At 66.8% G+C, this 57,671-nt stretch carries 40 protein-coding genes (1 of these 40 running past the window's edge); 20 read left to right on the top strand and 20 right to left on the bottom strand.

Features of this window, described 5'->3' with window-relative positions; translation table 11 throughout:
* Positions 1 to 324: the 5' portion of a YceD family protein gene (locus EJI01_RS16665; protein ID WP_126838262.1), read on the bottom strand. The gene continues 225 nt to the left of window position 1, outside the view; 324 of the gene's 549 nt are visible here — the first part of the coding sequence; it begins with the start codon at positions 322 to 324; the stop codon falls past the left edge of the window.
* A 38-nt stretch (positions 325 to 362) separates the two neighbouring features.
* On the opposite strand from EJI01_RS16665, the gene EJI01_RS16660 reads away from it, so the two are divergent.
* From EJI01_RS16660 to EJI01_RS16650, 3 genes are read left to right on the top strand one after another with little or no spacing between them, the layout of a single operon-like run.
* Positions 363 to 944 carry a Maf family nucleotide pyrophosphatase gene (locus tag EJI01_RS16660; protein WP_126838261.1) on the top strand — a complete coding sequence of 194 codons (582 nt, stop codon included), beginning with the start codon at positions 363 to 365 and terminating at the stop codon, positions 942 to 944.
* Positions 941 to 1,699 (top strand): SAM-dependent methyltransferase, encoded by a 759-nt coding sequence (locus EJI01_RS16655; protein ID WP_126838260.1) that lies wholly within the window; start codon positions 941 to 943, stop codon positions 1,697 to 1,699. The genes EJI01_RS16660 and EJI01_RS16655 overlap by 4 nt, the downstream gene beginning before the upstream one ends.
* A 14-nt stretch (positions 1,700 to 1,713) precedes the next feature.
* Positions 1,714 to 2,853 (top strand): MFS transporter, encoded by a 1,140-nt coding sequence (locus EJI01_RS16650; protein ID WP_126838259.1) that lies wholly within the window; start codon positions 1,714 to 1,716, stop codon positions 2,851 to 2,853.
* A gap of 1 nt (position 2,854) precedes the next feature.
* On the opposite strand, the gene EJI01_RS16645 is transcribed toward EJI01_RS16650, so the two are convergent.
* The 4 genes from EJI01_RS16645 to EJI01_RS16630 are packed head-to-tail and all read right to left on the bottom strand — an operon-like array spanning position 2,855 to position 5,975.
* Positions 2,855 to 3,877: a S49 family peptidase gene (locus tag EJI01_RS16645; RefSeq protein WP_126838258.1), complete on the bottom strand. Its 1,023-nt coding sequence runs from the start codon at positions 3,875 to 3,877 to the stop codon at positions 2,855 to 2,857.
* 1 nt (position 3,878) lies between these two features.
* Positions 3,879 to 4,244 (bottom strand): Rieske (2Fe-2S) protein, encoded by a 366-nt coding sequence (locus EJI01_RS16640; RefSeq protein WP_126838257.1) that lies wholly within the window; start codon positions 4,242 to 4,244, stop codon positions 3,879 to 3,881.
* Between the two features lie 10 nt (positions 4,245 to 4,254).
* Positions 4,255 to 4,923, bottom strand: coding sequence for an HAD-IA family hydrolase (locus tag EJI01_RS16635; protein WP_126838256.1), 669 nt, complete (start codon positions 4,921 to 4,923; stop codon positions 4,255 to 4,257).
* A complete protein-coding gene (locus EJI01_RS16630; protein ID WP_126838255.1) occupies positions 4,920 to 5,975 on the bottom strand; it encodes an RluA family pseudouridine synthase in 1,056 nt (351 codons plus the stop codon). The genes EJI01_RS16635 and EJI01_RS16630 overlap by 4 nt, the downstream gene beginning before the upstream one ends.
* A 541-nt stretch (positions 5,976 to 6,516) precedes the next feature.
* Between EJI01_RS16630 and EJI01_RS16625 the strand changes: the two genes are divergently transcribed.
* The 8 genes from EJI01_RS16625 (at position 6,517) to EJI01_RS16590 (ending at position 18,061) form a co-directional block, all read left to right on the top strand.
* Complete coding sequence (locus EJI01_RS16625; RefSeq protein WP_126838254.1) at positions 6,517 to 9,525, top strand: Rne/Rng family ribonuclease; 3,009 nt, start codon at positions 6,517 to 6,519, stop codon at positions 9,523 to 9,525.
* Positions 9,526 to 10,084: 559 nt separating this feature from the next.
* Positions 10,085 to 10,807: a sugar transferase gene (locus EJI01_RS16620; protein WP_126838253.1), complete on the top strand. Its 723-nt coding sequence runs from the start codon at positions 10,085 to 10,087 to the stop codon at positions 10,805 to 10,807.
* On the top strand, positions 10,804 to 12,240 hold the full coding sequence (locus tag EJI01_RS16615; protein WP_126838252.1) for a mannose-1-phosphate guanylyltransferase/mannose-6-phosphate isomerase: 1,437 nt from the start codon (positions 10,804 to 10,806) through the stop codon (positions 12,238 to 12,240). The genes EJI01_RS16620 and EJI01_RS16615 overlap by 4 nt, the downstream gene beginning before the upstream one ends.
* 55 nt (positions 12,241 to 12,295) lie before the next feature.
* The gene (locus EJI01_RS16610) at positions 12,296 to 13,264 is read left to right on the top strand and encodes a GDP-L-fucose synthase family protein (protein ID WP_126838251.1); all 969 of its coding nucleotides are present in this window, start codon (positions 12,296 to 12,298) and stop codon (positions 13,262 to 13,264) included.
* 30 nt (positions 13,265 to 13,294) lie between these two features.
* On the top strand, positions 13,295 to 14,269 hold the full coding sequence (locus EJI01_RS16605; protein ID WP_126838250.1) for a hypothetical protein: 975 nt from the start codon (positions 13,295 to 13,297) through the stop codon (positions 14,267 to 14,269).
* 37 nt (positions 14,270 to 14,306) lie between these two features.
* The gene (locus tag EJI01_RS16600; RefSeq protein ID WP_126838249.1) at positions 14,307 to 15,653 is read left to right on the top strand and encodes a hypothetical protein; all 1,347 of its coding nucleotides are present in this window, start codon (positions 14,307 to 14,309) and stop codon (positions 15,651 to 15,653) included.
* Positions 15,650 to 16,813, top strand: a complete 1,164-nt coding sequence (locus EJI01_RS16595) for a glycosyltransferase (RefSeq protein WP_126838248.1) — start codon at positions 15,650 to 15,652, stop codon at positions 16,811 to 16,813. The genes EJI01_RS16600 and EJI01_RS16595 overlap by 4 nt, the downstream gene beginning before the upstream one ends.
* A gap of 3 nt (positions 16,814 to 16,816) precedes the next feature.
* Complete coding sequence (locus tag EJI01_RS16590; protein WP_126838247.1) at positions 16,817 to 18,061, top strand: glycosyltransferase WbuB; 1,245 nt, start codon at positions 16,817 to 16,819, stop codon at positions 18,059 to 18,061.
* A gap of 39 nt (positions 18,062 to 18,100) precedes the next feature.
* Here the strand turns inward: EJI01_RS16590 and EJI01_RS16585 are convergent, their stop codons facing one another.
* From EJI01_RS16585 to hemC, 7 genes are all read right to left on the bottom strand, one after another.
* Positions 18,101 to 20,359, bottom strand: coding sequence for a polysaccharide biosynthesis tyrosine autokinase (locus EJI01_RS16585; protein ID WP_126838246.1), 2,259 nt, complete (start codon positions 20,357 to 20,359; stop codon positions 18,101 to 18,103).
* Entirely contained in the window at positions 20,359 to 20,802 is a 444-nt protein-coding gene (locus EJI01_RS16580) for a low molecular weight protein-tyrosine-phosphatase (RefSeq protein ID WP_312846059.1), read from the bottom strand. Before EJI01_RS16580 ends, EJI01_RS16585 begins: the two co-directional genes overlap by 1 nt.
* A 7-nt stretch (positions 20,803 to 20,809) precedes the next feature.
* A complete protein-coding gene (locus tag EJI01_RS16575; RefSeq protein ID WP_260602488.1) occupies positions 20,810 to 21,943 on the bottom strand; it encodes a polysaccharide biosynthesis/export family protein in 1,134 nt (377 codons plus the stop codon).
* A gap of 254 nt (positions 21,944 to 22,197) precedes the next feature.
* On the bottom strand, positions 22,198 to 23,481 hold the full coding sequence (locus tag EJI01_RS16570; RefSeq protein ID WP_126838244.1) for a heme biosynthesis protein HemY: 1,284 nt from the start codon (positions 23,479 to 23,481) through the stop codon (positions 22,198 to 22,200).
* A gap of 18 nt (positions 23,482 to 23,499) precedes the next feature.
* Positions 23,500 to 24,579: a uroporphyrinogen-III C-methyltransferase gene (locus tag EJI01_RS16565; protein WP_126838243.1), complete on the bottom strand. Its 1,080-nt coding sequence runs from the start codon at positions 24,577 to 24,579 to the stop codon at positions 23,500 to 23,502.
* Positions 24,576 to 25,343, bottom strand: coding sequence for a uroporphyrinogen-III synthase (locus tag EJI01_RS16560; RefSeq protein WP_126838242.1), 768 nt, complete (start codon positions 25,341 to 25,343; stop codon positions 24,576 to 24,578). Before EJI01_RS16560 ends, EJI01_RS16565 begins: the two co-directional genes overlap by 4 nt.
* Before the next feature lies 1 nt (position 25,344).
* Complete coding sequence (gene hemC, locus EJI01_RS16555; protein ID WP_126838241.1) at positions 25,345 to 26,295, bottom strand: hydroxymethylbilane synthase; 951 nt, start codon at positions 26,293 to 26,295, stop codon at positions 25,345 to 25,347.
* Positions 26,296 to 26,349: 54 nt separating this feature from the next.
* On the opposite strand from hemC, the gene ppc reads away from it, so the two are divergent.
* The 3 genes from ppc to EJI01_RS16540 all read left to right on the top strand — a co-directional run bounded on the left by ppc (position 26,350) and on the right by EJI01_RS16540 (position 37,844).
* The gene (gene ppc / locus EJI01_RS16550) at positions 26,350 to 29,301 is read left to right on the top strand and encodes a phosphoenolpyruvate carboxylase (protein ID WP_126838240.1); all 2,952 of its coding nucleotides are present in this window, start codon (positions 26,350 to 26,352) and stop codon (positions 29,299 to 29,301) included.
* Between the two features lie 153 nt (positions 29,302 to 29,454).
* Positions 29,455 to 29,673 carry a hypothetical protein gene (locus tag EJI01_RS16545; protein WP_126838239.1) on the top strand — a complete coding sequence of 73 codons (219 nt, stop codon included), beginning with the start codon at positions 29,455 to 29,457 and terminating at the stop codon, positions 29,671 to 29,673.
* Entirely contained in the window at positions 29,670 to 37,844 is an 8,175-nt protein-coding gene (locus EJI01_RS16540; protein ID WP_126838238.1) for a GH36-type glycosyl hydrolase domain-containing protein, read from the top strand. Before EJI01_RS16545 ends, EJI01_RS16540 begins: the two co-directional genes overlap by 4 nt.
* 126 nt (positions 37,845 to 37,970) lie before the next feature.
* On the opposite strand, the gene EJI01_RS16535 is transcribed toward EJI01_RS16540, so the two are convergent.
* From EJI01_RS16535 to EJI01_RS16525, 3 genes are read right to left on the bottom strand one after another with little or no spacing between them, the layout of a single operon-like run.
* Positions 37,971 to 39,197 (bottom strand): AI-2E family transporter, encoded by a 1,227-nt coding sequence (locus EJI01_RS16535; protein ID WP_126838237.1) that lies wholly within the window; start codon positions 39,195 to 39,197, stop codon positions 37,971 to 37,973.
* Positions 39,194 to 39,943: a LytR/AlgR family response regulator transcription factor gene (locus EJI01_RS16530; protein ID WP_126838236.1), complete on the bottom strand. Its 750-nt coding sequence runs from the start codon at positions 39,941 to 39,943 to the stop codon at positions 39,194 to 39,196. Before EJI01_RS16530 ends, EJI01_RS16535 begins: the two co-directional genes overlap by 4 nt.
* Before the next feature lie 4 nt (positions 39,944 to 39,947).
* Positions 39,948 to 41,012 carry a sensor histidine kinase gene (locus tag EJI01_RS16525; RefSeq protein WP_409234123.1) on the bottom strand — a complete coding sequence of 355 codons (1,065 nt, stop codon included), beginning with the start codon at positions 41,010 to 41,012 and terminating at the stop codon, positions 39,948 to 39,950.
* 56 nt (positions 41,013 to 41,068) lie between these two features.
* Between EJI01_RS16525 and argH the strand changes: the two genes are divergently transcribed.
* From argH to EJI01_RS16500, 5 genes are all read left to right on the top strand, one after another.
* A complete protein-coding gene (gene argH, locus EJI01_RS16520; protein WP_126838234.1) occupies positions 41,069 to 42,466 on the top strand; it encodes an argininosuccinate lyase in 1,398 nt (465 codons plus the stop codon).
* 148 nt (positions 42,467 to 42,614) lie between these two features.
* Positions 42,615 to 43,466, top strand: a complete 852-nt coding sequence (locus tag EJI01_RS16515; RefSeq protein WP_126838233.1) for a glycosyltransferase family 2 protein — start codon at positions 42,615 to 42,617, stop codon at positions 43,464 to 43,466.
* Positions 43,467 to 43,492: 26 nt separating this feature from the next.
* Complete coding sequence (locus tag EJI01_RS16510) at positions 43,493 to 44,464, top strand: UDP-glucuronic acid decarboxylase family protein (protein ID WP_126838232.1); 972 nt, start codon at positions 43,493 to 43,495, stop codon at positions 44,462 to 44,464.
* A 4-nt stretch (positions 44,465 to 44,468) separates the two neighbouring features.
* A complete protein-coding gene (locus EJI01_RS16505) occupies positions 44,469 to 45,842 on the top strand; it encodes a UDP-glucose dehydrogenase family protein (RefSeq protein ID WP_126838231.1) in 1,374 nt (457 codons plus the stop codon).
* 15 nt (positions 45,843 to 45,857) lie between these two features.
* A complete protein-coding gene (locus tag EJI01_RS16500) occupies positions 45,858 to 47,324 on the top strand; it encodes a rhomboid family protein (RefSeq protein WP_126838230.1) in 1,467 nt (488 codons plus the stop codon).
* Positions 47,325 to 47,428: 104 nt separating this feature from the next.
* On the opposite strand, the gene EJI01_RS16495 is transcribed toward EJI01_RS16500, so the two are convergent.
* A complete protein-coding gene (locus tag EJI01_RS16495; RefSeq protein WP_126838229.1) occupies positions 47,429 to 48,727 on the bottom strand; it encodes a DUF4013 domain-containing protein in 1,299 nt (432 codons plus the stop codon).
* Positions 48,728 to 48,901: 174 nt separating this feature from the next.
* Here EJI01_RS16495 and EJI01_RS16490 point away from each other — a divergent pair, with 174 nt between their 5' ends.
* Positions 48,902 to 49,651: an SGNH/GDSL hydrolase family protein gene (locus EJI01_RS16490; protein WP_126838228.1), complete on the top strand. Its 750-nt coding sequence runs from the start codon at positions 48,902 to 48,904 to the stop codon at positions 49,649 to 49,651.
* 29 nt (positions 49,652 to 49,680) lie between these two features.
* On the opposite strand, the gene EJI01_RS16485 is transcribed toward EJI01_RS16490, so the two are convergent.
* The 4 genes from EJI01_RS16485 to EJI01_RS16470 all read right to left on the bottom strand — a co-directional run.
* Positions 49,681 to 50,154: a hypothetical protein gene (locus tag EJI01_RS16485; protein ID WP_221885684.1), complete on the bottom strand. Its 474-nt coding sequence runs from the start codon at positions 50,152 to 50,154 to the stop codon at positions 49,681 to 49,683.
* Between the two features lie 293 nt (positions 50,155 to 50,447).
* Positions 50,448 to 51,137, bottom strand: a complete 690-nt coding sequence (locus EJI01_RS16480; RefSeq protein ID WP_126838226.1) for a hypothetical protein — start codon at positions 51,135 to 51,137, stop codon at positions 50,448 to 50,450.
* Positions 51,134 to 51,469 (bottom strand): hypothetical protein, encoded by a 336-nt coding sequence (locus EJI01_RS16475; RefSeq protein ID WP_126838225.1) that lies wholly within the window; start codon positions 51,467 to 51,469, stop codon positions 51,134 to 51,136. Before EJI01_RS16475 ends, EJI01_RS16480 begins: the two co-directional genes overlap by 4 nt.
* Before the next feature lie 26 nt (positions 51,470 to 51,495).
* Positions 51,496 to 57,671 (bottom strand): hemagglutinin repeat-containing protein (locus EJI01_RS16470; RefSeq protein WP_185878947.1); only part of this gene is annotated, 6,176 nt, incomplete at its 5' end.

The raw sequence follows: 57,671 nt of genomic DNA, 5'->3' as shown, positions 1-57,671 counted from the left end.
CTCGGCCGCTGCAATGGCTTCGTCTGCCGCGAAGCGGAACCAGCGATCGACTTTCAGTTCGACCTCGACGGGGGTGAGGCAGCGCTGGCAGATTAGGGGCACCGTTGTCTGCGCGTCCAAATGCAGCCAGGGGACTGGCCTTCCGTCGGGACCATCGCGGCGTGCGCCTTCGGCGTGCCAGCGCACGCTCGCGTCGGCGGCCGGGGCGGCCATTTCAGCGCTCAAGCGCTGATAGGTCTGAAGGGGCTCGCTTCCCGAAACGGTGGCGGCCGCCTCGGCAAAGCCGTTCACGTCGAGCCGGCCTGGGGCAAATTCTCTGGTCATCGGCACCAGTCTAAACCGCTCGCGCACAATCGTGGCCCATGCAACGTACCGTGATCCTCGCCTCGACTTCGCGCTATCGCCGCGAACTTCTTGAACGCCTGCGCCTGGCCTTCGATGTTCAAGCTCCCGAGGTCGATGAGACGCCCCAGGCCGGCGAGGCGCCCCGCGCATTGGCCGAGCGGCTGGCACTCGAAAAGGCGATGGCGGTGGCCCGCCGGTTTCCGGAAGCGGTGGTCATCGGTTCCGACCAGGTTGCAGATTTGGCCGGCGAACCCCTGGGCAAGCCGGGAGATCATGCGCACGCCACCGCCCAATTGCGGCGCATGCGAGGCCAGACGCTGATCTTCCAGACAGCTGTCGCCGTGGTGTGCCAGGCGACGGGCTTCGTGCAGCGCGATCTGGCGCCGGTGCGCGTCGTGTTTCGCGAGCTCAGCGATGCGGCGATCGATGCCTATCTGCGCGCGGAACAGCCCTACGACTGCGCGGGAAGCGCTAAGAGCGAAGGCCTCGGCGTCGCATTGCTCGACGCGATCGACAGCGACGATCCGACGGCGCTGGTGGGCCTGCCACTGATCCGAACCGCCAACATGCTGCGCGCCGCAGGGGTGGACCTGCTGTGAGCAAGGGCAAGCTCTATCTGGTGCCCGCACCGTTGGATTTCGGCTGTGAGGCCGAGGTGCCGCTGCAGGACGTGCTTCCGCTCGGCACGCTGCGGATCGCGGCTGGAATCACGCACTGGATCTGCGAGAACGCGAAATCGGCTCGCGCCTATCTCAAGCGCATCGACGCGGTGGCGCCGCTTGCTGCGCCGCTGCAGGCCCAACAGATCCAGGAACTGCCGCGCGAGGTCCACAAGAAGGGAGATCACGCTGGTCAATTCGACGCACGGCCTCTTCTCGCCGTGGCGCTCGAAGGCAAGGACATCGGCCTGCTCAGCGAAGCCGGCATGCCTGCCGTCGCCGACCCGGGATCCTCCGTCGCACGTGCCGCGCACGAACTGGGCATCACGGTGGTGCCGCTCACCGGCCCGGTGTCGCTGCTGCTCGCACTTGCGGCGAGCGGGCTCAATGGCCAGAACTTTGCATTCGTCGGCTACCTGCCGCAGGACACCGAGGCACGTGCACACCGCATCCGCGAGCTCGAGGCGCTCGCATTGCGCACCGGCCAGACGCAGCTTTTCATCGAAACGCCGTACCGCAATACAGCCCTCCTGCAGGCGCTGGTGCAAACGCTGCAGCACAACACGCGGCTCGCCGTGGCGCGCGGCCTGACGCTCTCGGGCGCGAACGTGCGCAGCGAGACGGTGAAGAGCTGGCGCGCCAAGCCATTGCCGGCCGACGAGCGTTCGCCCGCCGTGTTCGCGATCGGGCGCTGATCTTGTCCGGCACGGTGACGAGCGTTTCCGCCCGCATGCGCTGGGCTTCGCGCGCGCAGTTCTTCGGCTCGGGCTTCATCTTCGCGACCTGGGGCGTTCATATCCCGACCGTGAAAATCCACTATGGCGTCGATGAAGCGGCGCTCGGCCTGGCCATGCTCGCAGCCGGTGTCGGCGCCTTGCTCGGCCTCACACAGGCAAGCCGCTGGATCGGCCGCCATGGCGCGCGCGGCACAGCCGGCCTGTGCGGCGCGATCTACGCGCTGCTGCTGGCCGGCTTGCTGGCGATGCCGAGCTACGGCGCACTGCTGGGATTGCTCGCCGTGTTCGGCGTTCTTACCGGCGTTTTCGACGTGGCGATCAATACCGAGGCCGCGCAGCTCGAGCTGCGCAACGGCCATCCGATGATGAGCGGCATGCACGGCATGTTCAGCCTGGGCGGCATGGCTGGCGCCGTGACCGGCGGCGCGGCGCTCGCCGCTGGCATGACGCCGCAATCGCACTTGACGCTGGTCGCCGCGACGATGGCGCTATCGATCGCCCTCTCTTCCAGATGGATGTTGCCGAAAGAGGCGACGACGTTCACCAGCACGGGCGACGGCTTTCGCTTGCCGCACGGCGCGCTGGCGATCCTCGGCGTGCTCGCCGCGTTGGGGCTGATTGCCGAGGGCGCGATCTACGACTGGAGCGTGCTCTATCTGAAGCAGGAACTGGGCAGTCCCCAGCAGCAGGCCGCGCTGGCCTACGCCAGCTTTTCGGCCGCGATGGCCGCCACGCGCTTCGCCGGGGACGCGATGCGGGCGCGCTTCTCGCCGGCCCTGCTGCTGCGCGGCAGCGCCTGGCTGGCTGCCGCCTCCATGACGCTGGTGCTGCTGGCCGACGAACCCTGGCTGGCCCTGATCGGATTTGCAGGCGTCGGGGCGGGCTTTGCCAATGTGGTGCCGATTCTCTTCGCGGCGTCGGCGCGCGTCCCCGGCGTCGAGCCGGCACGCGGTATCGCCGCGGTATCGGCGGCCGCCTACCTGGGCTTCATGGCCGGACCGCCGGTGATCGGCTTTCTGGCCCAGGTCAGCTCGTTGACCGCAGCGCTCTATGTCGTGGTGGCCTTTGCCGCAGCGCTCGCGGCATCGGCGCGCTACGCGAATCCGGCCTGATTCAACGCAGTGCCGGCGCGGTTCGCAGCGCCCGCACCGAGGCATCGCCTATGGCAGCGCCGAATTTCTTGGCGAGCTTCTCGGCCACGTTCTCCCGGCGCGTGTAGTCGATCACTTCCTCGGCCTTTACCACTTCGCGCGCAACGAAATCGACGTTGCCGATCTGATCGGCCAGGCCGAGTTCCACGGCCTGCTGGCCGCTCCAGAACAAGCCGCTGAACAGGCCGGGCGTATCGGCCTTCAACCGGTCGCCGCGGCCCTTCTTGACCACATCGATGAACTGCGCGTGGATCTGGTCGAGCATCTTTTGTGCATGCACCCGCTGTGCATCGCTCATCGGGCTGAACGGATCCAGAAAACCCTTGTTCTCGCCGGCCGTCAAGAGCCTGCGCTCTACGCCCACCTTGTCCATAAGGCCGGTGAATCCGAAACCGTCCATCAGCACGCCGATGCTTCCGACGATGCTCGCCTTGTCGACGAAGACCTTGTCGGTCGCCGCCGCGATGTAATACGCCGCCGACGCGCAGGTCTCCTCGACCACCGCGTAGACCGGCTTGTTGTGCTTGGCCCGCAGGCGCTTGATCTCGTCGTTGATGATGCCGGCCTGCACGGGGCTTCCGCCAGGCGAATTGATCAGCAGCACCACACCTTTGGCACCGTCATCCTCGAAAGCAGACTTCATCGCCGCGATCACGAACTCCGCACTCGCATCGCCTCCATTGGCGATTTCGCCCTTGATTTCGACCACCGCCGTGTGAGACGTGGTCTTGGCGGTCGTCGGCGTGCCACGGGACACGGCCAGCCACACCAGGAAAATGAAGAAGGCGAGCCAGCTCAGGCGAACGAAGGTCTTCCAGCGTCGCGTGGCTCTTTGCTCGCGCAGCGAGGCGAAGGCCAGCTTTTCGAGTGTTGCGCGCTCCCAGTTGGGTTGCAGCGTCGGATCGTTCCTCGATGTGTTTCGGGAGGGCGTAGCGCGCTCGAAAGGCTCGAAACCCTCGGGTTCCGTGCGGTTGGAATCGGTCATGTCAGAAAACCAGAGGTTGGAGGTTCCAGGCAGTATGCCAGTGCACCACTCCGTCCCGTTCGCTCAAGGCGATCTTCACCAGGCCGCCGCGACAGGGACCACCGGCGCACTCGCCGGTGTCCGGCTTGTAGACGGCGCCGTGCGTCGCGCAGAGGAGCCATTGGCCGCTGTCGTCGAAGAAGCGATCAGGCTGGAAATCCAGCTCCATCGCGACGTGGCTGCAGCGGTTCAGGTAGGCATGCGGCTGCCCTTCGAAGCGAACGGCAAAGGCCCTGCACGTCTGGCCGCCATGCACCAGGTCGAAGGGAACGGCACGCCCGCCCTCGACCAGGTCGGCCGTATTGCACAGAGGAATGCATTCGCTCATGCGCGGATTTTCATCCGTTCTCGAGAAGCCATTGCGTCAAACCGGACACCGAGTGCGCCACGTGCAGCGGCCCAAGCGCGTCGAAGGTATCCGGCTCGTGCGCGCCGTAGCTCACCCCTACGCTTGCACAGCCGGCGTTGAGCGCGAGCTGGAGATCGTGCGTGGTGTCGCCGACCATCAAGGTGCGCCCGGCCGGCACGTCCAGCTCTTCCATCAATTCGAGCAGCATGCGCGGATGCGGCTTGCCGAAGGTTTCATCGGCCGTTCGAGAGGCATCGAAGCGGTCCCGCAGCGCAACCGTCGCGAGCGCTTCGTTCAGCCCCCGGCGCGACTTGCCCGTGGCCACAGCCAGCTTGTGACCGCGCGCGTGGAGCGCATCGAGCATCGGCAGGACACCGTCGAAAAGCACCAGGTCATCCTGATGCTGCAGATAGTGGTACCGGTAGCGCGCACCGAGCTCGGCGTACTTTTCCTTGGGCACGTCTGGCGCGGCGCGCGCCAGCGCTTCGGCAAGGCCCAGACCGATCACCCAGGCGGCGTCGTTCTCGTTCGGCTTGGCGCCGCCGACATCGACCACAGCGGCCTGAATGCAGCGCACGATAAGCCGCGTCGAGTCATAGAGCGTGCCGTCCCAATCGAAAACTATGAGGTCGAAGCGGCGGGGGCGAATGTCAGTCATGAGTGAGAGGCTGTCGAGGGATGGGCCGCGAGCGCATCGAGCGCGGCCTGCGGCATCAGCGCATGCAGATCCGGCGGCAAGTCGGCCTGCAGCGCCATGCGTTCTCCGCTCGCGGGGTGGGTGAACTGCAGCCGCCAGGCGTGCAGGAACATGCGTTTGAGGCCGAGCTTCTGCAATGCGCGATTGCGCTGGAAGTCGCCGTACTTGTCATCGCCCGCGATCGCATGGCCGCCGGAGGCGAGGTGGACGCGAATCTGGTGCGTGCGGCCGGTCTTGATCGTGACGGCAAGCAGCGAGAACGCAGCGGCGTCGGCAGGAAGACTGACGCGGGCCAGGACCTTCACGAGCGTCACGGCGCGCATCGCGTCGGGATGATCCTTGGCCACCACGCGCACGCGCCGTTCGCCTGGATCGGCCGAGCCTGCCTGACCCGGCAGAAGATACTTGGCGAGCGGCGCATCGAGCACCTTCTTGTTCACCGGCCAGTTGCCTTCGACCAGTGCCAGATAGGTCTTGCCGGTCTCGCGCTCGCGAAACTGGTCCTGCAGCGCCGTCAATGCGCTGCGCTTCTTGGCAACCAGCAGGATGCCCGAGGTCTCACGGTCCAGTCGATGCACGAGCTCCAGAAAGCGCGCGGCGGGGCGCGCGGTGCGCAATTGCTCGATTACGCCGAAGCTCACGCCGCTGCCGCCGTGAACCGCGACGCCTGCCGGCTTGTCGATCGCCAGCAGCGCATCGTCCTCGTAAAGCAGGGGGAATTCGCGCGCGGGCGCCGGCGGCGAGCCGCCGCCCTCTTCCGATCGCGCCGATACCCGCACCGGCGGCAGCCGCAACAAGTCGCCTTCCGCCAGGCGGGTCTCGGCCTGAGCACGTCCCTTGTTGATGCGCACCTCTCCCGACCGGATGATCCGGTAAACATGGGTTTTGGGTACGCCCTTGAGCTGCCGGAACAGGAAATTGTCGAGTCTTTGGCCCGCAGATTCCCCATCGACCGTCAGAAAGCGAACTTCTGCTGCCGCGGGGCTTGGCTTCGCACCTATAATGTTTTTCACCAGCGCGGTCTTGTAAGTGCTTGATTAATCAGAAGTTTAGAGCACTGCCGGAGGCGCTGTGAGGTCGATGCCGCTTAGGCGTTGAGCCCGCAAGCCACGCGCCAACGCGCAGGGCGGCGGGCGCTACATCAAAGTCAAGCCGACGCCCACGAAACACCGATACGGAATACCCAGCCGGCAGGCCATAAGCTGCCGGCGGATCGAAGCGAGTACCTTGTGTTGATACTGCTGATTCAACTTTGCCTGCGCTGGCTCATGCCAGCGGTTGCGGGCATTGAATCGTCGGCAGAGCGCACCACCATTGCGCCAACTGCTATAGAAAATATAGCGCGTCAACACCATATCGGGCTCGCGCCCATCCACGCGCCCCCACCCCGGCTGTCATTGAGCTGACGCTCGATACGGTTGTTCGCGTCCGCGCGGCAACCCAGCAGCAGCCGGGGCACAGTGGCAATTCCTTCGTTTCGCGACGCGTCGTCCGTGCATCGTTAGGTCCGTCATGGACCGGTTAGAACGATAGAACAGACAAAGGAAACGCATCATGAAGCGGATGCTGATCAACGCCACGCAGGCAGAAGAACGCCGCCTGGCCATCGTCGACGGGCAGAAGCTCCTCGACTACGAAATCGAAATCGAAGGGCGCGAGCAGCGCAAGGGCAATATCTACAAGGCGGTCGTGACGCGAGTCGAGCCGTCGCTGGAAGCCTGCTTCGTCGACTACGGCGAGGACCGCCACGGCTTCCTGCCGTTCAAGGAAATCTCCAAGCAGTATTTCGCCGAAGGCGTCTCGGCCAGCCAGGCCCGGATCCAGGATGCGATCCGTGAAGGCCAGGAACTGGTGGTCCAAGTCGAGAAGGAAGAGCGCGGAAACAAGGGCGCGGCCCTGACCACCTTCATCTCGCTGGCCGGCCGCTACGTCGTGCTGATGCCGAACAACCCGCGCGGCGGCGGCGTCAGCCGGCGCATCGAGGGCGACGACCGCGCCGAACTCAAGGAGGCGATGGACCAGCTCGAGTACCCCAAGGGCATGAGCATCATCGCGCGCACTGCCGGCATCGGCCGCTCCGCGCCCGAGCTGCAGTGGGACCTGAACTACCTGCTCAAGCTCTGGGCCGCCATCGACGGCGCCGCCAAGGGGGGCAAGGGCGCCTTCCTGATCTACCAGGAGTCGTCGCTCGTCATCCGCGCGATCCGCGATTACTTCAATCACGACATCGGCGACATCCTGATCGACACCGACGACATCTACGACCAGGCGCAGCAGTTCATGGCGCATGTGATGCCGGAACACGCTGCGCGCGTGAAGCGCTACCGCGACGACGCCGCACTGTTCAGTCGCTTCCAGATCGAACATCAAATTGAATCGGCCTATGCGCGCACGGTGCAGCTGCCCAGCGGCGGCGCGATCGTCATCGATCACACCGAAGCACTGGTCTCAGTCGACGTGAACTCGGCGCGCGCCATCAAGGGCGGCGACATCGAAGAGACCGCCACGCGCACCAACCTCGAAGCGGCCGACGAAGTGGCCCGTCAGATGCGCCTGCGCGACCTGGGTGGCCTGATCGTCATCGACTTCATCGACATGGACGAGTCGAAGAACCGCCGCGAGGTCGAAAGCCGCCTGCGCGACGCGCTGCGCCAGGACCGCGCGCGCGTCCAGTTCGGTTCGATCAGCAAGTTCGGCCTGATGGAAATGAGCCGCCAGCGCCTGAAGCCCGCGCTTTCCGAAGGCTCGTCGATCCCCTGCCCCCGTTGCGGCGGCTCGGGCCACATCCGCGATACCGAATCGAGCGCGCTGCAGATACTGCGCATCATTCAGGAAGAGTCCATGAAGGACAACACGGCCGCCGTGCATGTGCAGGTGCCGGTCGAAGTCGCATCCTTCCTGCTCAACGAAAAACGCCCCGAGATCGCCAAGATCGAACTCAAGCAGCGCGTGACGGTGCTGATGGTTCCCAACAAGACGCTGGAAACGCCCAACTACAAGCTGGAGCGGCTGAAGCACGACGACCCGCGGCTTGATCACATCGAGGCCAGCTACAAGATGGCCGACGAGATCGAGGACCCGACCTCGGTCACGCGGCGCTCGCAGGAGCCGACCAACAAGCAGACGCCGGTGATCAAGGGCGTATTGCCCGACGCGCCGGCACCGGTGGCGGTGCCACGGCCCGAAGCGGCACGCCCGCCGATGGTCGCGCCGGCGCCCGCACCAGTTGCGGCTGCTCCCGTTGCACGCGCTCCCGCCGAATCAGGGCTCTTCGGCTGGATCAAGAGCCTGTTCGGCGCCGCGCCGGCACCAGCACCTGCCCCAGCCACGATTCCGGTGGAAGCGCCCAAGCCGCGCCGGGAAGGCCGCAGCGGCCGGGACGGCGAAGCACGCACCGCACGCGACGGCGAGCAGCGCCGCGGCGGCCGCGGTGAAGGACGCGGCGGTCGCGACGGTGAACGCCGCGGCGCCCGTTCCGGCGAGCGTCGCGAAGGACGCGAAGTCCGCAGCGAGGCGCGCAATGACAGCCAGGTTCGTGAACCCCGCGAGCCCCGTGAAGCGCGTGCGCCCCGCGACGGCGAGCGCCGTGGCCGCGGCGAGCGTCGCGACAGCGACCTGCGCCAACCGCCGACCGAAACAACCGACGTCCAACTCGACGCGCAGGCGATCGCACCGAATGCGTTTGCAGGCGACGAAAGTGCGCCCCCCGCGGAACGCGCACCGCGTGGACGCGGCGAACGCCGGGAACGCGGCGAACGCGGCGTCGACGCAGCGCGTGAACGCACGGGCGACGCCGCCCGCGCAGCGAACGCAGACAGCTCGCAACAACAAGAGGGTGCTGCAGCCGATCGCGGTGTGCGCGGCGGCCGCGAGGAACGCGCGCCTCGCGGCGAGCGCAGCGAAGGCCGCCGCGAGCGGCGCAATGATGGCGCGCCGCGCGCCATCGAAGCACCTTCCGCTGCAGAAGTCCAGCCGCTCGCCGCCGAGGCCGCTGAGATCGGCAACGCCGGTGATGCTTCGAACGAAGATTCCGCGCCGCGGCGCGACGGCGACGAACGCCGAGGTCGCTCTCGCGATCGCTACGGCCGCGATCGCCGAGAGCGCGGCCCACGCGAAGAGGGCGAGCCGGCTCCGACCGCATCCGTACTCCCGCCCGCGCCCGTCGGCGCCTACGACGGCATCGAGATCGAAACGGCGCCGCCCGTGCCAGTGCTTCGCACCGAACGGCCCGCAGCCGCACCCTCGACCCCCAGAGTGGTCGAAGCCTCCGCCCCGAGCTCGCGCGCGCTGCCGAAGGTGCAGCCCTTCGAGCTGCCGCTGGACGAGCTCGCCCAAGTGGCCGAGGGCTCGGGATTGCATTGGGTGAATTCGGATGCCGAGCGCGTGGCGCAGGTTCGCGCGGCGATCGCGGCGGAACCCAAGCCCGTTCATGTCCCGCGCGAGCGCCCGCCCGCGATCGTGGTCGACGAGGGCCCGCTGGTGCTCGTGGAGACCCGCCGCGACCTCGGCAACATGGTGCTGCCGTTCGAAGGCGCAACGCACGACGCAAGCGCGCGCCGGTAACGCCGCTACCGGGGGAGGCGGCGCGCCTCCCTCGCGTTCGACGCGGCAGTTCCTCGTGCCGAGACCATCTCAAGGGCCTGCGCCAGCGCCAGCGCCGCCACTCCGCATCGCGATCGCCTGCCGTGCCGTTCATCGAATGCCATCGCAAGCGCATCGACCGCCTCAATAACCCAGTGCGCTGCTGCGGTAGCTTTTTGTAATCCTTTCGAATTGCTCCGGCACGCCATATGCTTGCTGCACTGCAGCAACCACGGAGGCAAGAACTAAGTCACGAAATCGACGAACGGCGTTTGCAAACAACACTCAGTCGTCAAGAAGCGTTAACATGTTGTCATACAAAAGACCTACACTTCCAGCGACTATGCTGCGCTGCACCAATCGGTGTGGGAGCATATTCACCGAATACGCAACTTACACTGCTTGACGAAGGGTGTACGTCTTTTGTTCACAAGACAACGAAAGAATCTTGTGTTCAAATTCTTGCGAATAGTAGTAAAGCGTTACACTGCTGCACTCTGGCCCCGAAGTTGAGGGCAGCACCCGTTTGGGGGATTTTTAAATGTTTCGTTCCGACTCGACCGCACACGGCAACGTGGTCCGACGCTTCACCCCTGATGGCGGTGGATCGTCCGCGCCTCCAGCGTACCTACGCCCGCGCAACCTCACTCGCCTCGAGCGCGCGACGAAGCGCGCCATCGATATCGTGGGCGCGCTGACATTCTTCATCCTCTTCGGGCCCCTCTATCTGCTCGTTGCACTCGGCGTTCGCATCAGCATGGGCCGTCCGGTCCACTTCTGGCAGAACCGCCTTGGAGAAAGCGGCCAGCGGTTTCGCTTCTACAAGTTCCGCTCGATGGTGCACAACTCCGAAGTGGTGTTGGACGAATTTCTGAGCCGCAACGACATGGCCCGCACAGAGTGGGACACCTTCCAGAAACTCGAGAAGGATCCGCGCATCACGCCGATCGGCCAGTTCATCCGCAAGCTGAGCCTCGACGAACTGCCCCAGTTCTGGAACGTGCTCAAGGGCGACATGAGCCTGGTCGGTCCGCGTCCCTGCATGGAGCGTCAACGCAGCCTCTACGGCAAGGGCTGGGAACACTATTGCGCCATGCGCCCGGGGATCACGGGCTTGTGGCAAGTCAGCGGCCGCAATCGCCTGTCGTATGCAAGACGCGTCGAACTCGACATGGAGTACGTCAGCAACTGGTCGCTCTGGCTCGACATCAAGATCCTGTTGAAGACCGTGCGTGCAGTCATCACCGGCGAGGGCTCGCGGTGAGCGCGATTCAGCCGATCGTCCTCTGCGGCGGCAGCGGCACCCGCCTGTGGCCGTTGTCGCGCAAGACCCTGCCCAAGCAATTCGTCCCGCTGATCGACAACAAGAACCTCCTGGTGCTCACGCTGGAACGCCTGCGTCGGTTGAATACCGAGGTGACTTGCGTTGCTGCAGAAGAGCACCGCTTTCTGGTTCAAGAAAGCATCGAAGCGGCGGATGTCTGCGGCAAGCAACTGCTCGAGCCGGTGGCACGCAACACGGCTGCCGCGATGTCGGCGATTGCTCTTCTGGCCGATCCGGAGCAGCTGCTGCTGTTCGCGCCCGCCGATCACCACATCCCGGACGCCGATCGCTTTGTCGCCACGATCCAGAAAGGGATTCCCGCCGCGCTGGCCGGCTATCTCGTGACCTTCGGCGTGGAGCCGACTTTTCCCAGCACCGCCTACGGCTACATCCGCCAAGGCGAAAAACTCGACGCCGCATTGGGCGAAGCGGCGGGTCATGCCGTGGCCGCCTTCGTCGAGAAGCCTGCCGCGGACCACGCCGAGCACCTGCTGCTCGCGGGCGGCCACCTCTGGAACGCCGGAATCCTTCTGGTCCAGGCCAAGGTGCTGATCGCCGCAGTCGAGCAGCATGCATCCGACATCCTCGACAGCTGCAGGCAGGCCACTGCCGCCATCGTGACCGACGGCGATTTTCTGCGCATGGACAGCGCCGCGTTCGGCCGCTGCCGCAGCCAGAGCATCGACTACGCGGTACTCGAAAAATGCGATCGCGTTGCCGTCATTCCCTTCCAGGGCCGATGGAGCGATGTCGGAAGCTGGAACGCGGTTGCCGAGCTGCACGATGTGGACGATGAAGGCAACCGGATCAGCGGCCAGGGTTTTGCCATGGGTGCGCGCAATACCTTCATCTATGCGCCCAACCGCCCCGTCGTGGCGTTGGGCACCAAGGATCTGCTGGTGGTGGATACGCCGGACGCGCTGCTGGTTGCGCACAGCGACTGCGCCGAGCAGGTCAAGGACGTGGTCGCCCTGCTCACGACGCAGGGCCACAGCCAGGCCACCCGCCATCGCCGCATCCCCCGGCCTTGGGGTGCCTATGACAGCATCGACGACGGCGAGCGTTTCGCCGTCAAGCGCCTGACGGTCAAGCCCGGCGCGCACCTTGCGCTGCGAATGCACCACCATCGCGCCGAGCACTGGGTGGTGGTCCAGGGGACGGCCAGAGTGGTGTGCGACGATAAGGTGCTGCTGGTCAAGGAAAACGAATCGATCTACATTCCCGTCGGTGCCCGATACATGCTGGAAAACGCCGGCAAGACCTTCCTCGAGGTGATCGAAGTCCAGACTGGCGGCTATCTCGGCGACGACGACATCGTGCGCTTCGACGATCTGCCCGCGGACGCCGCCGATCCGCAGCGACGACTCGCCTGAGGGCCCAGGTCGGAGAGCGCCGGCCCCATCCTCCCCCGTATCAAGGTCTATTTCAATGAACGAGTTTCAGAAGCGGATTTTCGTGGCGGGACACCGCGGCATGGTGGGCAGCGCGATCGTGCGATGCCTGGTCGAGAAGGGCTATACCAACATCGTCACCCGAAGTCGTGCCGAACTCGACCTGACGGACCAGGCCCAGGTCCGGGCCTTCTTCGCCGCGGAAAAGCCGCAGGAGGTCTACGTGGCGGCGGCCAAGGTCGGCGGCATCCACGCCAACAACAGCTATCCGGCGGAGTTCATCTATTCGAACCTGATGGTCGAGGCCAACCTGATCCACGAGGCCTGGCGCACCGGCGTGAGCAAGCTGCTTTTCCTCGGGTCGAGCTGCATCTATCCGCGGCTCGCGGCGCAGCCCATGGCGGAGGATGCGCTGCTGACCGGCAAGCTGGAGCCGACCAACGAGCCGTACGCCGTCGCCAAGATTGCAGGCATCAAGCTGTGCGAAAGCTACAACCGCCAGTACGGATGCGACTTCCGCAGCGTGATGCCGACCAACCTCTATGGCCCGGGCGACAACTACCATCCCGAGAACAGCCACGTCCTGCCCGCCATGATCCGCCGCTTTCACGAAGCCAAGCTCGCCGATGCACCCTCGGTGGTGATCTGGGGAACGGGCACGCCGAAGCGGGAGTTTCTCTACGTCGACGACATGGCAGGCGGCTGCGTCCACGTGATGGACCTTCCGCGCGAAATCTACGCGGCCCATACGGAGCCCACGACCAGCCACATCAATATCGGCAGCGGCGAAGACCTGTCGATCGCGGAACTCGCCCAATTGGTGAGCGAAGTGGTGGGCTACCGCGGCGCCATCCGCTGCGATGCGAGCAAGCCCGACGGCGCACCACGCAAGCTGCTCGACATTTCGCGGATTCGCGAACTCGGCTGGACGCCCAGGACGACGCTGCGCGCCGGCGTGATGCGCGCCTACGAAGACTTCTGTAGCGAAGAACTCGTTCCTTCCTGAGGACTTGCCTTCCGTGCTTCGATGCCCAGCATGACCGTCTCCTCCGTCTCCCTGATTCCGCCTGGAACGGGCGGCGTGCGGGACTATGCGACCGCGGTGGGCAATCCACTTCACGCGCCGCTGATGGAGCTCACGCGCGGCACCGACACCGCCTCGCTGAAGGGAGAGTTCCTGCTCCTGCATTTCAGCGGTTACGGTTTCCAGAAGCGCGGGATTCCGTTGTGGCTGGTCAACAGGATCGACGGCTTGCGCACGCAGTTCAAGGCCTTCGGCATCGTGTTCCATGAACTCTTCGCAACCGGCCCACCATGGGGCTCAGCGTTCTGGCTCAGCGGCTGCCAGCAGCGGATCGCGCGCGACCTGCTGCGCCGATCCGATTTCTGGGTGACGAACCGGGAGGAATCCGCGCGCTGGCTGCGGGAGCATTCGCGGACCACGCCGCACCGGGTGCTGCCGGTGTTCTCGAATGTGGGCGAGCCCGCCTCGATCGAGACCGAACGGCGGCGCAAGCTGGTGGTTTTCGGCAGCGCCGGCATCCGGGCCCAGGCCTACGAGTGGTCGGAGGGCGAACTCTTCCGCTGCGCCAAGCGCAACGGGCTCGAAATACACGACATCGGCCCCGCGATGCCGGAAGGCCCGCTCTCTCGACAGTTGGCGCGGGAGGGCGTGATGGCGCACGGCAAGCTGCCGGCCGCACAGGTGAGCTTAGCGCTGTCCAGCGCGGACTATGGCGCCCTCGCCTACCCTCCGGACTACGTCTCCAAGAGCAGCATCTTTGCGGCCTACAGCTCGCACGCCGTTTGCCCCATCCTGCTGTGGGAAGAGTATGGCGTGCACGACGGCTTGACGCCCAACGTGCACTATGCTCGCGGTTTCGATGCGGTCGACCGATCGGCCGTCGATCCGCGCGTCATCGGACGCGAAGCGCACAAGTGGTACGTACCGCATCGCATCGATGCGCACGTCGACGCGCTCCGGACATTGACCACCGAGGTACAAAGGTGAGCGACAACAACGGCATGCAAACCGGCGGGGTACGCCCATGAGCGCGATCGCCGCAAGCGTCCCTCGCGCGACGAACCGGGCCGCGTCGCTCAGCCGCGCCGGCCAGCTTTTTCTTGCCGTCTTCCTGATCGTCGTTTTCGAGGGGGCGGTGCGCAAGTGGGTGTCCTCCGCGTCCACGCTTCCTCTGATCCTGCTGCGCGACCTGCTGGCCTTCGCGCTGGTCGTCTATGCGTGGAGGCATGGTCACCTGAAGCGCTACAAGAAGATCACGGCCGCCATGCTCGCATGGTCGTGCCTGGTGATCGGCTGGGGACTGCTGCAGCTCGTCGGCGGCGAAAGTTCACCGGTCGTGTTTGTGATCGGGCTGCGTTTCTGGCTGCTCTACACGTGGTTCGCCATCGCGGCTGCCGCCGCCATGAACGAAACGGATTACCGGATCGCAGTGCTTGCAGCCGCCGTCGTGATGGTGGTGCTGGCACCGCTGGCAGTGCTGCAGCACTACTCGCCTCCCGGCGCGCGGATCAACACCCAGCTGGACGGCGACGAGGAAAGCGTCTTCGTCGCGGTGGTGGGCGTGGTCCGCACCACGGGCACCTTCAGCTTCACCTCCGGCTATGCCACCTACCTGACGATGGTGGCGCCCCTGGTGTTCGGCATCCTGGGCGCCAGGAAGCGAAACACCAGGCAGTTCCTGTTCGCGATCGCCGTGTTCGTGGCCTTCGCTACGGGCGCGCTGGTGAGCGGCTCCAGAACGGCGGCGATCACCTCGGGGATGATGCTCATGGCCTACCTGGTCGGCAGGCTGCTGTTCTCGAAAGCACGCAACAAGGTTGGCGCAGCGGTGGCGGTGGTCATTGTGCTGGCATTGACGGCGCTCTTCGCCTATGTTTTTCGCGATGCCATCGGCATCACGCAGACACGCTTCGAACAGGCGGCGGAGGCCGAAAACTTCGGCGAACGGGTTCTCACCGTTCTGTTCGGCGAACCCTGGGTCTACGACCTCATGAACTGGTTGGGCTACGGCGTGGGTTACGGATCCAACCTCGCGACCTACGTTCGCACCGGAGCGGCGGATGTCTTCGCGCTCGCGGAAGCCGAAGGCGGCCGCATCCTGATGGAAGGCGGCTTGCTGGGCGTCGCCTACATCGCGGTCAAGTACGTGGTGCTGGGCCTCGGAATGCTGTGGAGTCTCAGAATCTCGATCCGGACAAATTCCCCCTACGCCGTGCTGGTGTGGCTGACCACCACGCTTGCCATAGTCAGCTGGCCCGCGCTCGGCCAACTGACGGCCAATGCGCTGCTCGGCATCATGCTGGCCTACGCCCTCCTGGTTTTCCGCTATCCGAGGCTCGAAATCTTCCCAAGCCGCGCCTCGCGATCGTGAGACTGCTTCATCTCATTCCATCCGTCGATCCCCGGGGCGGCGGCCCCATCGAGGGAGTCCGGCGGATCCATGATGCGCTGGCGGGCATGGGGCACGAAGGCGACCTCGTGAGTCTGGACAGCCCCGACGCCGGCTTCGTCGCCGACTATCCGGGCAAGGTAATCGCGACCGGCCCCTCGATCTCGAGCTACGGCTACAACGAGCGCCTGCTGCCGTGGCTCAAGGCGCACGCCGGCGACTATGACGCCGTCATCGTCAATGGCCTCTGGCAGTACGTCGGCTTCGCCGCCTGGCGCGCCCTGCACGGCTCGTCCACGCCCTACTTCGTCTACAGCCACGGCATGCTCGATCCGTGGTTCAAGCATCGCTACCCGCTCAAGCACCTCAAGAAGTGGCTCTACTGGCCCTGGGGCGAATACCGCGTGCTGCGCGATGCGTCCGCCGTGCTCTTCACCTGCGAAGAAGAACGCCTGCTCGCTCGGCAATCGTTCTGGCTCTATCGCTGCCGGGAGGTGGTCGGCTCTTATGGCACCACTGTGCCGCCGCAGGATGCCAAGGCCTTGTCCGAGGCCTTTCTTTCGTCTTTTCCCGAGCTGCGGCAGAAGCGCCTGCTGCTGTTCCTGGGCCGTATCCACGAGAAGAAAGGCTGCGACCTGCTGATCGAAGCCTTTGCGCGCGTGGTGGCGGCTGCGCCGGACGTCCAGCTCGTGATGGCGGGCCCCGGCGACGAAGACCTGACCCGGCAATTGCAAAGCCGAGCGGCCAGCCTCGGCATCGCCTCGCGCATCAGCTGGACCGGCATGCTGTCGGGCGATTTGAAATGGGGCGCGTTCCATGCATGCGAGGTGTTCTGCCTGCCCTCGCATCAGGAGAACTTCGGCATCGCGGTAGCGGAGGCGCTGGCCTGCAGCCGGCCGGTGCTGATCAGCGACAAGGTCAACATCTGGCGCGAGATCGCGGCAGACCAGGCGGGCTTCGTCGAGTCCGACACGCTCGAAGGCACGATCGCGCTGTTGCGGCGCTGGCTGGATTCGACCCCCGCCGAACTCGCGGCGATGCGCCTCGCCGCGCTGCGCTGCTTCGACAATCGGTTCCAGATGAAACAGGTGGCGGAAAAGCTGGTCCGCACCATTCGCGAACACTCGCCGCAACCCGCCTGATCCATGAAGCTGCTCGTCTACGGAATCAATTTCGCCCCGGAACTGACCGGCATCGGCAAGTACACCGGAGAAATGGTCGCGTGGCTGGCAGCCCGGGGCCACGAGGTGCGCGTAGTGACCGCGCCGCCCTACTACCCCGACTGGGCGATCTGGCCGGGCTACCGCGCCTCGCGCTATACGCAGGAGACCTGGGGCGGCGCCACGGTGCTGCGCACGCCGCTGTGGGTGCCGCGCAAGGTCAGCGGCGCGAAGCGTCTTCTGCACCTGGCGAGCTTCGCGCTGGCCAGCGTGCCGGCCCTGTTCGCACAGTGGCGCTGGAAGCCCGACGTGGTGTGGGTGACGGAGCCGCCGCTCTTCTGCACGCCGGCGGCGCTGATCTTCGCGCGGTTGCGCTCGGCCAAGACCTGGCTGCACATCCAGGACTACGAAGTCGACGCCGCCTTCGAGCTCGGGCTGCTCAAGGGCGCACGGCTGCGCGCATTCGTCGCCGCGGTCGAGCGCGGACTGATGCGCCGCTTCGACCGCATCTCCACCATTTCACAGCGCATGATCGAACGCGCGAGCAGCAAGGGCATCGAGGACGCGCGACTGATTTCCCTGCCTAACTGGGCCGACGTATCGGCCATCCAGCCGCTGCAGGCCGACAGCCCCTACCGCGCCGAACTGGGCATCCCGTCCGACGCCGTGGTCGCCCTCTACTCCGGGAACATGGGCGCCAAGCAGGGGCTGGAACTGCTGGCCGAGATAGCCCTCATGCTGAAGGATCAGCCCGGCCTCCAGTTCGTGTTCTGCGGCAACGGCGCCGGCCGCGCCGAACTGATGAAGCGCTGCGAGCAGCTCGCCAACGTCCGCTTCCTCGATCTGCAGCCGGTCGATCGCCTCGGCGACCTGCTGGGCCTGGCGGACATTCATCTGCTGCCGCAGCGCGCGGATGCGGCGGACCTGGTAATGCCCTCCAAGCTCACCGGCATGCTGAGCAGCGGCAGGCCGGTGGTGGCCGGCGCGCGTGTCGAGACCGAGCTCGGCAAGGTCGCATCCGAATGCGGTATCGCCGTGCCGCCCGATGACGCGAAGGCTTTTGCTGCAGCAGTGCTCTCGCTGGCCTCGCAGCCCGAGCTTCGAAGCGAACTGGGGCGGCATGCCCGCACTTTTGCCGAAACGCGGTTCGATCGCGATACCGTGCTGGCACAGTTCGAACGCGACCTGCAGGCCTGCGTGGCGCGCATGGCGCACCGTCCGGCCACCTGACGCCATCCTGCTGCGCCGGGCGGCCGCCCGGTGCTTCCGTCACTGCTCTTCGGGCAGGATGCTCTCGTAGTTGTAGTTGGTGTAGCGGTAGCGGCCGTACTTGTACGGCGCGTAGGCCCGGCGGCCCACATCCATCGCATTGAGCAGCACACCGGTGGCAGCCTTGCCGCCCATCGCCAGCCGGCGCGTGCTTTCCTTGAGCTCGCCCATGGTGGATTGATCGGCGCGCGCCACCAGCAGCACCGTGCCCGCGTGCGCCGCGACCGTGGACGTGTCGGCGGCGACCAGCACCGGCGGCGTATCGATGACGACCAGGTCGTACTGTTCCGACAGGCGCTCGAGCGCCGTCTTGAACGAGTCCGACACCAGCAGTTCCGACGGGTTCGGAGGCAGTTGGCCCGTGGCCAGGAAGTCCAGGTTGGGGACCACCTGGCGGTGCACGGTCTGCTGCACCGTCAGGCTGCCCGCAATCAGCTCCGAAAGCCCGCCGTGGCGCTGCAATCCGAAGTACTGGTGCGTGTGGCCGCGCCGCAAGTCGGCGTCGATCAGGAGCGTGCGCTTGCCGGCGGCGGCCATGAGGGCGGCGAAGTTCGCCGTCACGAAGCTCTTGCCGACGCCCGGGGTGGGACCGCTGATGAGCACGCGGTTGTTCGGCGATTCCAGCATCGCGAACTGCATGGCCGTTCGCAGACTGCGCAGGCTTTCCACGGCCGGGTCGTCCGGGTTCTCGATCGCCAGCAGGCGGACGCCGGTGGCGCCGCTCAAGCGTCGCTTCGCGATCGCGCTTTGCGCGTTGCTGAGGGGAATGGTCGAGAAGACCGGCAGGCCGGTGTCGGCCTCCACCTCGTGCGGATCGCGCAGACGCTGCTCGATGAAGGAGCTGCGCACGAACGCGGCGACGATGCCGAGGAACAACCCCAGGGCCAGCGCCGCCGCGACAATGACCTTGCGGTTCGGCTTCACCGGCACCTGCGGCACCACCGCCTCGTCGAGCACGCGGACGTTGCCGATCTTGCCTTCCTTCACCAGGCGCAGCTGCAGCGCGTTGTTGAGCAGCTGCTGGTACAGCTCGGTGTTGACCTTGACGTCGCGCTCCATGCGCACCGCTTCCTGCTGGATGGCCGGCAGGCCCTTGATGCGAGTCTGGATCTCGCCCATGTCGGTCCTCAGTGCCGCGATCTGGCTGTCGAGCGTCTGCACCGTCGGATGCGCGGACGTGAAGCGGGACTCGAGTTCGCGCCGGCGCTGCTGGGCATCCAGCAGCTTGGTCTGGCGATCCACCGCCTGATTCAAGACCAGCGCCGCTTCTTCGCTGAAGGCCACCGTGCCCTTCTGGTTGCGATAGCGGTTGTAGACCTCTTCGGACGCTTCCAGCTGCTTCTTGAACTGCGGCAACTGGACATCGAGGAAGGCCAACGTCTTCTGCGCCTCAGCGGCCTTGCGCTCGATGTTCTGCTTGACGTACTGGTCGCCCACGGCATTGAGCACGCGCGTCAGCTTGAAGGGGTCCGTGTCCTGCAGCGACACGTTGATGATGCCGGAGGTCTTGCCCCGCTCGGTCAGGACCAGGCTGGACTGCAACGCGACGGTGGTCGGCAGTTTCGCGTAACGGTAGAGATTGAACAGCGCACCCGGCTTGCCGGCGAGTTCGGTCACCGTCAACTCGATCGGCCCGCTGCCGGTCTCGGCCTTCAGCGGCGTCCCGACGGTGCCGGTGAGCTGCTGCATCCCCGGATAGTCGATCGTGTACTGGTTGCCGGCTTTTGCCGTCACCGTGAACAGCCCGCCTTCCATGTGGGCCGGCACGTCGAACTGCGACACCAGGATACGTTCCGTTCCCGACACGTAGCCTTCGAGGCCCAGGAAACCAGGCTCCGAAAGGCCGTTCGCTCGCCGCGCCAGCCAGCCGCCGATGTAGGGCACATAGCGCGGGCTCGCCGCAATGTAGAGCTTGGTCGCTTCTACCGCCTGGCCGGCGATCATGCGCGAGCGGATGATCTCGATCTCGGCATTGGCCGGCGTCTTCACGTCGATCAGGCCGCCGGCCTCGCTGAGAATGCCCTTGCCGCCGCCGTCCGTGTCCTCGACCTGGACCACCAGGTTGGATTCGTAGATCGGCCGCTCCAGGAATGCGTAAGTGGCGCCGATCAGAAACACGACGAGGGTGATCGCCGCGATCAGCCACTTGTTCGAGAGCAGCACGTCGATGTAACGCCCGATGTCCAGGTCGTCCTCGTCCGCGCCGCTGCTCATGATCTGCGAGGTGGGGCTTTGTTTGGGAGTGAGAGTGGAATTCATCAACTGGATACTCTTGAAATGCGTTTGACCCACTGCTGCGCGCCGCCTTCGATGAGCGCAAGCGACCGCTCGAAAACACTACGACCCGCGCGATAAGGATCGGGCACGTCCTGATCGCTGAACTCGCAGAGGCGAAACACCTTGCCGGCAGCGAAGAGGTAGCGTTCCTGGACGGTGCGGCGCTGCTCGCGATCCATCACGAGGATCAGATCGGCGCGCTGGCACATGTCGAGATTGAGCTGCCGCGCCCGATGTTTTTCTAAGCTGATGCCGCGCGCGTCCATCAGCTCGCAGGCAATCGGATCCGCACGCTGGCCCGCCAGCGCATGCAGGCCTGCCGAACTGATCTGTATGCCGGGCAATTCCGCGGCCACCAGGCTTTCGGCCATCGGGCTGCGGCAGATGTTGCCGATGCACACGACGAGGACGTTCCGAATGGCCACGGTCTGCCTATCGTCCAGTCGTGCCGCCGCGCGAGCCCAGATCGCGATAGGAAGTCGCGGTCGTGGCCGTCGGAAGGATCAGGCTCAGGACGCGGTTCCACTGCACGAGCGGGACCGGATCGACATACACCACGTCCTTGGGCCGCAGCGCAAAACCGTCTGCGAGTGCAATCGCCGTCGGCGTGCGCGCATCCAGATGGAAGATCGCCTGGCCTTCGGTCTCGTTGCGGATCACGTAGATCTGGCGCGGATTCGCAGTCCCCAGGTTGACGCCGCCGACCTCGGTCAGCGCATCGTTCAAGCTGAGCCTGCCGTTGCGCATCATCACGCCGGTCTGGATACCCACCTCGCCCATCACCGTGACCTTGCGCTCGTCGCGGCTGCGCACCATCACCATGTCGCCGGACTTCAGCGGGATGCGGCTCGGGTCGATGCCTGCCTCTGCCAGCGCCATCAGGTCGAGGGGAATGGTCCTGCCGTCGCGCGTGAGATTGATGGCGGAACGGTCGCCCGTCGGGGCCAGGCCGCCGGCACGGTTGAGCGCTTCGGCGAGCGTCATCGGGATGTCGGTGAACACCATCAGGCCGGGCTGCCTGACCTCACCTTCGATGTAGGCGCGCTTGCTCCGAAAGGCCTGGACGCGAACGCTGAGCTGGGGGTTCTTGAAGACCCGCGACAGCCGCTGCACGAGCGTGTTCTCCAGCTCCTGGACGGTCATGCCGTCGACCTTGAGCGCACCGACGTAGGGGAAGCTCAGCTGCCCGGTGTTCGACACGATGAAACCGGGCGCCGGCGACACGCTGGCCGGATCGGCCACCGTGGTGGCGGGAATTGCGCTGAACACGATCTCTGGGTGGTCGTAGACCACGATGCCCACCACGTCGCCCGGGCCGATCTTGTAGACATCGGGAGTGCCGACCAGCGCCCTCACTTCGGGCGGAATCGAATTCCCGACCGCAGCGCGCTGCGCCCGGATCAGTTGGGGCGTGATCGAGGTGATCGCACCGGGGGGCGGCGGATCGATCACGGAGGTCGAAAAGCCCGATGGCGAGACGGCCTGAGCGGCGTCGTTGCTGGCGGAGCGGAACCCCGGCGCCAAGGGGGCGCACGCCTGCAGGAGCAGGCCGGCCGAGGCAAACAAAGCGGTGTGTAATAGAAAACGTTTCAAACCCAACTCCGCGTTCGTGACCAGAATGAATACTTTTGCAAACAGTTACGACTGTACATCAGTCAGCGCTGAGGTCAAATTCTTTCTCGACGTAGATCGTAAGGCCGAGAAAAAAAACGCTTGTAGGGCGAAAAGCCGAATCATCAAAAGTTATTGAAGTGCCGGCCGATACTTCATTCTCAGCTATCAAAAAGATAGCTAACCGGGCCTCCGGAATAGTCCCTGACTCAGGGGCTTTCGGTCTGCGCTGCGCGCTTCCAGGCAGCGGAGGCCTGATCGGCGTCGTCCCGTGCCTCGGCCAACTCGGCCAGAGCCTGCCAGGCTCGGCGATGGAGGTTCGGGTCCTGTAACGCCAAGCCAGCCTGCGTGAGCAATTGTTGCGCCTTGCCCCAGAGCTGGCGCTTCATGCAGGCCATGCCGGCCAGGTACTGCAGATTGGCGTCGCGCGGATTGTTCCGCTGCGCCGACTCGATGCGCGCCAGCCACTCGGCATCGACCGAATCGAGTCCCGCTTCGAGCGCCCGCACCAGTTTCACGCGCAGGGATTCGCCGAGGCTCTGCGGCTGCGCCGCCATGCGCTCCCAGACCGGCAACAGCCAAGCGCGCGCCAGCGTGAGATCGCCGCGCAGCGCCACCATCCGCTGCGCCGCGTGGATCGCCACCTCGGGCATCTCGCGCTCCCAGGCCTCGAACTCGCCCCAGGCCCGCAACAGCTGGGCCGGGTCGTGTGCGCCCGAAAGCAGCTCTGTCGCCAGCCCGCGCACGATGCTCTGCGCGGCCGAGTCCGAGAAGGCGCGATGCTTGGCCAGGAGCCGCGCGGTTTCGAGCGCCTCGAGGGTGCGCCGGTCCTGGCGCGCCGCCTTCAACCGCAGCCGTAGGGCCAGCGTGCGCCGTTGCGCGCCTTGCGGCAGTTCCGCAAGCCGCGCCAGCGCCGCCGGCGCATCGCGATCGTCGAGCGCCCAGCGGGCGGCGCGCAGCTGCACGCCTTCGCGCGTTTCGGGGCTGGCGAGCACGCCGCGATCGGCGCTCTCGTTGAGCGCCTGCTGCAAATGCGCATCGCGCGCCGGACGGTCCTGCAGCGCCTGCGCGCTCTCCGCCGCGAGCAGGTGCGACAGCACCCGCACCTGCTGGGCCTGCGGCAGCCGTGCGTCGAGCGCGGCCAGCGTCCTTTCCTGCGTCAGCGCGGCCTGCGCCGCCTTGCGGGCGCGCGAGAAGCGGCCGGCCAGCAATTGCGCCAGCGCGTCGAGCAAGGCCGCATACAGGGCGCGCTCCTTCTGCTGCAGGCGCCACTGGCGCGCCTGCCGGGGCAGCGAGAACAGGGCCGACAAGCCGCGCAGCGCCACATGCAGCAGGCCGAAGGCCGCCAGCAGGAGCAGCAGCACGAGGTTCAGGGAGAGGTCGACCCGCCACGGGGGCCAGAAGACGGTGACCGTGCCCTGGTTGTTGCCGGCGAACAGCGCCACCGCAGCCGCGATGCCGAACAGGGCGAGAAACCAGAGTACCGCGCGCATTGAGGGCCTGCCCGAATCCTAGCGCCCGGCCGCAGCGGTCGCGAGCGCGGCCAGCGTTTCGTCGATGCGCGGCGGCTCGCTGGTTCTGACCTGCGCCTGCAGCTGCTGCACCAGCGTGGCGGCGGCCTGGACGCGGCGCGAGGCCGGATCGAAGTAGCGGTTGAGCGAAGCCGAGACCGTCGCCAATTCGTTGCGCGCGGTGTCGACCTGCCGCGACAGCAGCGCCAGGCGCGCATTCAGGAGCTGGAGCTTCAGGTTCTCGCGCAAGAAGAAGGTCTGGTCCGGCGAGAGCAGCACGGCCTCGGGCCGCTCGATGCGCCCCACGCGCAGCAGCGAGCGTGCCTCGCCGCGCACCATCAGCAGGAAGCGCTGCCACCAGGGCGCGTCGGCCGGCACCGGCTCGGCCTGCCACGAATTGAGGCCCGCGCCCCGCACGGCGACCGCATTCAGCGGCGGCAGATCGTCGACGCTGCGCATCAGCTCGTCGAGCTTCTGCAGCGCCTCGGTGCTGTCCGCGCTGGCGCTGGTGCGCAGCCGGTCGGCATCGCGCTGCATCGCGCGCTGAAGAGGCGCGAGCCGCGGCTGCGCGGCGCGCGCGATGCGCAGCTCGCCTGCCTTGAGCGCCGCCAGCAGCGGCTGCACGTTGCCCGTCACCTGCGCCTGCTGCAGCGCCAGGCGCACGGCCGACTCGATGTCGACCACCAGATTCTCGTCACGCGAACGCGAAAGGCTCTGCATCAGCTCCTCGAGCTGCGAACGCTGCAGCGCGACTTCGGCGACGCGGGTTTCGGTCAGCGCCAGCCGCCCCGCGGCGTCGCGCACCACCTCCTGCGCCTGGCGCGCGAGGGTGCGGGCCTCCATCGATTGCGCCAGCGCGTCGGCGCTCTGGCGCGCGAGCTGCTCCTGCATGCCGCTGACCTTCTGCCACAGCGCCAGCGCGATCGCCAGCGCCACCACCGCGATGACGGCCAGCAGGCCCAGCACCACCCTGGAGAGGATGACCGCTGCCGCCGAGGGCGTCGTCTGCAGCGTGGCCGGCAGTGGTGCACGCACTGCGGGTTCCTGCAGGCTTTCGTTCAAGACGGAGGCATCGCTCATTCGAAGGATTCTATCGACGCGACCAGTGCCGCCAGGCCGGGCGAAGAGACGCGAACGGTGCCGAAACCCGCATTGCGCGCGGCCTCGGCGATGCGCGCATGGGTGGCGACCGCGCGTGCCGAGCGCCAACTCGTTGCGGGCAGCGCGTTGCATAGATTGGCGATCGCCTCCGAGCTGCTGAAGAGCCAGATGGCGCGGCCGGCGGCAGCTTCGGCGGCGGCTCGTCGCTCAGCGGCGCCGAGCGACGGAATCAGCCGCCGGTATGCCACCACCGCGTCGCACACACCGCCCGCAGCGGCGATCTCGCGCGCCAGCCAGTCGCGCCCAGTGGGTTGCCCCGAAGCATCGCCGCCGCGCACGATCAGCACGCGAGCACCCGGGCGCACCTGCGATTGCACGCGCGCCCACAGAGCCTCCGAATCGAACTGTTCGGCATCGGCAGGCGGTGCATCGATCGCCGAAGCAGGCACGCCGGCCTCCTGCAGGGCGCTGCGGGTGCCGGGTCCGGTGGCCCAGAAGCGCTGGCGCACGGCGGACGGTAGCGCGCCGCCGGCGCGAAAAAAATGCTCTGCAGCCGCGGCGCTCACGAACATCAGCGCGTCGTAGTCAGGCAGGCGTTCCCGTGCCGCCTGAAGTTGCGCCGGATCATCGAGCGGTTCGATCGCGATCAGCGGCAGCGCGACCGCCTCCAATCCCGCAGCGCGCAATTCGGCCACCCAGCGCGTCGCCTCGCGCGCGGGCCGCGTGACGATCACTGCAGGCATCTCATCCGCGGGCGCCGGCGTCGCGCAGCAGCTTCGCGGCGCGCATGCCCAGCGCGTCGGCCTGCGCGAAGTCCGTGGCTTCTGCCAGCGCGTGAATCCTCACCAAGGGCGCCGCCCCTTCCGCATCGCCCCAGGCCGCGTCGATGCGCAATCTGCCGTCGGGCTGCCAGCGTGCATGGGCCGCGAGCGGCATCGAGCAGCTGCCGCCCATGGCGCGGCTGACGGCGCGTTCGGCCGCGGTGGCAAGCCAGTCGCTTTGCCCGGCCAGCGGTGCCAGCAATGCGATCAGGTCGGTGCGAGCGGCGCGCACTTCGATGCCGAGCGCGCCCTGCCCGGCCGCGGGAAGCATTGCATCGGGCTCGAAAACGGCGCGGATGCGGCCCTCGAGGCCGAGCCGCTTGAGCCCGGCCGCGGCGAGCACGATGGCGTCGTATTGACCTTCGTCCAGCTTGCGCAGCCGCGTGTCGAGATTGCCGCGCAGCGGCTCGATGCGCAGGTCGGGCCTGAGCGCGTGCAGCAGCACCACGCGGCGCAGGCTGGAAGTGCCGACCACCGCGCCCTGGGGCAGCGCGTCGAGCGAGGCATAGCGCGGCGACACCAGCGCATCGCGCGGATCTTCGCGCGGCAGCACGCAGGCCAGCGCGAAGCCCTCGGGCAGATCCATCGGCACGTCCTTGAGGGAATGCACCGCGATGTCGGCGCGCTCTTCTTCGAGCGCGAGCTCGAGCTCCTTCACGAACAGGCCCTTGCCGCCGACCTTGGCGAGCGAGCGGTCGAGGATCTGGTCGCCGCGGGTGGTCATGCCGAGCAGGCTGACCGCGTGGCCTCGGGCCTGGAGCAGGGACTGCACGTGCTCGGCTTGCCAAAGGGCCAGCCGGCTTTCGCGCGTGGCGATCACGATGTTGCTCAAGGCCGTTTCCGTTGCTGTGGGGGATCGGTGGAATGCTAGCATGTTGCATCGCAACAACGAGTGCGAGTGGCCATGCCTGACGAGGAGAGATTTCGAATGAAAACGAGCCAACCCGCCGCTCCTGCAAACAGGCGCCGCAACAGCGACGAACAGCCGCTGATCGACGACATCCGCCTGCTCGGGCGCATCCTCGGCGACGTGATCCGCGAGCAGGAAGGCGAAGAAAGCTATGCGCTGGTCGAGAAGATCCGCACGCTCTCGGTGTCCTTTCGCCGCGATGCCGACCATGCGGCCGACCGCGCGCTCAAGAATCTGCTCAAGGGACTGAGCGCGGCCGAGACGGTGCGCGTGATCCGCGCCTTCACCTACTTCAGCCACCTGGCGAACCTGGCCGAGGACCGCCACCAGATCCGGCGCCGCACCGAGGCCGAACGCGCCGGCGAGAACGCCGAGGGCAGCCTCGAGGTGGCGCTGGCACGCATCCGCAAGGCGGGCATCTCGCCCAAGGCCGTAGTCGAGTCGCTCGCGCACAGCTATGTGTCGCCGGTGCTCACCGCTCATCCGACCGAGGTGCAGCGCAAGAGCATCCTCGACGCCGAGCGCGCCATCGCGCAGCTGCTCACGGCGCGCGACGAGATCAAGCTGCGCCAGCATGCCTTCGCGGGAAAGAAGGACACGCTGACGCCGCGCGAGTACGCCGAGAACGAAAGCCAGATGCGCATGCGCGTCACCCAGCTCTGGCAGACGCGGCTGCTGCGATTCTCCAAGCTCACCGTGGCCGACGAGATCGAGAACGCGCTGAGCTACTACGAGGCCACCTTCCTGCGCGAGATCCCGCATGTTTATGCCGACCTCGAAGCGGCGCTGGGCCAGGGCGCCATCGCGCCCTTCCTGCGCATGGGCCAGTGGATCGGTGGCGACCGCGACGGCAATCCCAACGTCACGGCCGAAACGCTCGAGTACGCGCTGCGCCGCCAGGCCGAACTGGCGCTGCGCCACTACCTGACCGAGGTGCACTTCCTCGGCGGCGAGCTGTCTCTGTCGGCCACGCTGGTCGACGTGTCGGTCGAGATGCAGGCGCTGGCCGAGCGCTCGCCGGACAAGAGCGAGCACCGTGTCGACGAGCCCTACCGCCGCGCGCTGACCGGCATCTATTCGCGCCTGGCGGCCACGCTGCGCGAGCTCACCGGCGGGGAGGCCGCGCGCCATGCGGTCGCGCCGCAGAACCCCTACGCGCAGGCCGAAGAATTCCTGGCCGACCTGCGCACCATCGAGGAGTCGCTCGCCGACAAGCACGGCGCGGTGCTGGTCGCGCAGCGCCTGCACCCGCTGATCCGCGCGGTCGAGGTGTTCGGCTTCCATCTCGCGACGGTCGACCTCCGGCAGAGCTCCGACAAGCACGAGGCCGTGGTGGCCGAACTGCTCGCCACCGCACGCATCGAGCCCGACTACGCCGCGCTGGCCGAGGAGGCCAAGCAGACCCTGCTGCTGCGCCTGCTCGACGACGCCCGGCCGCTGCGCGTGCCCGATGTCGAATATTCGCCGCTGGCGCAAAGCGAGATCGCGATCTTCGCCGCTGCCCGCAAGGCCCGCGCACGCTTCGGCGCGGCGGCGATACGCCACTACATCATCAGCCACACCGAAACGGTCAGCGACCTGCTGGAAGTGCTTCTTCTGCAAAAGGAAGTGGGCCTGCTGCGCGGAACACTGAGCAATGATGCCCCCACGCTCGGCACTGGCGTGTCCTCGCTGCCCACCGAGGGGGCGCTCGCTTGCTTGGGTCGGCCCGGCGCTGCGCTCGGCAACGCGACCTGCGACCTGATCGTGGTGCCGCTCTTCGAAACCATCGAGGACCTGCGCAACGCGGCGCCGATCGTGCGCGCCTTCTACGCCCTGCCCGGCATCCAGGCCCTGGTGCAGCGCTCGGGCGCCGAGCAGGACGTGATGCTCGGCTACAGCGACAGCAACAAGGACGGCGGCATCTTCACCAGCAATTGGGAGCTCTATCGCGCAGGCACCGCACTGGTGGCGCTGTTCGACGAGCTCAACAAGAAATCGACGAGCGCAGCGCCGAGCGTGGGGGCAGCATCCTCATCGATTCGCCTGCGCATGTTCCACGGCCGCGGCGGCACGGTGGGACGCGGCGGCGGACCGAGCTACCAGGCGATCCTCGCGCAGCCGCCCGGCACCGTGCGCGGCCAGATCCGCCTGACCGAACAAGGCGAGGTGATCGGCTCCAAGTACGCCAACCGCGAGATCGGCCGGCGCAACCTCGAAACCCTGGTTGCCGCCACGCTGGAGGCCACCCTGCTGCCCTCGGCCAAGGCCGCGCCTGCCAGCTTTCTGGCGGCGGCCGACGAGCTCTCGGCGGCCAGCATGGCGGCGTACCGCGAACTGGTCTATGAAACGCCCGGCTTCGGCGATTACTTCTTCAGCGCCACGCCGATCCGCGAGATCTCCGAGCTCAACATCGGCTCGCGCCCCGCCTCGCGCAACCCCAGCCGCAAGATCGAAGACCTGCGCGCCGTGCCCTGGAGCTTCAGCTGGGGCCAATGCCGGCTCACGCTGCCGGGCTGGTACGGCTTCGGCTCGGCGATCGAGCAGTTCCTCGCGGCCGCGGGCAGCGCCGCGGCGCGCAAGGAGCGGCAGGCGCTCCTGCAGCGCATGGTTGCGCAGTGGCCCTTCTTCAGCACGCTGCTGTCGAACATGGACATGGTGCTCGCCAAGAGCGACTTGGCCCTGGCCTCGCGCTATTCGGAACTGGTGGCCGACCGCAGGCTGCGCCAGAAGGTGTTCTCGATGATCGATGCCGAGTGGCACCGCACCTCCGACGCGTTGACACTGATCACCGGCGCGAAGCAGCGGCTCGAAGGCAATGTCGACATGCAGCGTTCGATCCGCCACCGCTTTCCCTATATCGATCCGCTGCATCACCTGCAGGTCGAGCTGATGCGCCGCTGGCGCGCGGGACAGGACGACGAGCGCCTGCAGCGCGGCATCCACATGTCGATCAACGGCGTCGCGGCGGGGCTGCGAAATACAGGGTAGGAACCGGCGAGAGGCGCCGTGTACGCCGTTTCCTACGCGAACATCCGGCGAAGCAGAATTTAAGGCCTTTGCAGGAAGAGTACCCTGTCGGCCACGTTTCAAAGTTCTCGCAATCGCGCGGCAGCTCAAGGCTCGTTCACAGGAATCTTCGCCATGTCTTCCCCGCACACTCTTACCCATGCCAAGGTCGACTTCGTGAGCGGCGACTTTGACGCGCTGGCATCGCACATGCGACATTGCGCGCGCGCACAGGGGCGATGGTTCACGGTGAAGAGCGAATTGCAGCGGGCGCGCTCGGCCCTGGCAGGCCGCATCGTGACGATGGCCTGCCTGGCCGTGGCTCTCGTCATCGGGCTGTACGCCGTCGCTTGAGCGCCGCGGCGGTCGTCGACCGGCTCGAATCCCTCAGCCGGTACGCGCGCAATCTTCTCCTCGGGCCCCACGAAGCTGTCGAGCCGCCGATCCGTGCCGAGCTGTTCGGCGCGCAGCGCTTCGAGCAGCACGGCCACAGCCTGGCCCGGGCGCAGGTCGTGCGCAGCGAGGAGTCGCGCGTCGACGCCACGCCCTTCTTCCCGCGGGTCGACCGCAACCTCGAGTCGCTGCGCAGCGCCTTCGACTACATCGCGCTGATCTCGCAGAGCGGGCGCTATGTCACGCCGGCGGCCGAATGGCTGCTCGACAACTTCCACCTTGTCGAGGCGCAGCTGCAACAGATCCGCGAAGGCGTGCCGCGCAGCTACTACGCGCGCTTGCCCAAGCTCGCGGCACCACCGCTCGCAGGGTTGCCGCGCGTCTACGGCATCGCCTGGGCCTACGTGGCGCATACCGACAGCGTGCTGAACAACGAGCTATTCACCGCCTTCCTCAACGCCTACCAGGACATCGACGAACTCACGCTCGGCGAACTGTGGGCGCTGCCGACCACGCTGCGCGTGGTGCTCCTGGAGAACCTGCGACGCGTGGCCGAGGGCATTGCAGAAAGCAAGGTTGCGCGCGAGGTCGCGCATGCGGCGTGGGACGCGGCCGACAGGCTTTCCGTGCAGGATCTCGACGTGCTCTACCGCGCGCTGCAGGCCCGCGGCATGCAGGAACGCTACCTCACGCAGCTCTGGCTGCAGCTGCCGGTCGAGCACGGCGAGGACGCGCCGCCGCTTCTGAAGTGGACCGAGCAGCATTGCCCGAACGGCCCGGCGCTGGTCCACGAAGCACAGACGACGCAGGCTGCAGCCAACCTCACGGTCGGGAACATCATCACCACCTTGCGCATGATCGGCCAGGTCGAATGGGCCGACCTGATCGAGCCGGTGAGCCGCTCCCTGCGCGTGCTGCGCGAGCTGCCCAGCTTCGCGCGCGAAAGCGAGCTCACGCGCCAGCAGATCACCCATGCGATGGAACAGGTGGCGCGCAGCAGCCGGCGGTCCGAGCACGAAGTCGCGCAGGCCGTGGTGCGCCTGGCCTTCGATGCGGCCAGCGATTCGCCTGAGGACGGGGATGCGGAGAGCCGCTGGTCGCGGGCCGAAAGCACTGCCGGCTACTACCTGTTCGGACAGGGCCTCCCGGCCCTGAGCGTCGCGCTGGCGCCGGCGGATGGCACGGGCGCGGTACGCATCGCGCCACGCCGGAACGCCCTGCGCGCCTGGCGCCCGACGCTCTATGTGCTGGCCGTGCTGGCAGGCACCGCGCTGCTGCTGGCGGCGGCGGTCCAGGGCCTGAACGGCAGCGGCTGGCCCGATGCGCCCTGGCAAGCGCTGGTTGCGCTCGTGCTGCTCGCCTGGCCCCTGTCCGAAGCGGTCATCGCGCTGGTGCACCGCATCATGGCCGAATCGACCCGGGTCCAGCCGCTGCCTCGGCTTGATTTCGCGCACGGCATTCCCGAAGCTCACCGGGTGCTGGTCGTGGTTCCGGCGCTGCTGAGTTCGCAAGCGGCCAACGCCCAGCTCGCCCAGCGGCTCGAACTGCATTGGCTCGCCAACCGCGAGGCGCAGGCGCAGTTCGCGCTGCTGACGGACTGGGCCGATGCCGCCGAGTCTTCGCTGCCCGACGACGGCGCCCTGCTCGACGACGTGCTGCAACGCATCGCGGCGCTCAACGATCGCTATCCCGCGCCGCTGGACGCGGCGCCGCGCTTCGTGCTGCTGCACCGACCGCGCAGCTGGAGCGACACCCAGCAGCGCTGGATGGGCTGGGAGCGCAAGCGCGGCAAGCTCGAGATGCTGCTGCGCCTCCTGGCCACCGGCGATGACAGCGGCTTCCTGCCGATGGCACCCGGCCTGCGGCTGGCCGATCGCATCCCCTACGTGCTGACGCTCGACAGCGACACCGGCCTGCCGCCCGGTGCACTGCGCGAGCTGGTCGCGGTGGCGGCCCATCCGCTCAATGCGCCGCAGCTCGACATGGCCAGCCGCAGCGTGGCGAGGGGCTTCGGCATCTTCCAGCCGCGCATCGTCACGCCTTTCCCGGCGCGCAACGAACGCTCCTTCTTCCACTGGCTGTTCGCCGGCCAGTGCGGGCTCGACCCCTACAGCAGCAGCGCTTCCGACCTCTACCAGGACGTGTTCGGCAGCGGCTCCTTCACCGGCAAGGGGCTGCTCAACGTGCACGCCGTCCATGCGACGCTGGACCGCCGCCTGCCCGAAGGCGCGGTATTGAGCCACGACCTGCTCGAAGGCACGGTGGCGCGCTGCGGCGTGGTGAGCGACCTGGTACTGATCGAAGACCATCCGCATCACGCCGGCGTGGCGGCCTCGCGCGCGCACCGCTGGACGCGCGGCGACTGGCAGTTGCTGCCGCTGATGCTGCGCGCGCCGCGCTTCGGCATCGATGCACTGGGCCTCTGGAAGATGAGCGACAACCTGCGCCGCGCGCTGGTGATTCCGGCGTCGACCGCGCTGCTCGCGTGGGTCGTTTTCACCGATGCGTTCCCGCTGCCCTGGGCGCTCGCGGCCGTCGCGGCCGCGCTGATGCTCGGCCCCATGCTCGGCGCCCTGGCGGGGCTGGTGCCGACACGGCGCTCGATCGAGCTGCGCCATTTCTTCGACGTCGGTTCCACCGAGCTGCTGCGCGCCATGGCTGGCGCCGCCTGGCAGTTCGTCCAGCTGGCCGCGCAGACCCGGCTCCTGCTCGATGCCACGGTGCGTGCCGCGTGGCGCCTGGCGGTGAGCCGCCGGCACCTGCTCGAATGGACCACAGCTGCCCAGGCCCAGGCGCAGGCCCGCTACCACCTGGCGCCCTTCCTGCGCAGCGGAGCGATCGCGAGCCTGGTCTGCATCGCACTCGCCGTGGCCGCGTTCTGGAGCCCGCATCCGTGGCTGGGCATGCTGCTGTTCGGGCTGTGGGCGCTGGCGCCGGTCGCAGCCTGGTGGGGCAGCCGCGTACCGGAGGGCAACGAAGACACGCTGGCCGCCGAGCACCGCAGCTACCTCGAAACGCTGGCGCGCGATACCTGGCGCTTCTTCGAGCATGTCGTCGGCCCCGAGGACAACCATCTGCCGCCCGACAACCTGCAGTTCGAACCCGAGCCCACCATCGCGCACCGCACCTCGCCGACCAACATCGGCATGTACCTGCTGGCCTGCTGCTGCGCGCGCGAATTCGGCTGGCTCGACACCGCGGCGCTCGCCGCCCGGCTCGAGGCGACCTTCGACACCATCGACCGCATGGACAAGCACCAGGGCCATCTCTACAACTGGTACGAGACGCGATCGCTCGCGTTGCTGCTGCCGGCCTACGTGTCCAGCGTCGACAGCGGCAACCTTGCAGGCCACCTGCTGGCCGTGGCCCAGGCCTGCCGCAGCTTCGCGGCCGACGGCAGCGGCGCCGGCGCGCGGCTCGAAGCCCTCGCCCTGCGCTGCGAGGCCTTGTGCGCGGGCATGGATTTCCGCGGGCTCTACGACGCCAAGCGCCACCTGTTCCACATCGGCCTCCGGGTCGAGGAGAACGAGCTCGATGCGAGCTACTACGACCTGCTCGCCTCCGAAGCGCGGCTATTGAGCTTTCTCGCCATCGCCAAGGGCGACGTGCCACGGCGCCACTGGATGGCGCTCGGGCGGCCTTTTCTCTCGGTCGGCGTTCGGCCCGGGCTCAAGTCCTGGTCGGGCTCGATGTTCGAATACCTGATGCCCACGCTGGTGATGCCGGAGCCGGTGGGCGGCCTGCTGCAGGTGGCCAACCTGGCCGCGATCGGCGAGCAGCAGGTCTTCGGCAACGTGCAGAACCTGCCCTGGGGCGTCTCGGAATCGGCCTACTTCGCGCAGGACCATTCGCTCGCCTTCCAGTACTCGCCCTTCGGCGTGCCGCGGCTGGCGCTGCGCCGCACGCCGCCGACCGACCGCGTGGTCGCGCCCTACGCCACCATGATGGCCGCTGTGCTCGCGCCGGCCGATGCAGTGGTCAATCTGCAGCTGCTCGAATCGCTGGGAGCGCGCGGCGAGTTCGGCTTCTTCGACGCGATCGACTTCACCGCCTCGCGCCAGCCCGCGGGCCAGCCTTTCACCGTGGTGCACAACGTCATGGCGCATCACCACGGCATGGCGCTGGTGGCACTGTGCAACGTGGCGTGCGACGGCGCGCCGCGCCGCTGGTTCGGCAGCGCTCCGCTGGTGCAGGCGCACGAGTCGCTGCTGCACGAGCGCACGCCGCGGCAGATCATCGGCAGCGCCGATCCGCGCATGCCGCCCGAGCCGAGCACCGGCGAGGCGCCGCCGATCTTCCAGCCGCGCGTGGTCGATCCTCACGAGCCCGGCTTCCAGCCCACCCACCTGCTGTCGAACGGCCACTACACCGTGGCGCTGCGCGCCAACGGCGCGGGCGTGAGCCGCTGGCGCTCGTTCAACGTGAGCCGCTGGCGCGACGATCCGCTGCGCGACGGCTACGGCACCTTCTTCTATGTGCGGGACATCGGCAGCGCGACGATCACCTCGCTGACCGCCCTGCCCGCGCCCGGCGAAGAGTGGCGCTACCGCGCGCGCTTCCTGGCCGACCAGGTGCAGTTCGATGCCAGCGGGCCCGGCCTGCAGGCACGCACCACGGTGCTGATCAGCCCCGAAGACGACACCGAGCTGCGCACGGTCGCGCTGCACAACACCGGCAGCGCAACGCGTACGCTCGAACTCGTCTCGTACTTCGAACCGGTACTCTCCGACCCCAAGGCCGACGAGGCGCACCCGGCCTTCGCCAACCTCTTCATCGAGAGCCGCTGGGAGCCCGGCTGGCGCGCGCTGCTGCTGACGCGCAAGCCGCGCCTGCACGGCGACCCGGTGGTGGCCGCCGCGCACTTCGTGGCCTCGGTCGATGCGCAGGTGCTGTCGGTCGACTGCATGACCGACCGGCGCGCCTTCATCGGGCGCAACCGCACGCTCGCGACGCCGACCCTCGATCCGCAATCGGCGGCGCCGGACGGCACGCCGGTCAACGGGCTGGATCCCGTCGCCTGCCTGCGCGTGCGCCTGGAGATCCCGCCCGGCGGCACGGCGCGCGTGACCTTCGCCACCGCGGCCGACGAGGATGTGGAAGCCCTGATGCCCAGCATCGACCGCTACCTGCAGCCGATGCACGTCGAGCGCGCGACGCGCATGGCGGCCACGCTGGCGCAGGTGCGACTGCGCGACCTCAGCATCGACCCGGCGAAGAACCAGGCGCTGCAGGACCTGACGACCATCCTGACCTACACCACGCCGCGCCCGATGCGCGACCGCGGGCTCATCGATCTGCGCCAGATCTGGCGCTTCGGGATCTCGGGCGACAAGCCGATCGTGCTGGTCCACATCCACTCGATCGCCGGCAAGGGCCTGGTCGACACGCTGCTGCGCGCCCAGCCCTGGTGGGGCTTCGGCGGCGTGGCCTGCGACCTGGTGGTGCTCAATGGCGAGCCCAACTCCTACCTGATGCCGCTGCAGCGCGAGATCGAGGCGCTGCGCAGCCGGGTCGCGCAGCAGACGCAGAACAGCTTTCCGCGCAACGACGCGGCCGGCTTCTACCTGCTGCGCGACCACGAAGTGGCGCCCTCGGAAAAAGCGGCGCTGTCGAGCCTGGCGCGCGCGGTGTTCACGGCCGACGGCCGCTCGCTCGAGATGCAGGTGGCGGCGCTGCGCGACACCACGGCCTCGGCCGGCCCGGCGGCGGAAGACCTCGGGCCGCGGGTCCAGCTCTCTTTGCTTCCGCCGGCGGCCGAGCTCGCCGAAGCGGTGACGTCGCCGCAGGGCGGCTTCGATGCCGAAAGCGGCGAGTTCCGTTTCGAGGTCGATCCGAACCAGCGCACGGCGCGGCCCTGGATCAACGTGATCGCCAATGCCTCCTTCGGCTTCCAGATCTCCGAATCCGGCACCGGCTACACCTGGGCCGTCAACAGCCGCATGCACCAGCTCACGCCCTGGTCCAACGACCCGGTGCGGGACCCGGCCTTCGAGCACTACCTGCTGCAGGACCTCGATTCGCGCGAGCTGCTGCCGCTCACGCCGGCCAGCCGCGGCGGCGCGGCCGCCCGGCACCGCGTGCGCCACGGCCAGGGCTACACGGTATTCGAATGCCTGCATCGCAACGTTGCACTGGAAACCACCTTCTTCGCCGACCGCGACGAACGCATGAAGCTGGTGCACGTCAAGGTGCGCAACGAGGGCACCGGCACGCGCCGGCTGCGCGCGCTCGCGATGATCGAGTGGCAGCTGGGCGCGGCACGCGGCGAACGCCGCACCGTCCACACCTGGAAGCCCGAGAACCTGCCCGCGGTGTTCGGCCAGCAGCGCGAGTCGAGTACCGGATTCGGCGGCAGCACCGGCTTCGCCGCGCTCGCGGGCTTGAACGGCGCGACCCAATGGACCTGCGAACGCAGCGAATTCTTCGCCGGACACGGCGCGGTCGAAGTGCCCGACACGCTGGCCCAGCGTGCCGGCAGCGGCCTCGATGCCTGCGCCGCCGTGGCCGGCGATTTCCCGCTCGCCGCCGGCGCGAGTGCGAGCTTCACCTTCATGCTGGGCCAGGCCGACAACCCCGAGGCCGCGATGCAGATGGCGCGCCGCTGGCAGCAGCGCGACGTGCCCGAGGCGCTGGCCGAGGCGCGCGGCTTCTGGAACGAGCTGCTCGGCCGCCTGCAGGTGCGCACGCCCGATCCGCTGTTCGATGCGCTGGTCAACCGCTGGCTCATCTACCAGACACTGGTGTGCCGGCTCTGGTCGAAGGCCGGCTTCTATCAGGCCGGCGGCGCCTTCGGTTTTCGCGACCAGCTGCAGGACGCGATGGCCTTTGCGCTCACCGATCCGGCGCGCCTGCGCGAGCAGATCCTGGTCAACGCGGCGCGCCAGTTCCCCGAGGGCGACGTGCAGCACTGGTGGCACATGCCCGGCGGCGCCGGCGTGCGCACGCATTTCTCCGACGACCTGCTGTGGCTGCCCTATGCCGCCTCGCACTACGTCGAGGTCACGGCCGACCGCTCGGTGCTGGACGAAGTCGTGCCCTTCATCGACGGCCCCGAGATTCCGGCGGGCGCCGAGGACGCCTACTACGCGCCGCAGACCAGCGGCCTCACGGCCACCGTGTACGAACACGGCGCGCGCGCGATCGACCGCAGCCTCGCGACCGGCGTCCACGGCCTGCCGCTGGTGGGCACCGGCGACTGGAACGACGGCATGAACCGCGTCGGCCACGAAGGCCGCGGCGAATCGGTCTGGCTCGCCTGGTTCCTCTGCAGCGTGGTCGAGCGCTACGCCCCATTGGCCGAGGCGCGCGGCGACAAGGCACGCGCCGCGCGCTGGCAGGCCGCGCGCAAGGGCTGGATCGCCGCCCTGCACGGTCCCGGCTGGGACGGCGCCTGGTTCCGGCGCGCCTTCTTCGACAACGGCGCGCCGCTCGGCTCGGCACTCAACGAGGAATGTCGCATCGACCTGATCGCGCAGGCCTGGTCGGTGCTCTCGGGCGCCTCGGACACGACCCACGCCAGCCAGGCCCTCGCATCGATGAAGGCCCATCTGCACGACGAGTCCGCCGGCCTGCTGCAGCTCCTGCATCCGCCGCTGGCGAATTCACCCAACAACCCGGGCTACATCCAGGCCTACCCGCCGGGCGTGCGCGAGAACGGCGGCCAGTATTCGCACGCCGCCGTGTGGGCGCTGATGGCGCAGGCGCTCACCGGCGACACCGAAGCTGCGTGGCAAAGCTTCGAAGGCCTGAGCCCGGCGCACCGTGCGCGCCATCCCGAACGCGGCCCGGCCTACGAGCTCGAGCCCTACGTGATGGCCGGCGACATCTACGGCGCCGCGCCCTATGTCGGCCGCGGCGGCTGGAGCTGGTACACCGGCTCGGCCGCATGGCTGCACCGTGCCGCCGTCGAAACCCTGCTGGGCCTGGCGGTGCGCGGCGACCGGCTTTCGCTGACGCCACGCGTGCCGGCACACTGGCCGGGCTTCGAGATCACGCTGCGGCTCGAGGGCCGCGAGCTGGTCGTGCAGTACGGCGACGCCACCACCGCCGCGGTGCCCACGCACCACATCGCCAGAAGCGAATGGATCACCTGGCGCACCCTGCCCGAGCACGCGGTGCTGCGCGTCGGCTGAAAAATAAAGCAGGCGCAGCACAACAAGCGCCTGAGACGGACAGTCTAGCTCTCATCAAGACCTTTCGCGAAGTCGCAGCCCGCGCTGCTGGACTTCCTGCAGACGCGCATCGGCGGCAAGACGGCCCTAGTCCCCGAGCAGCTCGCCGATCGGCTGCAGGTCTTCCACCCGGTCGCAGATGGCCTTCACGACCATCATGATCGGGATGCCGAGCAGGAGGCCCCAGATGCCCCAGAGCCAGCCCCAGAAGATCACGCCGACGAACACCGCCACCGGGTTCATGCGGCTGGTGCGGCTGGTGAGCCAGGGCACCAGCAGGTTGCCCACCAGCGTGTGGATCAGGAGCGAGACGCCCGCGACCACGAGCGCCATCTGGATGCTGTTGAACTGCAGAAAGGCCACCAGTCCCGCCGCCGTCATCACGATGACCGAGCCGATGTAGGGAATGAGATTGGTCACCCCCGCCACGATGCCCCACACCGCGGCGTTGTCGACGCCGAGGGCCCAGAAGGCAAGGCCGGTGGCGAGGCCGACCACGGCGCTGGTGAGGATCTGCACCAGCAGGTAGCGCTCGATGTGCCGCGTGATGTCGTCGAGCACGTGCACGGTGATTCTCTTCTTCTGCAGGCTGGGCCCGGTGATCTTCACCAGCTTGCGGCGGAAGGTGTCGCCCGAGCCGAGCGCGAAGAAGGTCAGGAAGGCCACCAGCGTGAGCTGCCCGATGGCGGCGATCAGCCCCACCGTTCCGCTCCATAGGTAGTCGCGTACGTTGAAGGCCGGCCGTTCGATGACCACGCGCGCCACGCCCTTGCGCGCCGCGACCTTGGCCGAGTTCTCCTCGGCCGCCTGCTCGAGCTGCGCGGCGGCCTTCTGCACCGTGTCGAGCGCGCTCGTGTCGGTGCTTCTGCCGCTGCGCATGGCCGCGCGCAGCTTCTGGGCCGCGACCGGCAGCGTATCGAGCAGCTCGGCGGCGCTGCCGGAGAGCGAATAGCCGGTCCAGCCCACCCCTCCGCCGAGCCCGACCAGGATCACGGCGGCGCCGATCCAGCGCGAGATCTTCCAGCGTTCGAGCCAGTCGACCAGCGGCGCGAGCGCGTAAGTCAAGAGCAGGCTCAGCATCAGCGGTACGAACACGGTCTTGGCCCAGTGCAGCGCGAACACGACGGCCAGCGCCGCGAGCACCGCCAGCGCAGCACTGCGCACGTCGACCGGCATGTGCAGCAGCACGCGTTCCGGTTCCGGCTCGGACGCGGGCAGATCGGACGCGGGCAGATCGGATGCGGGCGGTTCGGACGCAGGCGGCTCGGCGGGCGTCTCTTCCGGTTTCTGCGGCGGTTCGGTGTGGTCGGTCATCTCGGGTCCTTGAGCGCTTCGCGCACCGCCGACAGCTGGCGCCGCGAGACCACCACCGGCTCCGGAATGCCGTCGAGCCGCAGTGCCCAGCCTTCGGCATCCTCGCCGTCGTCGTATTTCTCGAGTGCCCGGATCGCCGCGCGCGCCACCAGCGCATTGCGGTGCACGCGCACGAAGCGCGCCGGATAACGCTCCTCGAATTCGGCCAGCGAGCCGTCGTAGATGTGGCTGCGCGTCGGCGTGCGCACGGTGAGGTATTTGAACTCGGACTTGAGGTAGAGCACCTCGGACATCGGCACGCGCTCGGTGCGGCCGCGGTCCTGGATCAGCAGCACTTCCTGCGGCGCCTCGGCCGCGGCGCCGCGCCGCTCCTTCAGGTAGCGCTCGGCTTTCTGCAGCGCCTGCTGCAGCCGTTCGGCGCGCACCGGCTTGGTCAGGTAGTCGACCGCCTCCAGCTCGAACGCGGTCACGGCGTGGGCCGCGTGGGCGGTGACGAACACCACCGCAGGCGCCGCATCGCGCCGGCCCAGGCTGCGCGCGAGTTCGAGGCCGTCGATGCCGGGCATGTGGATATCGAGCAGCACGAGGTCGAAGCGCGTGCCGGCCAGTTGCTCCAGCGCGCCGGCGCCGTGCGCAGCCTCGGCGACGACGTCCACGGCCGGCGACTTGCAGTCGGCCAGCAGCGTTCGCAGCCGCGACCGGGCAAGGGTTTCATCATCGACGATCAAGGTGCGGAGAACGCTCATGACTTCAGGCTTCGGCAGGAATGGCAATGCGGACGCGGTAGCTCTTCTGGTCCATGCCGGCGCTGAACTGCGCCTGCATGTCGTGCAGGAGGCGCAGCCGATCGCGCACGTTGGCCAGCGCGATGCCGTGCCCGCGCGGCAAGGGCTCGTCGGCCCACCGCAGCGGCGGCAGGCTGTTGACCACTTCGATCACCGCCATGCCGCCGCGGCGCTCGGTGCGGATGCGGATCTTGGCGCCCGCTGGACTCGGCTCGACGCCGTGCTTGACCGCGTTCTCGACCAGCGGCTGCAGCAGGAGCGGCGGCAGGCGCGCGGTGTTGGCTGCCGGGTCGATGTCCCAGCGGATGCGCAGCCGCTCGCCGAAGCGCACCTGCTCGATCGCGAGATAGCGCTCGGCCAGCGCGATCTCGTCGGCCAGCGTGACCGATTCGCCCGGATCGGCCAGCGCCTGGCGGAACAGCTCGCTCAGGTCTTCCAGCATGGCCTCGGCCTTGGCCGGCTCCTCGCGCACCAGCGCGATGGCGCTGTTGAGCGTGTTGAAGAGAAAGTGCGGCCGGATGCGCGACTGCAGCTCTTCGAGCCGCGCCGTCATGGCCGCCGGCGTCTGGCCGCGCGCGCGCAGCACCAGCGCGGCCATCACCAGCGCGGCGAACATCGCGCCGGCCAGGGCGCTCGCGAGCCAGGGCGCACTGCCGAGCACCCCGGTCAGCCGCAGCAGGCCGCAGCCGTACAGCGCGGAGATGGCGCCGAGCGAAGCGCCGGCCGCGTACTGCGCCGCGCGCGGCAGGCGGCCGAGCAAGCTCTTGAGCCAGCAGGCCGCAAGCAGCCACAGGAGCGTGGCCGGCAAGGCGCCGCCGGTCACCGTGGCCATCAGCACCAGCCACTCGGCGGGCGCCGGCGAAACGAACAAAGTGGCGACAGCGACCACGGCTTCGACGAACATCACGGTACGCAGCACCACGCCGATCTGGCAGGCATCGAACAGCGCGACCCTCACGCGCGCAGGCCCGCGAGCGCGGGCAGGAGCCGGCGTCGAAGGGGTGGCCGATAAAATCGTCGGGTTGCGCATCAGAGCTGAAACATTCGGGTGCAAACCCATTATTGCCTCCCACCTCGGTTCACCCCATGACCTCCAACCAACTCGACAAGAAATCCGAAGCCTGGTCCGCCCTGTTCTCCGAACCGATGAGCGACCTGGTCAAGCGCTATACCGCCAGCGTGTTCTTCGACAAGCGGCTGTGGCAGGCCGATATCGAGGGCTCGCTCGCGCATGCGGGCATGTTGGCCAAGCAGGGCATCATCGGCGCCGAGGACCACGCCGCCATCCAGGACGGGATGGCGCAGATCCGCGCCGAGATCGAATCCGGCACCTTCGACTGGAAACTCGACCTCGAGGACGTGCACCTCAACATCGAAGCTCGGCTCACGCAGCTGGTGGGCGATGCCGGCAAGCGCCTGCACACCGGCCGCAGCCGCAACGACCAGGTCGCCACCGACGTGCGGCTCTGGCTGCGCGGCGAGATCGACTTGATCGGCGGGCTCCTGACCGACCTGCAGAAGTCGCTGGTCGCCATCGCCGAGAAGAACGCCGACGTGATCCTGCCCGGCTTCACCCACCTGCAGGTGGCGCAGCCGGTGAGCTTCGGCCACCACATGCTGGCCTACGTGGAAATGTTCGCGCGCGATGCCGAGCGCATGGCCGACGTGCGCCGCCGCGTCAATCGCCTGCCGCTGGGTGCAGCCGCGCTGGCCGGCACCAGCTACCCGCTCGACCGCGAAGCCGTGGCCCGAGAGCTCGGCATGGACGAGGTCTGCCAGAACAGCCTGGACGCGGTGAGCGACCGCGACTTCGCAATCGAATTCACCGCCGCCGCCTCGATCGCGATGGTGCACATCAGCCGCCTGAGCGAAGAGCTCGTGCTCTGGATGAGCCAGGCCTTCGGCTTCATCGACATCGCCGACCGCTTCTGCACCGGCAGTTCGATCATGCCGCAGAAGAAGAATCCGGACGTTCCCGAACTCGCGCGCGGCAAGACTGGCCGCGTGGTCGGCCACCTGATGGGGCTGATCACGCTCATGAAGGGCCAGCCGCTGGCCTACAACAAGGACAACCAGGAAGACAAGGAGCCGCTGTTCGACACCGTCGACACGCTCAAGGACACGCTGCGCATCTTCTCGGAGATGGTGGGCGGCATCACGGTGAAGCCGGAGACGATGGAAAACGCGGCCCTGCGCGGCTACGCGACCGCGACCGATCTGGCCGACTACCTGGTGAAGAAGGGCCTGCCCTTCCGCGACGCCCACGAAACCGTGGCCCATGCCGTCAAGGCGGCGATCTCGCACAAGGTCGACCTCTCCGAGCTGCCGCTTGCGGTGCTGCAGACCTTCAACCCGAAGATCGAGAAGGACGTCTACGACGTGCTGAGCCTGCGCGGCTCGCTGCATGCACGCAACGTCTTGGGCGGCACCGCACCGGCTCAGGTGCGCACGCAGATTGCCCGACACCGCGCCCGGCTCGGCTGAAGCCGGCCCCACGGGCGCAGGCACGAATGCTGCAGTGCAGTATTTGTGCCCAGTTGTAAGAATGTAGTGCTAAAGTTGCATTGCACCTCGCCTGAGCCGCCTGCAATCTAGCAGGGCCCCGAACCGCACGAGAGCGCCTCCGAATCCCATGGAAAAACCCAACTGCGTCGTCGTCATCCTGACTTTCAATTCCGCCTCGATCATTCGGGAAACCGTGTCGCAGGCGAAGAAGCTGAGCCCGCACGTCTACGTGGTCGATTCGCACTCGTCGGACAACACGGTCGCGATCCTCGAGGAACTGGGCTGCACCGTGGTGCAGCGGCCCTTCTCCAACTACAGCGACCAGCGCAACTGGGCGATCGCGCAGGTCGAGGCCTCCTACAGCTGGCAGCTGCATCTCGACGCCGACGAGGTGCTGGACGCGCAGGCGGTCGACGAGATCAAGGCCCTTCTGTCGGGCACGCCGCGCTTCGATGCCTACCTGCTGCGCCGGCGCGACTACTTCATGGGCAAGATGCTGCGCTTTTCCGGCGTCAATCCGTGGCACCTGCGGCTGTTCCGCTCGGGCACCGGGCGCTGCGAATCGCGGCTCTACGACCAGCACTTCATCAGCTCGGCGACGCCCGGCCGCCTCAACGGCTTCATGCACGACAAGAATTCGGCCCGGCTCAGCGACTGGATCGCGAGCCACAACCGCTGGAGCGATGCCGAGGCGAAGGAAAAGCTCGGCCCCCGCGTAGGCGGCGACAACGTGCTGCAGCCGCGGCTGATGGGCGACGCCCGGGAACGCACGCGCTTCATCAAGGAGCTGTACTACAAGCTGCCGACCGGCCTGCGCTCGCTGAGCTATTTCGTCTACCGCTACGTCTTCCGGCTTGGCTTTCTGGACGGCACGACCGGCTTCTACTTCGCTTTTTTCCAGGCATTGTGGTTCCGCATGCTGGTCGACGCGAAGATGTACGAGCAGCGCAGCACGCAGATACCCCAACGGTTCAACTGATTTTTCTTACGGAGTGATTTCGCAGCATGCGCCAATACAACGCCTCCAAGAAGATGCTCGTCACCGGCGGCGCCGGTTTCCTGGGCAGCCATTTGTGTGACCGGCTCATCGAGCAGGGCCACGACGTCCTGTGCGTCGACAACTTCTTCACCGGCACCAAGCGCAACATCGAGCACCTGCTCGACCATCCGCGCTTCGAGCTGATGCGGCACGACGTGACCTTTCCGCTCTACGTGGAAGTGGACGAGATCTTCAACCTCGCCTGCCCAGCCTCGCCGATCCACTACCAGCACGACCCGGTGCAGACCACCAAGACCAGCGTGCACGGCGCGATCAACATGCTGGGCCTGGCCAAGCGGGTGCGCGCCAAGATCCTGCAGGCCTCCACCAGCGAGGTCTACGGCGACCCCGAGATCCATCCGCAGGTCGAGGCCTACTGGGGCCGCGTGAACCCGATCGGCATCCGCAGCTGCTACGACGAGGGCAAGCGCTGTGCCGAAACCCTGTTCTTCGACTACCACCGCCAGCACGAGCTGCGCATCAAGGTCGTGCGCATCTTCAACACCTACGGCCCGCGCATGCACATGAACGACGGCCGCGTGGTGTCCAACTTCATCGTGCAGGCGTTGAAGGGCGAGGACATCACGATCTACGGCGACGGCCAGCAGACGCGCAGCTTCTGCTATGCCGACGACCTGGTCGAGGCGATGCTCAGGATGATGAACACCGGCGACGAAGTGCCCGGCCCGATCAACATCGGCAACCCCGGCGAGTTCTCGATGCTGGAGCTGGCCAACAAGGTGATCGAGCTCACGGGCTCCAAGAGCAAGCTGGTGCGCATGCCGCTGCCGGCCGACGATCCGAAGCAGCGCCGCCCCGACATCTCGCTGGCGCAGAAGGAGCTCGGCGGCTGGGAGCCGAAGACCCAGCTCGAAGAAGGCCTCCAGAAGACCATCGCCTACTTCGACCAGATCCTCTCGGAATCCAAAGCAGCTTGAACCCATGAATATCTCCATCATCGGCACCGGCTACGTCGGGCTCGTCACCGGCGCCTGCCTGGCGGACATCGGCAACAACGTGTTCTGCCTCGACGTCGATCCGCGCAAGATCGCGACGCTCAACGAGGGCGGCATCCCGATCTACGAGCCCGGCCTCGGCGAGCTCGTCGAATCGAACGTGGCGGCGAAGCGGCTCGCCTTCTCGACCGACATCGAAGCCTCGGTCGCGCATGGCGACATCCAGTTCATCGCCGTCGGCACGCCGCCCGACGAGGACGGCAGCGCCGACCTGCAGTACGTGCTGGCCGCGGCGCGCAACATCGGCAAGTACATGAACGGCTTCAAGGTCGTGGTCGACAAGTCGACGGTGCCGGTGGGCACGGCCGACAAGGTCACGGCCGTGATCCAGGAAGAGCTCGACAAGCGCGGGCGCGCCGACCTGCGCTTCTCGGTGGTGAGCAACCCCGAGTTCCTGAAGGAAGGCGCAGCGGTCGAGGACTTCATGCGGCCCGACCGCATCGTCATCGGCTACACCGACGACGAGACCGGCCGCGAAGCGCTGGCCGAGATGCGCAGGCTCTACGCGCCCTTCAACCGCAACCACGAGCGCACGCGCGTGATGGATGTGAAGTCCGCCGAATTTGCCAAGTACGCGGCCAACGCGATGCTCGCCACCCGCATCAGCTTCATGAACGAGCTGGCCAACCTGGCCGACCGCGTGGGCGCCGATATCGAGGCGGTGCGCCAGGGCATCGGCTCCGACCCGCGCATCGGCTACAGCTTCTTGTACGCGGGCACGGGCTACGGCGGCAGTTGCTTCCCGAAGGACATCCAGGCGCTGACGCGCATCGCGCGCGACAACGGGCAGGCGCTGCGCGTGCTCGAGTCGGTGGAAGCGGTCAACGACGAGCAGAAGCGCGTGCTGACTCGCAAGGTGCTGGAGCGCTTCGGCCCCGACCTCAGCGACCGCACCTTCGCGCTCTGGGGCCTGGCCTTCAAGCCCAACACCGACGACATGCGCGAGGCGCCGAGCCGCGTGGTGATCGACGCGCTGCTGCGCGCCGGCGCGCGGGTGGTGGCGCACGACCCGATCGCGGTCGACGAGACGCGGCGCGTGCTGAAGCTCGACTTCGCCGATGCGCCGGCGCTGCTCGAGCGCATCAGCTTCTCGTCGGCCAAGGACCCGATGGAAGCGCTGGCCGGTGCCGATGCGCTGATCATCGTCACCGAATGGAAGGCCTACCGCAGCCCGAACCTCGAGCGGCTCAAGACGCTGATGAAGTCGCCGATGATCTTCGACGGCCGCAATCTCTACGAGCCGACCACCATGAAGGAAGCGGGCGTGGTCTACCAGGGCATCGGGCGCAACAGCCTCTAGGGCCGGGCCCTAGCCTTGTTCTACGCGATCCCGCTCGAGAGCCGGCCGACCTGGCGCAACCCGCCATGGATGACCGTGCTCCTGATTTTCGTGAACATGCTGGTGTTCTGGGGACCGCAGCGTGCCGAAGACAAGGCGGAGCAGCGCGCTGCGCAGTTCTATGTGCAAAGCGTGCTGCCCAAGCTGGAGCTGCCGCCCTTCGTCGCGTGGCTGCAGGAAACCCGCTCGGCGAACGCGCCGGCGGCGAGGCGGCTGCTGGCGCGCGGCGAATTCGAGCCCCTGCTCGAAGGCCTGCAGCAGGAGAAGGATTTTCTGAAGAAGCTGCGCGGCGATGCGGTGATCACGCCCGCGCATCCGCAGTACGCCGAGTGGAAGCGCGACCGGCAGCAGTACGAGACCCAGCTGCCCGCGCCGTTCACCACGCGCTGGTCGCAGGACCACAACAAGGATGCCGCTTTCGAGCCCTGGACCTGGATCACCTCGGCCTTCCTGCACGGCAGCACCGGCCACCTGCTGGGCAACATGCTCTTCCTGTTCCTGTTCGGCTTCTCGGTCGAGCTCGCGCTGGGCCGCGGCCTTTATCTCAGCTTCTATCTGCTCGGCGCGGTCGGCGCGTCGGCGCTGGCCGCCTGGGCCTATGCGGGCAAGGGCAGCTACGGCCTCGGCGCATCGGGCGCGGTGTCGGCGCTGATGGGCATGTACGCGGTGATGTACCGGCTGCGGCGCATCCGCTTCTTCTACCAGCTCTTCTTCTACTTCAACTACGTCACCGCGCCGGCGCTGATCCTGCTGCCGGCCTGGATCGCCAACGAGCTGCTGCAGCATTTCGTCGGCGGCCAGGGCATTGCCTACATGGCGCACCTGGGTGGTCTGCTGACGGGCGCCCTGCTGATGGCCGCCGCGATGCGCTGGCGCCGGCTTCAGTTGCCCGAGGCGCCGGCTTCGAAAACACCGGACGCCTTTGCACAGCACGTCGCGTCGGCGCGCCGTCTCGCAGGCGAGATGAAGTTCGAAGCGGCCTGTGCCGAATGGCGCGCGGCCGCGCAACTCGAGCCCGACGACGCCGACACCCTGCGCGCCTGGTTCAACACCGCGAAGCTCTGGCCGGCCGGCGAAGACTTTCATCGCGCGGCGCACCGCATCTTCCGGCTCAAGCCGCAGGACCTGGTCACGCTGGAATTGCAGCATGCGAGCTACAAGACCTACCTCGACCACGCCAAGCCCGGCGCGCGCCTCAAGCCCGACGACATGGCGCGGCTGGCGCGGCGCTTCACGCGCGCGCAGCAGTTCACCGATGCCGAGCGGCTGTGCCAGGCGCTGCTGAAGACCGCACCCGAGCATCCCGACCTGCCCGACACGCTTTCGCTCTGCGCCAACGGGCTGATGCAGGCCGGACGGCGCGAGCAGGCGCTCGGCTGGCTTCCGCACCTGCTGCGGCTCGCGCCGGAGGATATGGTGACGCGGATGCTGCAGAAGGGGTGACTTTTTTCCCTCTCCCTTTGGGAGAGGGTTAGGGTGAGGGCAAGTGATGGGCGCCGCATGCCCTCACCCCCGCCCTCTCCCAGAGGGAGAGGGAGCAAGACCGGTCATCCCTGCGGCACCTCCCGCAGCAGCCAGCGCACCTCCTGCGTCTGCTCGCTCTCGGGATAGCGCGCTTCCAGCGTCGTCAGGATCGGCTGCGCCATGTCGCGCCGGTCGAGGCCCTGCACCAGCACGCGCGCGGCCAGCTCGTAGGCCTGCGGAATCGCGGTATGCCCGCGGAAGCGCTTGTCGAAGCCCGACAGCAGCGCCAGCGATGCCTTCGCCTCGCCGTTGCGCCACTCGGCACGCGCCAGCGCCATCGTGCCCAGCGGATCTTCGAGCACGAAGCCGGCGTCCTTTTCGCGGCAGGCCTTGTAGACCTTGAGCGCCTCCGAGGCGAGATCGCGCGCCAGCAGCATCGCGATCAACCGCCGCCCATGGTCCAGCAGCGTGGCCGTCTTGTCCGGCGCCAGCAGCAGGATGCGGTGGTAGCGGCGCTGCGCGACCAGGTCCTCCGGCTGCGTGCGCTGCTCTTCGTAGGCCAGCGCCAGCGCGCCGGCAATGTCGCCGTCGGTCACCATCTGGGCGACCAGCGAGTCGGTGATCTGCTGGGCGACCTGCGCCGGCGTGCGGGTGTCGGGCGCGCGGTCGTCGGCGCCGGCGCCGGGCAAGAGGTCGATGCCGAGCTCCGCATGGTTCTGGTACATCACGTAGCCCAGCAGGCTGGCCATGACCCAGCCGAAATAGATCATCACGAAGTTGATCGCCGGCAGCGCGAACCAGCCGCTCATCACCGGCAGCAGCATGACGATGGCGATTTGCGCACCCGAGTTCAGCAGGAACAAGAAGACGCACAGCAGCGCATAAGGCCAGCCGACCGCGCGGATCGTTTCCCACACATAACCCGGATTCAGCGCCTGCCAGAAGCTGCCCGACTGCACCAGCACCATCGTGGTGGCAGGCAGCGTGAACGAGAGCACGAAGAGCGCGACGTAGCCCAGCGCCGGGCTCCAGGCGCCCACGAGGCCGGCCACGATGCCCTGCAGGATCAGGAGTGCGAACAGCTTCCAAGGCAGGTTCGTCCACTCGTCCTCGAGGCTGCGCGGGAAGTCGCTCGCGCGCACGATGCCGCGCGCGCCGAGCGCCATCACCTTGAAGCCGTAGCGGCTGGCCGCCAGGATGATGCCGAGCTCCACCAGCAGCAGGCCCAGCGCCTGCGGCAGGAAGAACAGCACGTGAAAGAGCAGGCTGCTGAGCGCCAGCAGCACCGCGTAGCCGAGCGGCTGGAGCTGGAAGGGAAAAGCAAAAAAAGTGTTCAGGCGGTGCCAGAACGGGCGAGGCGCAGGGCTTGTTTGCTCTTGCATGGGCGCTCCAACGAGGAGCGCGCAGTATATGTTTCGCGTTGTTGCCAACGGCCCTGCATCGAACGAATCCGGCGGGACCGTACCGGCCCATGGCAGCCGATGCTCCACAATCCGCGAAGTGCGCCAAGCCCGACGCCGAACTGACGGCACTGATAGCGAAAAGACGCTTTGACGATGACTGTTGCTGTTGCTACCGCCACCCGCCTTGCCATCCTTCTTCCGCTCGCGCTTCTGCTGGCGACGTTCTCGGCGCAGGCCCAGCCCGCCGCCGCCGCGGATGCGGCACCCTCACCGCCGCAAATCGCGTCCCAGATCCGCTGGCAAAGCGAGCTCGCCGCATTCGCACGTGCCGACAAGGTGAACCCGCCGGCCGAAGGCGGCGTGCTCTTCGTCGGCAGCTCCACCATCCGCTTCTGGGCCAAGCTCGCACAGGACTTCCCGCAATTGCCGGTGGTCATCAACCGCGGCTTCGGCGGCTCGACCATGGCCGACTGCAGCTACTTCGCCCGCGAACTCGTGGTGCGCTACAAGCCTCGCCACGTGCTGGTCTACGCCGGCGACAACGACCTGGCCGAAGGCCACACGCCGCTGCAGATACTGGAGAGCTTCGCCCGCTTCGCCAACGCCGTGCGCGCCGAACTGCCGGACACGCGCATCAGCTACATCTCGATCAAGCCCAGCCCCTCGCGCGAGAAGCTGCTGCCGCAGATGCGCGAGACCAACGACATCATCGGGGCGTACCTGAACCGGCTGCCGAACAGCGAGTACATCGATATCTTTACGCCGATGCTGGGTGCAGACCGAAGGCCTCGGGTTGAGTTGTTCCGGGGAGACCAACTGCATCTGAACGAAGACGGTTATCGGCTCTGGCGGTCGATCATCGGGCCGCATCTGCCGGCAGCGGCATTGACTGCGGTGCCGTAGCCGAATCGTTCCTGCGGCGAAGCCACCACTCATTTGCCGCGGCACAAGGGCTGAGCCGGCCCATTGCATAGGGCTGTCGTCTTGATGGCCTCGATGTACCTTCTGGCGGTTTCTGGGTCGATGCGCCAAGGAATATTGGTTCGTTGTTCTTGCGCTGACTTCGGACGCCATCCGTATTGGATGCGGAACAGGAATTCCTTGCCTTCGGCAAACGCGAAGATCGCCCCTTCACCGAATGGAGCAGCCGGACCATAGCTGTCGCAGAATCCTCCGCCGACCGCGAGGTAAGTCCCGTTGAAGGTGTCCGCCCTTTGAACCATCGGGAAATGCCGCCCGCCGCATTTTTCCTTTGCATTCTTGCCATATCCGAATGCCAAGACATCGGCGATCATGGTTTTCCGCTTATCGAGCTTCTCCGCGGGCGGATACTTCAATCTCTCGATAGCCAAGTAGCCTTCGCGCCATGAATTGATCTCCTCTGTGGCGGGAACGTATTCGGCCACGTAGCTTCCCTCCGCTTCCCCACTCATCCACGCAAGCTTCCATCCTAACGGAGATGGATGATCGAGTTGTTCACCAACAACTGCAAAGGGCTCTCCCTCCGCAAGGGCCGCAAGCGCGAAATTCGACGTAACCAGTAAAAGCAGCAAGTACGTGGCGGTATATGATTTTTCCAGAATGTCATGAGATCTTTGGATGCGTTGTATTTCAATCTTCTTCTTCGGGAACGAACTGCTGGCGACCGATTTCTGATGAACTTCGTTGTGAAGCTTGACCCCGCAGTCCCGAGTGAAGCTCAGCGTAATGGAGGAAATAGAAAAATCGCTTGAGTCTCTTTAGCAGGCGGGCGTTGCATCGTTCTCACCCAATTTCTGCTCCAACGACGAACCTCTAGGGAGCCATCACTTAATTTGGTGAAAACTATTTCAGACACCCTCGCTGCGCCTGGAGTCAGCTCTGCACCACCCATGCGAGATGATTCGCGCAAAACCAAGCGTCGCTCCTTGTCACACCCCACATCTGGGTGAGCACTAGAAACGATAATTTTTTGATATGGCAAACCATCTCCCCCATACAAGACAACCTCCAACCCTCCTTGAATTTCAACAATTTGCGCGACTGCATTTTCATCGAATTTTTTTCTCTGTGCCGCATAGTTTTTCATCTGCGCCGCGGTTATTTGATTGTCGGAAATCGCATTCATGCCTCTCAATTCGGCGGGTCCTAGAGGTATTTGCGGCACGCTTCGCCCGAATCCAGTCGCGACGGAAAATTTAACTCTCGATGCATTTATGGAGGAGTCAACAAACTGTCTAGATAACAGGCCCTTGTCCAGGTATCTTCCTGCAATGGATTCACATTTTCCCTGAGACATGATAGGAACTTGCCATAGTGGATTTCCTTCACGAACAACCGCGCTACCGCAACCCAACAGAGAAAGTACGACAACCACCATGACCCCAGGAATAGGGAAAAAATTGATCATTTTTTTATTCCAACCGTGATGATATTTAGTAGATCCGGCGGCAACAATATTGCAATTGCAAATGGCGTTGCTATAAGCACGTTGATTTTGTTCATCACTTCCCCGATTTGCCTTTCGGAATCTGCTAAACCAGATCGGATGTTGCCATCGGGTCCATACCAGCGTTTACTGTTTAGCGTATCATGAGTTCCCGCGTATGCTTCTGCCAAAATGTCCTGCAGACTTCCGGGTGCATAATTTCCCAGTCCCAAAAACTGGCCGATGGCGCCTTGAAACCCGCCCAATGGACTTCGCCAATCAAGATTTGCAGCGAGGAGGACGGGAAGATCCACGGTATTCCCATCCTTATCAACCTCATTTAATTTATTCTGCCTTGCACGTCTCTCTCCCAATCCCCCGTGACTTCATTTATGGTGCATCTGTTATTTCCGCATAGCTGCTCAACATCAACTCGCCCTCCAGCCAGCTTGAAATAATCGCCGTTGACGCCAACGCTGACGCCCGACTTGTTGTCCAGACAATTGCCATGTGTATCGCAAATACCGGGGAATTTCTTTGAGTCCTCGATCATCGATTGGCGCATCTGATCCGCGGCCCAAACCAAAGACTCCCGAGTTACAGCGACTCCTAGCGAAGTGACGGTGCCTCCACCCGCCGCAGCGACCAAGATGTCTGCTGCCGCCCTGTACGTGCCACCGTCTTTCCATTTGTCGTAGCTCTCTTGATTCGCCGCCATGGTGCTTTCCAAAGATTGCACCTTGCTCGCGAGATCCGCACGCACGGTGGCATCGCTCTCGGTCTCGAGCTGTCTTTGCGCGTCAACCAACTCCCTGCGCGCGTCTTCATATGGACGGGTATGGCTCGCTGCGAACGTCGCCACCGCAGCTGGCGCTTTCTGATTGAACTCCTGCGAGATTTGCGTCTGCGCTTGCACGTCGCGGATGATGTTTTGCGTATTCCACTGACGGATGAGGGTGCCGGCGCTGCTGCTATCGCCTGTGCGCACGCTCTGGTCACCCGCAATGCCGCTGATACCGGCCTTGGTCACGCTGCTTTGATTGCTGCTGGAGCTGCCTGCCCCAGCGCCGCGATTCGGCGTCGTATCGCTGGCTGTCCTGATCTGATCGTCGCTCATGCCGCGCTCACGCATGGCCGCCTGCTGGCTTTCTGCGCCACCAGCCATGAACCCCACGCCGCCGCTGACCGCATAGCTGCTGCCACTGGACTGGCTCACGTTCTGCAGGTCGCTCATCGTGACCGTGCCGCCGGTCGTGAAGCTGTTCTTGCCCGCATCGATCGCCGCCTGCGTGCTCTCGATGACTGCGCCCTTGAGGTCGGTGTCGCCCCTGACGTTCACATCGAATCCCCCATCGCCTGCCTTGAGGCCCGACTGCTCGCCGACGCTGACGAAGGTCCCGTTGGCCTTGGCGCTTGCTGCGCTGCCGCCCACGGTCGAGACGCCGTAGCAGATCGGCGGGATGCACAGACTCACATTTAGCCCCGAGCTGCTCTGCCTCGATTGGCCCACGCTCACGTCCTGCAGGCTTTCGATGCTGAGGTTGCCGCCCACGTCCGCCGTGATGCGGTTGGCATCGATTACCGCGCCGCGCAGGGTCAGGTCTCCGCCGGCTGAGACGTTCACGGCCTTGCCACCGCTGACGTGCGTGTTGTTGTAGCTGATATCGTTCTGGTTGTCGCTGCCTTTTCCGCGGGTCACGCCCAGGTCGATGGTGACGCCGTTCTGTGCGCCGGCCGCAAACCCCACGCCCAAGCTGGCGCCGCTGCTGGAATTCATGCCCGCGGTGACGCTGGTGTTCTTGCTGGCCTCCAGCGTGATGTTGTTGTCCGCGGCGAGGTTGACGGTGTTGCCCGCCGCGATGGTCGAGCCAACCGCGTGGATGTTGGAGTCCTGACCGCCGCCGGTGGCAACGATGTTGACGTTGTTGGCGCCCACGACGCTCGAGCCCACGGCCTGGCTGCTGTTACTGATGCGGGTGTTTTGGCTCTCGTTGCGGTTGACGTTGACGCTGACCTTATAGCCGAAGCTGCCGCCGCTGGCCAATGCCTGGGCCGTGTCGTAAGCCTGCTTGCCGCTCATGGCGAGATTGACCGTCCCCAGCGCCTGCATGCGCCCGTCGCTGGTCTCGCCCATCGCCTTGATGGTGCTGGAGGCGCCCTTGAGGCTGTCGGTGCTGATGCCCCCGACGCTGGCGCTGCCGCCCATCACCGTGCTCGAACTGTTCGCGATCGTGACGGACTGCTCGGTGTTGTAGGCCTCGTTGATGACGACGTTCTTGGCGAGGATGTTCACGTCGCCGCCGACCAGCGGGCCGGCCAGGCCGGCGGCCATGACGCTGCTGGCGGTCTGCGTATAGGTGCCGCCGGCCACCAGGGTCACGTTGCCTTGGAGGCTGGCAACTTGGCTGCTGGCCTGCGTGGTGCGCGTGACCGCCACAGCTTCTGACGACTTGACGTTGCCGACCGAAGGGTTGTACCAAGTGCCGATCATCCCGCTCTTGCTGTCGGCGCTGTAGCTGCTTCCGACGCTGGTGTTCTGCGCGCTCTCGATCGTGAGGTTGCGCCCGGCGATCATGGCGATGTCGCCGTCGGCGACGACGGTGGCCGCCTGCAGGGTCGTGTCTCGCCCGCTGACCATCTGAAGGCTTCCGGCCGAGACGGTGGTGCCGATGGCATCGTTGCGGGTGCTGGCCTCTGCTCCGTTGGCGGATCGACCGCCCGTCAGCGCCGCGCCGGCGAACATGCCTCCCGGCAAACCGCTTGCCGCCAAGGAAGTCCCGATGGCCGAGCCCAGCCCGGTCGCACTCGTCTTGCTCTGGCTGGCGTGCGCCTCCTGGGTCGTCTGGGTGGCGGTGGTGAAGCTGATGTCGCGGCCCGCGGACAGGCTCATCGCCTCGTCGGATCGCAGCTGCGCGGCCTGGGCGTCGATGTCGTTGCCGGCCACCAGCGCCACGGTGTTGCCGCTCAGGCTGCTGGAGACGACGCTCGTGACGCTGGTGCTGTCGACGGTGCTGCTGCTGGATTTCTTGAGCAGGCTGCTCGATGAGCTGACCGTCGCGGTGGCGATGCTGGAGGTGGCTTGCCCTGCAGTGAGGTTGATGTCGTTCTTCGCGGTCGCGACCAAGGCACCGTCGATGCTGGCGACGGCACCGGCGCGGATGTTCAGGTCATTGCCGGCAGCCAGGCGCACGTTGTCGTTGGCCTGGATGACGGAGCCGATTTCGCGGCTCTGGGAAGTGACACCGGCAATGCCCTGGCCGAAGACGGAGGCGCCGCCGGCCTCGCTCACGGTACCCAGGTTGATGTTGCGCCCCGCACCCACGGAGGCGCTGCCGGCGCTCACCAGTGCGGCGCCGATCAGGTTGACGTCGCGTCCTGCCGAGGCAATGAGCACGCCGCCCGGGTTGCTCACGTACATGCCGGCGATGCGATCGACGTTGGTGCCAGGGACGGCGCCGCCCATGCTCTGCGAGGTGGTGCGGATGTCGATGTCGCGGCCGGCCGTGAGCACGGCGGCATTGTCTGCGGTGATGCTGCCGCCGATGTTGTGGATGTCGGTGCGCGCGTTGATGCCGACGCTGCCGCCGGCGATGTGCCCGCCCAGGTTGTTCACATTCTCGGCGCTGATCGACACCATCGAGCGGCCGGCAATGGTGCCGGTGTTGACGAGATCGCCCGAGCTCTTGATCACGGTGGCCTCGGCGCTGAGCAAGGCACCCGAGCCATCGATGTCGCCGGGACGCACGCGCACGTACAGTTGCGGCACCAGCACGCGCTGGGTGCTGCCGTCCGGCAGCGTGACGGTTTGCTCGACGAGCCAAACGATGTCGCTGGTGAGTTGCGCCATCTGCGCGGCCGTGAGCGCGATGCCTGGCTTCAGGCCGTATTGCTGCGCGAAGGTAGCGCCGGCGTTCATGAGCGCGGCGTACTGGTCTTCGTCGCTGGTGAAGCCGTCGAGGTAGCGGTAGCCCGTCAGTTGCGCAATCTGTTCGCGGATGAGTCGCTGCTCGTAGAAGCCGTCGCCCAGGCGCTTCTGCAGCACGTCGGGGTTCAGGCCCAGCTTGTCGAGCAGATAGTCGCTGTTGAGCCAGCTGCGATAGTTGGCGAAGCGCGGATCGGTTTCGACGAGGTAGCGGCTGCCAGGGTCGGGGCGCGTGTTGAAGAGGCTGGCGGTGGGCACCGACGCGTTGGGCGTGCTGGTGCGAATGGTCTGGCTCGCGCCCGTGCCGCTGGCGGTCTTGGCCGGCACTTCGAAAACGATACCGGGAGTGCCCGCATTGGCGTTCGCGTTGGCAGTGCTGGCCGCACCCGGGTTGTAGCCCTGCGTGACCAAGGTGTTCTCCTCGTACTTGTAGGCGCCCAGCGAGAGGGTCTCTGCCGTCGGGCTCAGAATCACCAGGGGCGCCACCTCGCCCTTGTGGTTGGTCACGATCGCGTAGCCCGTCGTGGTGCGTTGGCCCTGCATCTGGTCGGGCTGCATGCTGGCGACGTTGATGGCGCCGCCGGCCGTCACGCTGCTATCCTGGTTGTACAGGTGGCCGTTGAGCGTCATGGTGCCGCCGGCGACGATGCGCGCCGGGTCGAGGTCGGTCGCCCGGTCCTCGGTGGTCGTGGTGGTGGTGTTCCAGATGCCGTAGCCGCCGATGCCGACGAGCGCTTCGCCGCTGCCGTCGGCGTTCTTGTGGAACACCATGCCGTTGGCGGGATCGAGCCGTACTTCGTCCATGGGATAGAAGTCCTCTCCCCCCAATGGGGTGACTGGAGCCACCCTGACCGTGCTGCTGGTCGAGACGGCAGGCGCTACCCGCTGGATGTGCACGTCGCGGTTGTTGATCTGCGCCATCGAGATGGATATGTCGCCGATGGACTCGATCTCGGCGCTCAAGTTGTTGAGCGCGCTGCCCTGGCCGATGGCCTGGCGGTTGGCATCGAGCGCCGCCCCGATGGACATCTTGCCTTCGCTGAAGATCAGCGCGTGCTCGCGATTGTTGATGGTGTCCGCGCCGATGTTCAGGGTGCCGCGGGAGGCGATGGTGGCCGAGCTGGCCACGCCATTGACGGTTTCGCGCTCGTTGTCGAGGGTGCCCACGCCGATCGAGACCGCGCTGCCGTAGATGCGGCCGGTGCCGGTGTTGTGGAGCGTGCCGGCATCGATCTGCGTGTTGCCCCTGCTGTCGATCAGCCCGCGGTTGGTCAAGGTGCCGGCGGCGTTGACGATCGTGTTCAGGCCCGACATCTCCGCGATGGCGGTGTTCTCGACGTTGTTGCCACCGACGGCGAGCGTCTCGCCTGCCAGCAGCTTGCCGTTGTTGGTGAAGTCGCCGGTGGTGGTGTAGCTCAGGTTGCCGTTGGCGGCCACATCGGCGTTGTTGACGATGTTCTGCGCCAGGGCAATGCTTAGATCCTGGCCCGATACGGCCCGGCCGTCCCCGCTGAACTTGGCAGCATCGATCCGCAGGGTCTTGTCCGCCACCAGCGTGCCGTTGGTGTTGACCAGATCGAGCGTCTTGGCCGCGGGGTTGGCCGCGTTCGGGTCCTTGATCGTCAGCGTGTCGGCGGCGGAGATCAGGCCCGAGGTGTTGTCGACGCTGCCGCCACTGGTGATGGCGGTGTTGAGGTCGGCACGGATGGCGCCCGAGGTGTTGGACAGCGTGCCGGTGTTGATGACCACGTTCCGGCCTTCGATGCCCTGGTCGGTGCCCTGCGTATCAGCGTTCGCCAGCGTGCCCGCATTCAGCGTCGTCGTCGCGAGCGAGCGGATCAGGCTGGCGGTGGTGTCGATGGCGCCGGCATCGATGCGCAGGTCGCCCACCGCCAGCGTCTGGCCGCCAAGGTTGTCGTAGGTGGCGCCGCGCGTGTTGATGGCTACCATCGATTGGCCCAGCACGATGCCGCCGCCGGCGTTGATCACGGTCCCGGTATTGGCGACCATCGCCTCCTTCGCGCCGATGAAGCCGGCGTTGTTGTTCAGGGCACCGCTGTCCAGCGTCAGCGTGCCGCCGCTGGTGATGCCGCCCTGCCCGGTCGCGTAGCTCGCCGCGTTGGTGTTCGTGAGGGCCTGCCCGTGGGTGTCGACAGTCATCGCGCCGCCCGACTGGATCAGGCCGGCACTGTTGTTGAGCGCACCCGACTGGACATTGACCGTGGTCGTGGCTGCCATGGTGCCCTGGGCATTGGTCAACGCCTGGCCATGCGTGTCGACGCTCAGGCTGTTGCCGAACACCTTGCCGGCGCTGTTGTCCAGGCCGGCGGCGGCAATGCGCGAGACGCCGCCGCTCACGATCCGTCCTTGGCTGTTGTCGAGGGCGCCCGCAGCATTGGCCGTCAAGCTGCCTGCAGCGGAGACGGTGCCGCGCGTGTTGTCGAGCGCGCCGCCGGCGCTCAAGCTCGCATCGCCGTTGCTCTCGAGCTTGCCGTCCTGGTTGACCAGGTCGCCCGCGGCGGCGATGTTCAGGCTGCCGGAGCGCAGCGTGCCGCCGGTGTTGTCGAAGTGGTCGACATTGGCGCTGAAGCTGC

It is taken from the genome of Variovorax sp. MHTC-1 (genome assembly GCF_003984645.1).
Taxonomy (GTDB): domain Bacteria; phylum Pseudomonadota; class Gammaproteobacteria; order Burkholderiales; family Burkholderiaceae_C; genus Variovorax.
The sequence above is the reverse complement of the archived record's forward strand: the minus strand, read 5'-3'. Positions and strand labels throughout refer to the sequence as shown.

What these genes read in the sequence shown, in the direction of transcription:
- EJI01_RS16660 (WP_126838261.1), top strand. Translation starts at nt 363, where the DNA reads ATGCAACGTACCGTGATCCTCGCCTCGACTTCGCGCTATCGCCGCGAA.
- EJI01_RS16645 (WP_126838258.1), bottom strand. Translation starts at nt 3,877, where the DNA reads ATGACCGATTCCAACCGCACGGAACCCGAGGGTTTCGAGCCTTTCGAG.
- EJI01_RS16640 (WP_126838257.1), bottom strand. Translation starts at nt 4,244, where the DNA reads ATGAGCGAATGCATTCCTCTGTGCAATACGGCCGACCTGGTCGAGGGC.
- EJI01_RS16635 (WP_126838256.1), bottom strand. Translation starts at nt 4,923, where the DNA reads ATGACTGACATTCGCCCCCGCCGCTTCGACCTCATAGTTTTCGATTGG.
- EJI01_RS16625 (WP_126838254.1), top strand. Translation starts at nt 6,517, where the DNA reads ATGAAGCGGATGCTGATCAACGCCACGCAGGCAGAAGAACGCCGCCTG.
- EJI01_RS16620 (WP_126838253.1), top strand. Translation starts at nt 10,085, where the DNA reads ATGTTTCGTTCCGACTCGACCGCACACGGCAACGTGGTCCGACGCTTC.
- EJI01_RS16610 (WP_126838251.1), top strand. Translation starts at nt 12,296, where the DNA reads ATGAACGAGTTTCAGAAGCGGATTTTCGTGGCGGGACACCGCGGCATG.
- EJI01_RS16605 (WP_126838250.1), top strand. Translation starts at nt 13,295, where the DNA reads ATGACCGTCTCCTCCGTCTCCCTGATTCCGCCTGGAACGGGCGGCGTG.
- EJI01_RS16600 (WP_126838249.1), top strand. Translation starts at nt 14,307, where the DNA reads ATGAGCGCGATCGCCGCAAGCGTCCCTCGCGCGACGAACCGGGCCGCG.
- EJI01_RS16590 (WP_126838247.1), top strand. Translation starts at nt 16,817, where the DNA reads ATGAAGCTGCTCGTCTACGGAATCAATTTCGCCCCGGAACTGACCGGC.
- EJI01_RS16585 (WP_126838246.1), bottom strand. Translation starts at nt 20,359, where the DNA reads ATGAATTCCACTCTCACTCCCAAACAAAGCCCCACCTCGCAGATCATG.
- EJI01_RS16570 (WP_126838244.1), bottom strand. Translation starts at nt 23,481, where the DNA reads ATGCGCGCGGTACTCTGGTTTCTCGCCCTGTTCGGCATCGCGGCTGCG.
- EJI01_RS16565 (WP_126838243.1), bottom strand. Translation starts at nt 24,579, where the DNA reads ATGAGCGATGCCTCCGTCTTGAACGAAAGCCTGCAGGAACCCGCAGTG.
- EJI01_RS16560 (WP_126838242.1), bottom strand. Translation starts at nt 25,343, where the DNA reads ATGCCTGCAGTGATCGTCACGCGGCCCGCGCGCGAGGCGACGCGCTGG.
- hemC (WP_126838241.1), bottom strand. Translation starts at nt 26,295, where the DNA reads ATGCTAGCATTCCACCGATCCCCCACAGCAACGGAAACGGCCTTGAGC.
- ppc (WP_126838240.1), top strand. Translation starts at nt 26,350, where the DNA reads ATGAAAACGAGCCAACCCGCCGCTCCTGCAAACAGGCGCCGCAACAGC.
- EJI01_RS16545 (WP_126838239.1), top strand. Translation starts at nt 29,455, where the DNA reads ATGTCTTCCCCGCACACTCTTACCCATGCCAAGGTCGACTTCGTGAGC.
- EJI01_RS16535 (WP_126838237.1), bottom strand. Translation starts at nt 39,197, where the DNA reads ATGACCGACCACACCGAACCGCCGCAGAAACCGGAAGAGACGCCCGCC.
- EJI01_RS16530 (WP_126838236.1), bottom strand. Translation starts at nt 39,943, where the DNA reads ATGAGCGTTCTCCGCACCTTGATCGTCGATGATGAAACCCTTGCCCGG.
- EJI01_RS16525 (WP_409234123.1), bottom strand. Translation starts at nt 41,012, where the DNA reads ATGCGCAACCCGACGATTTTATCGGCCACCCCTTCGACGCCGGCTCCT.
- argH (WP_126838234.1), top strand. Translation starts at nt 41,069, where the DNA reads ATGACCTCCAACCAACTCGACAAGAAATCCGAAGCCTGGTCCGCCCTG.
- EJI01_RS16515 (WP_126838233.1), top strand. Translation starts at nt 42,615, where the DNA reads ATGGAAAAACCCAACTGCGTCGTCGTCATCCTGACTTTCAATTCCGCC.
- EJI01_RS16510 (WP_126838232.1), top strand. Translation starts at nt 43,493, where the DNA reads ATGCGCCAATACAACGCCTCCAAGAAGATGCTCGTCACCGGCGGCGCC.
- EJI01_RS16505 (WP_126838231.1), top strand. Translation starts at nt 44,469, where the DNA reads ATGAATATCTCCATCATCGGCACCGGCTACGTCGGGCTCGTCACCGGC.
- EJI01_RS16495 (WP_126838229.1), bottom strand. Translation starts at nt 48,727, where the DNA reads ATGCAAGAGCAAACAAGCCCTGCGCCTCGCCCGTTCTGGCACCGCCTG.
- EJI01_RS16490 (WP_126838228.1), top strand. Translation starts at nt 48,902, where the DNA reads ATGACTGTTGCTGTTGCTACCGCCACCCGCCTTGCCATCCTTCTTCCG.
- EJI01_RS16480 (WP_126838226.1), bottom strand. Translation starts at nt 51,137, where the DNA reads ATGATCAATTTTTTCCCTATTCCTGGGGTCATGGTGGTTGTCGTACTT.